General features: G+C 67.5%; 46 protein-coding genes, 1 tRNA gene and 1 pseudogene (1 of these 48 running past the window's edge). 18 read left to right on the plus strand and 30 right to left on the minus strand.

What is annotated here, in order from left to right; genetic code table 11:
• Both KA383_00005 and KA383_00010 read right to left on the minus strand, forming a co-directional pair.
• The coding region (locus tag KA383_00005; GenBank protein MBP7744482.1) for a trypsin-like peptidase domain-containing protein at positions 1 to 1840 on the minus strand (1840 nt) is incomplete at its 3' end.
• 183 nt (positions 1841 to 2023) lie between these two features.
• Positions 2024 to 3766 carry a hypothetical protein gene (locus tag KA383_00010; GenBank protein ID MBP7744483.1) on the minus strand — a complete coding sequence of 581 codons (1743 nt, stop codon included), beginning with the start codon at positions 3764 to 3766 and terminating at the stop codon, positions 2024 to 2026.
• A 280-nt stretch (positions 3767 to 4046) separates the two neighbouring features.
• Between KA383_00010 and KA383_00015 the strand changes: the two genes are divergently transcribed.
• A complete protein-coding gene (locus KA383_00015) occupies positions 4047 to 7133 on the plus strand; it encodes a hypothetical protein (GenBank protein ID MBP7744484.1) in 3087 nt (1028 codons plus the stop codon).
• 140 nt (positions 7134 to 7273) lie between these two features.
• Here the strand turns inward: KA383_00015 and KA383_00020 are convergent, their stop codons facing one another.
• Positions 7274 to 8083: an ABC transporter ATP-binding protein gene (locus tag KA383_00020; GenBank protein MBP7744485.1), complete on the minus strand. Its 810-nt coding sequence runs from the start codon at positions 8081 to 8083 to the stop codon at positions 7274 to 7276.
• Positions 8076 to 8942, minus strand: coding sequence for an ABC transporter permease (locus KA383_00025; protein ID MBP7744486.1), 867 nt, complete (start codon positions 8940 to 8942; stop codon positions 8076 to 8078). The genes KA383_00020 and KA383_00025 overlap by 8 nt, the downstream gene beginning before the upstream one ends.
• A gap of 217 nt (positions 8943 to 9159) precedes the next feature.
• Between KA383_00025 and wecB the strand changes: the two genes are divergently transcribed.
• The gene (gene wecB / locus KA383_00030; protein MBP7744487.1) at positions 9160 to 10284 is read left to right on the plus strand and encodes a UDP-N-acetylglucosamine 2-epimerase (non-hydrolyzing); all 1125 of its coding nucleotides are present in this window, start codon (positions 9160 to 9162) and stop codon (positions 10282 to 10284) included.
• 205 nt (positions 10285 to 10489) lie between these two features.
• Complete coding sequence (locus KA383_00035; GenBank protein MBP7744488.1) at positions 10490 to 12397, plus strand: CocE/NonD family hydrolase; 1908 nt, start codon at positions 10490 to 10492, stop codon at positions 12395 to 12397.
• A gap of 8 nt (positions 12398 to 12405) precedes the next feature.
• Here KA383_00035 and KA383_00040 read toward each other — a convergent pair whose 3' ends face one another.
• Together KA383_00040 and KA383_00045 are read right to left on the minus strand one after the other, a co-directional pair.
• The gene (locus tag KA383_00040) at positions 12406 to 14406 is read right to left on the minus strand and encodes a glycosyltransferase (protein ID MBP7744489.1); all 2001 of its coding nucleotides are present in this window, start codon (positions 14404 to 14406) and stop codon (positions 12406 to 12408) included.
• 102 nt (positions 14407 to 14508) lie between these two features.
• Positions 14509 to 15156, minus strand: a complete 648-nt coding sequence (locus KA383_00045; GenBank protein MBP7744490.1) for a phosphopantothenoylcysteine decarboxylase — start codon at positions 15154 to 15156, stop codon at positions 14509 to 14511.
• Positions 15157 to 15296: 140 nt separating this feature from the next.
• Here KA383_00045 and KA383_00050 point away from each other — a divergent pair, with 140 nt between their 5' ends.
• Positions 15297 to 16763 (plus strand): hypothetical protein, encoded by a 1467-nt coding sequence (locus tag KA383_00050; GenBank protein ID MBP7744491.1) that lies wholly within the window; start codon positions 15297 to 15299, stop codon positions 16761 to 16763.
• Positions 16764 to 16789: 26 nt separating this feature from the next.
• Here the strand turns inward: KA383_00050 and KA383_00055 are convergent, their stop codons facing one another.
• From KA383_00055 to nfi, 3 genes are all read right to left on the minus strand, one after another.
• Complete coding sequence (locus KA383_00055) at positions 16790 to 17338, minus strand: nucleotidyltransferase family protein (protein MBP7744492.1); 549 nt, start codon at positions 17336 to 17338, stop codon at positions 16790 to 16792.
• Between the two features lie 75 nt (positions 17339 to 17413).
• Positions 17414 to 19630 (minus strand): DEAD/DEAH box helicase, encoded by a 2217-nt coding sequence (locus KA383_00060; protein MBP7744493.1) that lies wholly within the window; start codon positions 19628 to 19630, stop codon positions 17414 to 17416.
• Between the two features lie 49 nt (positions 19631 to 19679).
• Positions 19680 to 20351 carry a deoxyribonuclease V gene (gene nfi, locus KA383_00065; GenBank protein MBP7744494.1) on the minus strand — a complete coding sequence of 224 codons (672 nt, stop codon included), beginning with the start codon at positions 20349 to 20351 and terminating at the stop codon, positions 19680 to 19682.
• 58 nt (positions 20352 to 20409) lie between these two features.
• On the opposite strand from nfi, the gene KA383_00070 reads away from it, so the two are divergent.
• Complete coding sequence (locus tag KA383_00070) at positions 20410 to 20676, plus strand: zinc ribbon domain-containing protein (GenBank protein MBP7744495.1); 267 nt, start codon at positions 20410 to 20412, stop codon at positions 20674 to 20676.
• Here the strand turns inward: KA383_00070 and ltaE are convergent.
• From ltaE to KA383_00105, 7 genes are all read right to left on the minus strand, one after another.
• Positions 20659 to 21714 (minus strand): low-specificity L-threonine aldolase, encoded by a 1056-nt coding sequence (ltaE, locus tag KA383_00075; GenBank protein ID MBP7744496.1) that lies wholly within the window; start codon positions 21712 to 21714, stop codon positions 20659 to 20661. The two genes, KA383_00070 and ltaE, sit on opposite strands and share 18 nt — an antisense overlap.
• On the minus strand, positions 21701 to 22633 hold the full coding sequence (locus KA383_00080; protein MBP7744497.1) for a hypothetical protein: 933 nt from the start codon (positions 22631 to 22633) through the stop codon (positions 21701 to 21703). Before KA383_00080 ends, ltaE begins: the two co-directional genes overlap by 14 nt.
• 87 nt (positions 22634 to 22720) lie before the next feature.
• Positions 22721 to 24808, minus strand: a complete 2088-nt coding sequence (locus KA383_00085; GenBank protein MBP7744498.1) for a hypothetical protein — start codon at positions 24806 to 24808, stop codon at positions 22721 to 22723.
• A gap of 112 nt (positions 24809 to 24920) precedes the next feature.
• A tRNA-Leu gene (locus tag KA383_00090) sits at positions 24921 to 25004 on the minus strand.
• 137 nt (positions 25005 to 25141) lie between these two features.
• A complete protein-coding gene (locus KA383_00095) occupies positions 25142 to 26368 on the minus strand; it encodes a PQQ-dependent sugar dehydrogenase (GenBank protein MBP7744499.1) in 1227 nt (408 codons plus the stop codon).
• 246 nt (positions 26369 to 26614) lie between these two features.
• Positions 26615 to 28030, minus strand: a complete 1416-nt coding sequence (locus tag KA383_00100; GenBank protein MBP7744500.1) for a DUF4932 domain-containing protein — start codon at positions 28028 to 28030, stop codon at positions 26615 to 26617.
• A gap of 31 nt (positions 28031 to 28061) precedes the next feature.
• The gene (locus tag KA383_00105) at positions 28062 to 29684 is read right to left on the minus strand and encodes a 2,3-bisphosphoglycerate-independent phosphoglycerate mutase (protein MBP7744501.1); all 1623 of its coding nucleotides are present in this window, start codon (positions 29682 to 29684) and stop codon (positions 28062 to 28064) included.
• Between the two features lie 189 nt (positions 29685 to 29873).
• Here KA383_00105 and KA383_00110 point away from each other — a divergent pair, with 189 nt between their 5' ends.
• Positions 29874 to 30689 carry a hypothetical protein gene (locus KA383_00110; protein MBP7744502.1) on the plus strand — a complete coding sequence of 272 codons (816 nt, stop codon included), beginning with the start codon at positions 29874 to 29876 and terminating at the stop codon, positions 30687 to 30689.
• A complete protein-coding gene (locus KA383_00115) occupies positions 30634 to 31686 on the plus strand; it encodes a GDP-L-fucose synthase (GenBank protein ID MBP7744503.1) in 1053 nt (350 codons plus the stop codon). The genes KA383_00110 and KA383_00115 overlap by 56 nt, the downstream gene beginning before the upstream one ends.
• A gap of 154 nt (positions 31687 to 31840) precedes the next feature.
• Here the strand turns inward: KA383_00115 and kbl are convergent, their stop codons facing one another.
• Together kbl and KA383_00125 are read right to left on the minus strand one after the other, a co-directional pair.
• Positions 31841 to 33082 carry a glycine C-acetyltransferase gene (gene kbl, locus KA383_00120; GenBank protein ID MBP7744504.1) on the minus strand — a complete coding sequence of 414 codons (1242 nt, stop codon included), beginning with the start codon at positions 33080 to 33082 and terminating at the stop codon, positions 31841 to 31843.
• Between the two features lie 50 nt (positions 33083 to 33132).
• Positions 33133 to 34242, minus strand: coding sequence for an alcohol dehydrogenase catalytic domain-containing protein (locus KA383_00125; GenBank protein ID MBP7744505.1), 1110 nt, complete (start codon positions 34240 to 34242; stop codon positions 33133 to 33135).
• A 157-nt stretch (positions 34243 to 34399) separates the two neighbouring features.
• Here KA383_00125 and KA383_00130 point away from each other — a divergent pair, with 157 nt between their 5' ends.
• The 10 genes from KA383_00130 (at position 34400) to KA383_00175 (ending at position 48170) form a co-directional block, all read left to right on the plus strand.
• On the plus strand, positions 34400 to 35167 hold the full coding sequence (locus KA383_00130; GenBank protein ID MBP7744506.1) for an alpha/beta fold hydrolase: 768 nt from the start codon (positions 34400 to 34402) through the stop codon (positions 35165 to 35167).
• An 82-nt stretch (positions 35168 to 35249) separates the two neighbouring features.
• Entirely contained in the window at positions 35250 to 35786 is a 537-nt protein-coding gene (locus tag KA383_00135) for a hypothetical protein (GenBank protein ID MBP7744507.1), read from the plus strand.
• 203 nt (positions 35787 to 35989) lie between these two features.
• The gene (locus tag KA383_00140) at positions 35990 to 38356 is read left to right on the plus strand and encodes a thioredoxin family protein (GenBank protein ID MBP7744508.1); all 2367 of its coding nucleotides are present in this window, start codon (positions 35990 to 35992) and stop codon (positions 38354 to 38356) included.
• A 314-nt stretch (positions 38357 to 38670) separates the two neighbouring features.
• Positions 38671 to 39633, plus strand: coding sequence for a PD40 domain-containing protein (locus KA383_00145; protein ID MBP7744509.1), 963 nt, complete (start codon positions 38671 to 38673; stop codon positions 39631 to 39633).
• A 166-nt stretch (positions 39634 to 39799) separates the two neighbouring features.
• Positions 39800 to 40531 (plus strand): hypothetical protein, encoded by a 732-nt coding sequence (locus tag KA383_00150; protein ID MBP7744510.1) that lies wholly within the window; start codon positions 39800 to 39802, stop codon positions 40529 to 40531.
• Positions 40528 to 40743 carry a hypothetical protein gene (locus tag KA383_00155; protein MBP7744511.1) on the plus strand — a complete coding sequence of 72 codons (216 nt, stop codon included), beginning with the start codon at positions 40528 to 40530 and terminating at the stop codon, positions 40741 to 40743. Before KA383_00150 ends, KA383_00155 begins: the two co-directional genes overlap by 4 nt.
• A 76-nt stretch (positions 40744 to 40819) precedes the next feature.
• Entirely contained in the window at positions 40820 to 41821 is a 1002-nt protein-coding gene (gene xerC, locus KA383_00160; protein MBP7744512.1) for a tyrosine recombinase XerC, read from the plus strand.
• A gap of 224 nt (positions 41822 to 42045) precedes the next feature.
• The gene (locus KA383_00165) at positions 42046 to 43971 is read left to right on the plus strand and encodes a hypothetical protein (GenBank protein ID MBP7744513.1); all 1926 of its coding nucleotides are present in this window, start codon (positions 42046 to 42048) and stop codon (positions 43969 to 43971) included.
• On the plus strand, positions 43968 to 46760 hold the full coding sequence (locus tag KA383_00170; protein MBP7744514.1) for a leucine--tRNA ligase: 2793 nt from the start codon (positions 43968 to 43970) through the stop codon (positions 46758 to 46760). The genes KA383_00165 and KA383_00170 overlap by 4 nt, the downstream gene beginning before the upstream one ends.
• 561 nt (positions 46761 to 47321) lie before the next feature.
• Complete coding sequence (locus KA383_00175; protein MBP7744515.1) at positions 47322 to 48170, plus strand: DUF1559 domain-containing protein; 849 nt, start codon at positions 47322 to 47324, stop codon at positions 48168 to 48170.
• Positions 48171 to 48497: 327 nt separating this feature from the next.
• On the opposite strand, the gene KA383_00180 is transcribed toward KA383_00175, so the two are convergent.
• Together KA383_00180 and KA383_00185 are read right to left on the minus strand one after the other, a co-directional pair.
• Complete coding sequence (locus tag KA383_00180; GenBank protein ID MBP7744516.1) at positions 48498 to 48785, minus strand: hypothetical protein; 288 nt, start codon at positions 48783 to 48785, stop codon at positions 48498 to 48500.
• A 39-nt stretch (positions 48786 to 48824) separates the two neighbouring features.
• Positions 48825 to 50357 carry a hypothetical protein gene (locus KA383_00185; GenBank protein MBP7744517.1) on the minus strand — a complete coding sequence of 511 codons (1533 nt, stop codon included), beginning with the start codon at positions 50355 to 50357 and terminating at the stop codon, positions 48825 to 48827.
• Positions 50358 to 51177: 820 nt separating this feature from the next.
• Here KA383_00185 and amrA point away from each other — a divergent pair.
• Positions 51178 to 51726: an AmmeMemoRadiSam system protein A gene (gene amrA / locus KA383_00190; protein ID MBP7744518.1), complete on the plus strand. Its 549-nt coding sequence runs from the start codon at positions 51178 to 51180 to the stop codon at positions 51724 to 51726.
• Between the two features lie 29 nt (positions 51727 to 51755).
• Here amrA and KA383_00195 read toward each other — a convergent pair whose 3' ends face one another.
• The 10 genes and pseudogenes from KA383_00195 to KA383_00240 form a co-directional block, all read right to left on the minus strand.
• Positions 51756 to 51998 (minus strand): hypothetical protein, encoded by a 243-nt coding sequence (locus tag KA383_00195; protein ID MBP7744519.1) that lies wholly within the window; start codon positions 51996 to 51998, stop codon positions 51756 to 51758.
• Positions 51985 to 52437, minus strand: a complete 453-nt coding sequence (locus KA383_00200) for a hypothetical protein (GenBank protein MBP7744520.1) — start codon at positions 52435 to 52437, stop codon at positions 51985 to 51987. Before KA383_00200 ends, KA383_00195 begins: the two co-directional genes overlap by 14 nt.
• Positions 52434 to 52739 (minus strand): hypothetical protein, encoded by a 306-nt coding sequence (locus KA383_00205; protein MBP7744521.1) that lies wholly within the window; start codon positions 52737 to 52739, stop codon positions 52434 to 52436. The genes KA383_00200 and KA383_00205 overlap by 4 nt, the downstream gene beginning before the upstream one ends.
• A 39-nt stretch (positions 52740 to 52778) precedes the next feature.
• Positions 52779 to 53099, minus strand: a complete 321-nt coding sequence (locus KA383_00210; protein ID MBP7744522.1) for a hypothetical protein — start codon at positions 53097 to 53099, stop codon at positions 52779 to 52781.
• Positions 53100 to 53150: 51 nt separating this feature from the next.
• Complete coding sequence (locus KA383_00215) at positions 53151 to 53603, minus strand: DUF1320 family protein (GenBank protein ID MBP7744523.1); 453 nt, start codon at positions 53601 to 53603, stop codon at positions 53151 to 53153.
• 67 nt (positions 53604 to 53670) lie between these two features.
• On the minus strand, positions 53671 to 54600 hold the full coding sequence (locus KA383_00220) for a Mu-like prophage major head subunit gpT family protein (protein ID MBP7744524.1): 930 nt from the start codon (positions 54598 to 54600) through the stop codon (positions 53671 to 53673).
• A 69-nt stretch (positions 54601 to 54669) separates the two neighbouring features.
• Entirely contained in the window at positions 54670 to 55407 is a 738-nt protein-coding gene (locus KA383_00225; GenBank protein ID MBP7744525.1) for a hypothetical protein, read from the minus strand.
• Positions 55408 to 55918: 511 nt separating this feature from the next.
• Positions 55919 to 56239, minus strand: a pseudogene (locus KA383_00230) (hypothetical protein).
• 340 nt (positions 56240 to 56579) lie between these two features.
• Complete coding sequence (locus KA383_00235; protein ID MBP7744526.1) at positions 56580 to 57068, minus strand: GNAT family N-acetyltransferase; 489 nt, start codon at positions 57066 to 57068, stop codon at positions 56580 to 56582.
• Positions 57065 to 57671, minus strand: partial view of a DUF935 family protein gene (locus KA383_00240; GenBank protein ID MBP7744527.1) — the 3' end only. 677 nt of this gene lie beyond the right edge of the window; 607 of the gene's 1284 nt are visible here — the last part of the coding sequence; its start codon lies beyond the right edge, outside the window — the gene reads right to left on this strand; the stop codon is at positions 57065 to 57067. The genes KA383_00235 and KA383_00240 overlap by 4 nt, the downstream gene beginning before the upstream one ends.

Consider the following 57671-nt stretch of genomic DNA (forward strand, 5'->3'; position numbering starts at 1 on the left):
TGGGGGTGAAGACCAGGCTCTGGTAGTCGAGGTCGTTGTCGCCGCTGAAGAGCTGGGTGAAGAAGTCGGGCACCTCCGGCGTGGTGAAGCTGTAGCAGGTCGGATCGATCGTGAGATTGCCGGCCTCGTCGGCCGCTTCGACCTTGTAGTAGTAGGTCGTGTCGTCGGTCAGGCCGGTGACATTCACGACGGCGGCAGTCGCAAAGCCCGACCCGGTCGCCGTCCAGCCCAACTCGTTGCACGACAGGCCATAGCGCACCATACCACGTACCGCCTCGTTGGCCGTAATGGTGACCGTGGCGGACCGCGGCTCGACGCTGGTCGTCTGCACGTTCAGGATCTGCGGGCCAACGCAGTCGACCGCGGCCGAGTCCGTCACCGGCACGTTGTAGTTGCCCGCTCCGTCATCGGCATCGATGTACGTGGCGGTCATGGTCTGGCTGTCCGCCACCTGCAGCGTGCCATCGCCGGAGTTGACTGGGCCGGCGCTGGTCGCGATCGTCCCGACGAAGACTCCCGTGTTGGCGCCAGTTTCGGTGAGCGTAATGGTCTCGGCATCACCGCCGGTCGCGGCCACGGTCACCGCGTGTGTGCCCGTGCCGAGCAGGTCGCCGTCGCGCAGCTCGACTGCAACCAGGTCCGCGCAGCCGTAACGCCCCTTGTCCAGCTCGAGCGTGCCGGCCGGGCCCGGGGTGAGGTACGCACCAATCTCACCGTATACCAGCGTGATCGGCACGCCGCGGTTCGGGCAGTTCGCGCAGTGGTGCAGCGCGATGACCTTGTGGCTCGACCGCGCAATCACGGGCGAACCGGACGAGCCGCCCTCCGTGTCCGCGTAGTAGCCGACGTCGCTGTACCCGCTGCCCTGACAGGCCGGCTGCGTGATCGAGTAGACCCGGGCGATCCCGCCGGCGTCCTGCGGCGCCGTGCTGAAGATCGCGAACTCCTTGGCACGTCCGCCGGGATGCTGGGGGATGTAGATCTCCTCGCCCGGAACGGCGACGCGGTTGTCCAGCTCGAGGTAGCCGAAGGACGCGGCGGGATTCCCGCTCGCGATCTGCACGAGGCAGTAGTCGTAGTTATAGCTGTCCTGGATGAACGTCGCGCCCGAATATACGACCCCCGGGAAGCAGTTGGCGCAGTTGGGGGTGCCGCACGTCGGGGCCTCGGCCATGAAATCGAAGTCGGTATTCAACGCCTCGGATGCCGACGTGATGCAATGCTCGTTGGTGATAACGTGGTTCTCGGCCGACGCGAGCCAGCCGGTGCAGAACGCGCTGCCGTTCGAGAGCAGGCGGCAGACCGCGCGCCCGCGGTTGTACTCGGTGGGATGCGAAAGCTGGTAGCACTTGGCGTTCTGCTTGTCGTCGGTGCCACAGATGGCCCGGCTGGTCGGCGGCGGGCCGAGGTCGATGAACCCGGCCACGTACTCGTCGATCTCGAAGCCGTGACCGCCCTCGTAGCCGACGACGACCAGGTCCAGCAGGACCGTGTCGCCCTTGATGTGCTGCGCCCAGAACGTGCCGGCATTCATCTTGCCCCGCCCCTGCAGCGTGTAGGCCTGGCGGCCCGCCCCATCCGAGACCAGCAGGTAGTCGCCCGGCCCGAGGTCGAAATCGCGGAAGTGGATGGCGATATACGTCGCGTCGGAGTCGTGGAGCTCGTAGCTCCAGCGCGTCTCCGGCGTTTCGCCCGCGCCCTTGTAATCGCGGGGCGTTTCCAGCCGGATCGGGATGTGCGTGCCACCTTCAACCTGGGCTGCGGCGGGCCTCACCAAAACGGCGAGGCTGATCAACGTGGTCGCAACCGCCAGCGTGGCACTGTGTCGCACTGCGAGCATAACATGGCCTCCTGCGCCGTGCGCCTGAACCCGGGAGAAGTGGTTGCGCGGTTTGCGCCGGTCGCCGGGCCGGCGCGGCCACCCAGCGGTCCTCCAGGTTCATAGTAGCCGGACAGGGGATCGGCTTTCAACGCGGGGTTATCGGCGCGGCGCGCACTCAGCCGCGCGTCCCATAATCCGCGCCTACGGCTGCCGCTCGAACACGGCCAGAAAGTAGTACAGCGCCGGATGCAGGTGCAGAAAGACACGCTGCGCGCCGAGCTGGGCGGCGATGCGGTCCAGGGGCGCGCTGTCCGCGGCGGGCCCGCGTTGTCGCACGTAGTGGGCACGGAATTCCGGGTCCGCGCGCAGGGCGCCATCCGCCGCGGTCCAGTCGGAGAGCGCGAAGTCAGCGGGGGGCGGTTGCGTCGGATCGCCGGGCGCGGTGAGCACAAGCACGATGAAGGCCGGGCGTTTGTCCAGTACGTAGCGCGGATCGTACAGCTTCGACAGGAACGCACCCGGCAGGGCCGCGATATGTCGATCGGTCAGGCCGGTGAGATCCAGGATGCTCTGGTCGATGCACGTGTATCCCACGATGCCGATGTCCATGAGCGCGATCGTGTCGCCGGGACGGGCGGCAGTGTCGCGCAGCCAGCGGGCGAGCGCGGCGTGACCGTGCGCGTAGCCCACGGACCGCATCACAACGTGGTTCCGCAGTCCCGCCTGCAGGCCACTCAAGTGCAGCCCCCAGAGCAGGGGGACCGCCAGCGCGGCGAGGAGCCCCCAGCGCGTCCAGCGGCGTGTTGCCCAAGCGAGCATGCGCACCCAGCCCAGCGCCACAAACACGGCCAGCAGCGGCATGAACGGCACGATCAGCCGGCCGCCGAGCATCCAGTCCGTCCCGGTGACAAACGGCAGCGTGGCGCCGACGACGGCGACGAGGATGGCCGGGGCGCTGCGGCGGCGCACGGCGCTCGTGCCGACAATCAGCCAGCCGACAAACGCGAGGAATACGCCGGGCGAATCGCCGAACGGACGCAGCGCCGCGGCGCGAATGTAGCGCCAGGCCTCCAAGGCGCCAAAGCCGCCGGACTTGGCCCAGTACGTGTTCGGCACCCAGTGCCCGTCGTACGCCAGGAGTCGAAACACGAGGTGTGCGGCCACGGCGACAACCACGATGAGCGCGTCGGGCAGCAGATGGCGGCGCACCGCCGGCAGCGCCCACCAGGTGGCGAGCCGCCGGCCAAGTGTACCGTGCCCCGGTCCGCGCCAGGTCGCGCTGCACAGTAGCTGTCCACACCAGAATACAGCGAAAAGCAGCGCCCCCTCGGGGCGCGTGAGCGCGGCGAGGGCAAACAGGACGCCGGAGCCGCGCCAGCGACCGCCCTCCAGGCTGGTGAGGCCGGTGCACACGCCGGCCGTCAGCAGCGCGCCGAACAGCGTTGTTTCCAGGCCGCTGGTGCTGTTGAGCGCGTACCCGGGCGCCAGCGCCACCAGGGTCGCGGCGACCAGCCCGCACACGGTGGCGCGGAGACCGCTGTCCGGCGTGGCGTCATCGTCGAGCCGCCGCGCGAGCCAGAAGCTGAGCACGACGCCGATCGCACCGCTCACCACGCCCAGGCCCTTGGCGCACACGGGCGCGGCATCCGCGCCGCCCAGCGCGATCACCGGCACCAGCAGGAGCATGAGCAGAAAATTCGTGTAGCCCTCGACATGCTCACCGTCGTTGAAATAGGGCCCGCGGCCGAGCGTGATGAAGCGGCTGTACCGGAACGTGATGTACGCGTCGTCGTTGACGTAGGGCCAGAAATACGCCGCGAGCGCCAGGAAGCCCGCCACGGCCACAAGCAAACCGATGGCCCCCAGCCGGTTGACCGGCCGCCGTACGGCGGCGCGCTCTGCCGCGGGCTGAGCCGGCACGTGCGGACGAGGGTGGTGCGACATAGCGGCTTCCGAGTCGACCGGAGCCTCACGCGTGGCGCCCGCGCCAGGCTCCGACCCGCGTGCGGCCATGATACCGGGTCTGGCATATTGTGGTGAAACGCGGCGCGCCGGCGGGGCTTCAATGCGTGCGGGTGTTGCGGTACAGTCCTGCGCGAATGCCCACGGGGCTGCCGCTTACACACCCATATGAGGAGCTGCCATCGTGTCTGCCAACCCAAGCCACCCGCCAAGTGCTTCACGCCCAGCATGCGCGTCCGTTGCATCCGCCCGGTCGGTGCCCGTGGCGGTGCTGCTGGCCCTGCTCGCGGCCGGCCTGCCGGCGACCAGCGCCGCGGATGAGCCGGCCGCGCAGCCCGCGTCCCATCTCGTTCCGGCTGACAAGGGATGCTCCGCGGAGCAATTGACTGCGCTGCGCGCCCGCGGCACGCAGCGCGTCTACGCCGGCGCCGCGCGCAAGGCCATCGGCATGCCCTGCGGCGGACTGTGCGCCGGGCAGCTTTTCGTCCGCGGCGACGGCACGCTCGCGAGCTGGGAGATCGACGGGCGGACGTACTTCGGCGGCGTCGGGCACACGAGCTACGACACGTATCGGCCACGGCAGCCGATCGCGCAGGGGTTCGCGCTGGCGGTGCGCGACGCGGACGGCCAAGTGTCGCGTGCCACGCTCGACGACGCGGGCTACGACGCGATCGAGTTCGTCGGCGAGTATCCACGGGCCCGCGTGTGTTACCGCGCAGCCGGCGCGGCCAGGGCCGTCCCGCCCGTCAGCGTGGACCTGGAGGTATTCAGCCCGTTCATCCCGCTCGACGCGCGGGCGTCGGCGTTTCCGGCCACGGTGCTGCATTTCACTGTCACCAACCCCACCGCACAGCCCTTCACGGTCGCGCTCGGCGGCTGGCTGGAGAACATGGCCTGCGGCGAGCGGACCAACGACCTGACGATCAAACGCCGCAACCAGGCCATCGTCGGCGACGGGCTGACAACGGTGCTGATGGACGTGGTCGAGGGAAGTCCGCCCATGCCGGCCGGCCCGGCCAAGACGAAGGTCATCGCCGACTTCGAAGTGGGCACGTACGACGGGTGGACCGTCACCGGCGAGGCGTTTGGGCAGGAACCCGCCCGGGGCACGCTGCCGAACCAACAGGAAGTGAGCGGCTTCGGCGGCGCGCGACTGGTCAACACGTTCCATGGCGGCGACCCGACGACGGGCCGGCTCGTCAGCACGCCGCTCAAGATCGACCTGCCGTACCTGACCTTCCGCATCGGCGGCGGCCGGCACCCGGACGCGGCGTGTCTGAACCTCGTGGTGGGTGACCGCGTGGTGCGCAGCGCGACCGGGCGCGACAACGAGAAACTGGAGCCGCGTGTATGGGACGTGAGCATGTTCGCGGGGCAGATGGCGCGGATCGAGATCGTGGATACGGCCACGGGCGCTTGGGGCCACATCAACGTCGATGACATCGTACTGACCAACGCGCTCGGGCCGGAGTACCGGGAGTACGATGAGGCCGCCCTGGGCTTCGGCAACCTGGCGCTGACGCTGCTCGGCGACGGCCAGACGACGCTGCACTGGACCGACCAGAATGCGTTTCTCGCATCGCTGCTCGGCAGAGAGGTTCGTTCGGTCAGCGGCAGCCAACTGGAGCCGGGCGGCGGGCAGCCGCTGGTCGGCGCGGTGACAAGCCAGCTCACGCTGGCCGCGGGTGCCACGCAAAATGTGACCTTCATCGTGTCGTGGTATTTCCCAAACCTGCACACCGGGCACGGCCGGATGTACACGAACTGGTTCGGCGACGCGCGCGATGTCGCGCGGCAGCTCGCGGCTGACCTGCCGCGCCTGCAGGCCGAAACGCGGCGCTTCTGCGATAGCTACTATCGCGGCACGACGTTGCCCTGGTGGCTGGCGTCGCGGCTGATGATGCCGGTGGCCAACCTCGCGACGGGCACGGCGCAGTGGTGGCAGAACGGGCGCTTCTGGGCGTGGGAGGGCGCCTACTGCTGCAGCGGCACGTGCACGCACGTCTGGAACTACGCGCAGGGCGAGGCCTGGCTGTTCCCCGAGCTGGCCCGCTCGGCACGGACGATGCAGGACCTCGGCGCGGGGTTCGAGGAGACCAGCGGGCTCGTGGGTTTCCGCAGCGACCGCAACTTCGCCGCCGACGGCCAGGCCGGCACCATCCTGAAGTGCTACCGCGAGCATCTCACGTCCGCGGACGACGTGTTCTTGCGCAAGCACTGGACGCGCATCAAGGCGGCGCTCGAATACCTGATCAGCGAGGACGGCGACGATAACGGCCTGCTCGAGAGCGACCGACAACACAATACGTACGACATCAATTTCGTCGGCCCGAACACGTTCGTGGGCTCCCTCTATCTCGCGGCCCTCCGCGCCGGCGAAGAGATGGCCCGCCACGTCGGCGACACGCCGGCGGCGGAGCGCTATCGTGCGCTCTTCGAACGCGGCCGCGACTGGACGGCCAAGCACCTCTTCAACGGTGAGTACTACGAGCAGCGCGTGCCGCCCGGCGACACGCGCGACTGGCAGTACGGAACCGGCTGCCTCAGCGACCAGGTCTTCGGCCAGAACTGGGCCCACGTGCTCGACCTCGGCTACATCTACCCGCCGGAGCAGGTGCGCAGCGCCCTGACCGCCGCGTACAAGTACAACTGGGCCCCGGACGTCGGCCCGCTCAACGCCGTGTATCCGCCGGAGCGGGTCTTCGCGCGTCCCGGCGAGCCGGGCCTGTTCATCTGCACGTGGCCGCGCGGCGGGCGTCCCAAGGAGCCGGTGCGCTATCGCGACGAGGTGTGGACCGGCATCGAGTACCAGCTCGCGGCGGGCCTGGTCTGGGAGGGCTTCGTCGACGAGGGGCTGCTGATCGTACACGGGGTCGAGCAGCGCTATGACGGCGCGAAGCACAACCCGTGGAACGAGGTCGAATGCGGCGATCACTACGCGCGCGCGCTGGCGTCGTGGGGCGTGCTGCACGCGCTGGCGGGCTTCACGTTCGACGGGCCGGCGGGGCGGCTGGGCATCGCGCCGCGATTCCACCCCGACGACTTCGCGTGCTTTTTCGCCGCGGGGACCGGCTGGGGCAATCTGGCACAACGCCGGACGGACGCGGGGCAGTCGAACCAGATCGAACTGCGCTGGGGCACGCTGCGGTTGAAGCGGTTTGACCTGGAAGTGCCGGCGGACGCGGCGGCAAAGGAGGTGGTCGTCACGCTCCGCGCTGACGAGGCCGGTACGCCGCAGACGGTGCCGGCGAAGCTCGCGCGCGAAGAGGCCCGCTGCGTGGTGGAACTCGATCAGCCGGTCGAGCTGCAGGCCGGCCAGCAATTGCGAATCGAGCTGCGCCGCCAGTAGGACTTCCACGTCCGGGTTGCGGGTCGGCGTTGCAGTGTGCCACTGCGCTTGAGCAGTGTCTCGCACGGAGGGCACTGCTCGAGAGCAGCGGCACATTCGCACGACAAGAGCGGAGCTCTGTCGCTCCCCGGCGGCGTGACTCAGTCGCTGTGCGTGTGGGCGGTCTTCGCGCCGGCGGGCTGCGTGGCGTTGTACGCCGCCACGACGTCCGCGGGTGTGCCGGCGGCCTTGATCTGCCCGTCATGAATCCACAGGGCCTTCGTGCACACTTCCTGCACCAGCGACATGTTGTGCGTCGCCAGCACGACCGTCTTGTGCGCGCTGCGGAAGCGATCGAGGATCGTGCCGGCCTTCGCGCGGAACGCGCTGTCGCCGACGCTCAGCACCTCGTCCAGCAGCAGTACATCCGGGTCGATGTGAATCGCGATCGAGAAGCCCAGCCGGCCGCGCATGCCGGCCGAATACGTGCGGACCGGGGCGTCGATGAACTGGCCCAGCTCGCTGAACTCGACGATGTCCTTGAAGCGCGCGTCGATTTCGCGCCGCGGCAGTCCGAGGATCGACCCGTTCAGGTACACGTTCTCCCGCCCGCTCAGGTTCGCGTTGAACCCGACGCCGAAGCTGAGCAGGCAGCCGACCTTGCCGCGCACCTCGACGTGGCCGCGATCGGCCTCGCAGATGCCCGCCAGCGTCTTCAGCAGCGTGGACTTGCCCGAGCCGTTGCGGCCGATGATGCCCACCACGTCGCCGGGCCAGGCGGTGAAGTCGATGCCGCGGAGGGCCCAGAACTCCTGCTGCCAGCGTCCGTTCGCCTTCGCCGCCGAGACCATCCGCACGAGCCGCACGAACGTCTCGCGCAGGGTGACCTCGGCGCGGTGATAGCGAATGAGAAACTTCACCCACACGTCGGTGGCGCGGATGGCGGGCGGGCTGTCCGGGCGTTCAGACATACTTGGCGAACTTACCTTCGCCGCGGCTGAACACGGCGTAGCCGATCAGCAGCGTGGCCAGCGCAAAGCCCAGCACGTACAGCGTCTGCCAGGGGTCGGGCGCGTGCCGCGCGATGAGCGCGCTGCGATAGCCCTCCAGCAGGCAGGCCATCGGGTTCAGCATGTACAGCCGCAGGTACTGCTCCGGGATGCGGGTGTGCTCGCCGTGGACGTAGTACAGAATCGGGCTGGCATAGAAGCCCAGCCGCAGTGCCACCGTGCTGATGTTCGCGGTGTCCGCGAAGAACGCGCCGAGGTACGCCACCAGGTAGGCCAGGCCGGTCGTGAGCAGCAACTGGATCAGAACCAGCGGCAGAAACCAGAGCGCGTCGAGCGAGAGCGTATGGCCGCTGACCAGCAACACCACGACGAGCACGAACAGCCCCCACGCGAAGTCGTACAGGCGCGAGAGACTGATCGAGAGCGGGAACACCGCCTTGGGGAAACTGATCTCGCTGATCAGGCCGCGATTGCTGCGGATGCAGTTGACCGCCTGCGAGATCGTGCCGTCCAGGAACCGCCAGGCCAGCACGCCGACGAAAAGATAGATCAGGTAATTGACCGCCCCGCCCTGGGCCTGCCGGAAGAGCACGCCGAACACGAGGTAATACACACCCAGCGATAATAGCGGGTCGAGCAGGTTCCAGAGGTTGCCCAGCACCTTGTTGCGGTGGCCGGCCTTCAGGCTGCTGGACACCAGGTACACGACGGTTTCGCGCCGCGCGATCAGCTCGCGCAACCGGTGTAGCAGGCTGGGCGAATGGTTCGACGCCGCGGCCACCGGGATCATCGCACACACCCCGATCAGCACTGTTCGCATACAAAAAGGCCCGCGCGCGGAACGGTTCGCCGCCCGCCACGGTGCCGCGCTGGTCTGCGGCGCATAGCAAACCAACCCCAAGGAAATGTCAAGACCGGCCGGCCCGACTATACTCGGCCCCGGCTGTGCGTCGGTCCCTTGCGGTCCGGCGCGGGACGGAGAATGATGGACACACCCCGTCCGCCGCGCGGCGCGCGGGCGCAACGAGGAACTATCGGTGAAGGTGATCAACATCTGCGGGGCCCGGCCCAATTTCATGAAGATCGCGCCGCTGATGCGCGCCTTCGCCGCCCGGCCGGAAATCACCGCCCGGCTCGTCCACACCGGCCAGCACTACGACGACACGATGAGCCAGACGTTCTTCGACGACCTGCACCTGCCGCGCCCGGACGTCAACCTCGAGGTCGGCAGCGCATCGCACGCCGTCCAGACCGCCCTCATCATGCAGCGCTTCGAGCCGATCGTGATCGCCGAGCGACCCGACGCCGTGCTGGTCGTCGGCGACGTGAATTCCACCATCGCCTGCGGCCTCGTCGCCGCCAAGCTGCAGGTCCCGCTCGTCCACGTCGAGGCCGGCCTGCGCAGCTTCGACCGCACCATGCCCGAGGAAATCAACCGCGTCCTGACCGACACCCTCAGCGACCTGCTCTTCGTCACCGAGCCGTCCGGCGTCGAGAACCTCCGCCGCGAGGGCATCGCCGAAGAGAAGATTCACCTGGTCGGCAATGTCATGATCGACACTTTGCTGGCCCACCGGCCACTGGCCGACCGGTCCCGCGTGCTCGACCAGCTCGGCCTGACGCCGGGCCGCTACGGCGTCGTGACGCTGCATCGTCCGGCGAACGTGGACGATCCGGCGGTGTTTGGCGGCATCTGCGACGCGCTCGACGAAATCCAGCATACGCTGATGCTGGTCTTTCCGGTGCACCCGCGGACGCGCGGCAACCTGGAGCGCAACGGCCTGCTCGCGCGCCTGCAGGCCATGCCAGGTGTCCGGCTCACCGAGCCGCTCGGATACCTCGATTTCCTGAAGCTCATGACGACGGCGGCCACGGTGCTGACCGACTCGGGCGGCATCCAGGAGGAGACGACGGTGCTCGGCGTGCCGTGCCTGACGCTGCGCGAGAACACCGAGCGCCCGATCACCATCACCCAGGGCACGAACCAACTAGTCGGCCTGGATCCGGGCCGCATTCTCGCCGGCTACCAGCGGATCCGGGAGGGCCGCATCACGCATCGCATTCCGGAGCTATGGGACGGTCGGGCCGCGGAGCGCATCGCCGACCGACTGCTGCGCTGGCACACGCAGCGGCGCGCCTCGTCCGCTGCACCGGCGTGCTAAGCACCCCTCGACGTCGCCACGATAATGATAGTGAGGACGACCGGCGCGCCGGGGGAGCGTTTAACCGCTGGTCGTCGGGCTCGAACACGACGGAAGAACGACGATGCGCGCCGTTGGGCTGGGTTTTCCGAGGTTATCGGGCCGGTGCCGTGGCGGCTGCGCGACAGCCGCCCTGTGCGCGGTGCTGTCGCTGCCCGGCTGTGGCGTGCCCACGCCCGAATCGTCCTACATCCCGATGGATGACGGGACGGAGATCGCCATCGACGTCTGGCGCCCGGGAGGGGCGACCGACAACACGCCCGTCCCGGCGGTTGTGCGTCTGAACCGCTACTGGCGCGATTATGAGCTGCCGGGGTCATTGCCGGAGTTCATCGGCAAGTACCTCGGCAGCGTCGATTGGCTGAACAACGCGGGCTACGCCGTCGTGGCCGTGGACGTGCGCGGCACGGGGGCCTCGTTCGGCGTGGCGACGACGCCGTGGTCGCCGCGCGAAGTGGCCGACTATGGTCTGATCGTGGATTGGGTAATCGCGCAGCCCTGGTCCGACGGTCGCGTGGGCTCGGTCGGCGTCTCGTACGAGGGTGTGGCCGCCGACTGGCTCGGAGCGCTGCGGCATCCGGCCGTGCGGGCCGTCCTGCCGACGTACAGCTACAGTGACGTGTTTCTCGACGTGAGCCACCCGGGCGGGATTTTCAACCAGCGCTTCGTGAAGGCCTGGAGCGATGTGACGGCCCTGATGGACCGCGACGAGGTCAGCTTCCTCGACATCGTCGCCGCCGCCAACCCGTACGGCCTGCTGGCGACTTTCATCGACGTCGCGTCGGCGGCGCTGCTGGGCGTGCGTCCCGTCACCGGGGCGGGCAGCGCGCTGGCGGATGCCATCGCCCAACACCAGGACAACCCGAGTGTGTTCGACGCCGCCGCACCGCTCGAGTTTCGCGATGACCTGTTCGGCGATGTCAGCGTGGCCGACGTCAGCCCGCTGCTGGGGGCGGCCAGCCCGCAGCGCACCGCCGCCATCCAGCGCGTCGTCGGCTGGCTCGACGCCGGCACCGCGCGCGGCGCGCTGCGCAGCTTCAACACGCTGGACGCCGACTACCACGCGCTGATCATCGCGCCGGAGACACACACGGGTAACTACCGCGCCGATGCGTACGAATTCGGCGACCCGCGCCCGCTCCGGCGGACGGAGGTGATCAACGACGTCTGGCGGGCCGTGCCGTTCTTCGACGCCCATTTGAGGAACGGCGGCGCCGCCACGCCACGCCGGGAGGTGCGGTATTACACGTATGTCGAGCGACAATGGAAGACCACCGCGGAGTGGCCGCCGGCGGGGTTTGAGACGCAGCGCTGGTACTTCGCGTCTGGCGGCGCATTGAGCCGGACAGCCCCGACCGCCGAGATCGGCGCGGACACGTACACCGTTGATTTCGAGGCCACCACCGGGCTCGACAACCGCTGGTTCTCGGGGCTGGCGGGCGTGCCGATCCGCTACGTCGACCGCGCGGCGCAGGATCAGCGGCTGCTGGTCTACGAAACGCCGGAGATGACCGAGGACGTGGAGCTGACCGGGCACCCAGTGGTCAGTCTGCAGGTAAGCTCCACCCACGAGGATGGCGCGTTCTACGTGTACCTCGAGGACGTCTTTCCCGATGGCAAGGTCGTGTACATCACGGAGGGCGAGCTGCGCGCGATCCAGCGCGCGGTTTCCAGCGACACGTCGCCGGTCGCGATCTTCGGGCCGTACCACACGTTCGCGCGCGCCGACGCCGCCCCGCTCGTGCCGGGCGAAGTAGCCGAGATCACGTTCGACCTGCTGCCGATCTCGACGATCATCCGGGACGGGCACCGGATTCGCGTGGCGATCGCCGGTCACGACGCGGACACGTTCGTACGCTATCCGGCGGAAGGCACGCCGACGCTGGCGATCCAGCGCAACGCGCGGCACGCGAGTTGGATCGATCTGCCGCTCAAGTCCCGCGGCGACCTGGGCCCGCTGCCCGAAACCCTGCCAACCACACAGCTCTATACAACCGCCCTGTGCCCCACGGCGAGCGTGCTGTGCGTGGCGCTGCCGCTGGCGTGCTGGCGCTGTCGCCGCCGCCGGTCATAGCGTCACATTCAGACCGTCGCGACCTGGACGGCGGCCGCGGGCACCTCACCCGTCGGCGCGGCGTTGCGCACGTAGTTGAAGCGATCCGCGGCGTAGGCCGACGGCAACTCCCGCGCGACGGCTGCCCACCAGTCCGCGGGCGTGCCGGCCTCCGTCAGCGCAGCGGCGGCGGCCAGCAAGCGATCGCGATCCAGACACAAAGTCCAGGGATGCACTGCCGCGCCCACGCGATACTCACCGCCTGCCCCCACGCTGCGCGGCGCCCCACGCCCGTCGGACTCGTAGAACGCGGCCTTGCCCAGCGCGGCTTCCGTGACGTACAGCGTGGCGTGCGCATAGTCCGTGAGATACTCCGGTCCGTAGTAGTCGCGCGGATTGAGCGCGGCGACAAAGCCCGGCGTGCAGGCCCGGAGCGCTTCACCGAGCGACCGGCCCCACGGTGGACCGTCGGTCGCAACCACGTGCACCGCGTCGGCGCGCCGCGTGATCTGATCGACGCTCGCCGCTGCCGCCGGCTGCGTCGCACACAACACCAGCCGCTTGTGCTGATGCGTCTGCCGGCGGAAATTCTCCCACGCCGCGCCGACCTGGGCCGCGCTGTCGGCCGCCGCGAGCATCGTCACGCAGGGCCGCGCGAGCGGTGGGCGCGCCAGGCCGAGCGCATCGAGAATCGTCTGCAAGCGGTGCGTGTACGTGTGCGCGGCGAACACGCGGCGCTGGCCGCGCAGCGCGAGCCGGTCGCGGTACTCGTCGTCGCCCAGCAGGCGCGCCAGGTGCCGGCGCGTGGTCGCCGCGTCGGTGCTCATGAGCACCAGGTCTTCCCCGAACAGTTCCCGGATGCCATCCGAATACGAGCTGATCACCGGCGTGCCGCAGGCCAGCAGCTCGAACACGCGTCGCGCGAACATCGTCGGCGAGTTCGTCACGCTGTTGACGTTGAGAAAAACCTTGTAGCGCTTGTACGCGCTGAGCATCTGTGCGTAGGGCAAGTTCCCGCGGAGCGCGGACCGGAACGCGCGCGGCCACTGGTAATTGGGGTCCGCCGCGTTCGCCATCCGGTCAAAAATGTGCAAGTCGAAATCCAACGCCGGGCGCAGAATCACCGCGGCGGCGTCCTGCCGGTGCGAATGCCGGTGCTGATACCACGTCCCCGCGAAGCACACCGACCCGTCGCGCGGCTGCGTCAGGACCGGGTTGTTCAGCCGGGGCTGCGCCGCGAACGGCAGCGCGAAGACGCGCTCATGTTTGACCTGCTCGCGATAGGCGGGGAGGCAGTTCGCGTCCGACGTGAAGACGTGGTCGAAGAGCTTCGCCGTATCGATGAAGAATTCGAAGTTCGGCGGGTCTTCCTTGTTGTAGAACACCGTCGGGATGCCGCGCTCCTGGCACCAGGCGACGATGTCCAGGATGGCGTAGCGCGTAACCATGTTCGGCTGGCGGCCGAGGTCGCGCAGCTGGTAGTGCCAGCTATCCGCCAAGCCGCGCCAAGTCGATTCGATCAGCAGCAAGTCCGGGCGGCGCTCCGCCAGCGCCGCCTGCCACGTGTTCGGCATGAACGTGTAGACGTCCGCCTCGAACTGCCACGCCCACCACGAAAACTCGTCCGTCACCGCCGCGATGCACAGGTCGCGCCGGCGGCGCAGCTCCGGCGGCACCGTCGCGTACGGCTCACGCACCAGCGGTACGGCGTCGAAGTGCGGGGCCGGCGGATGCGCGCCGGGCGCGGCGGGTTTGCGCCGACCTGCCGTGGTTGCCCGGCGTTCACGCTGTCGCCGGATGCCTTCGAGTACCAGGCTCGCCAGGCGCACCGGCAGCTTGAGCGTGTCCAGCGACGGCCGCGCCGCCCGCACCAGCGCGTCACCCAGCCGGTAACGCACCTCCGACTGCCGCTGCTTCAGCTCAGCCTTGTAGTACTCGAGTTGGGCTTTAAGCAGCTCGACCTGCGCCTCGGCCTGGCGTCGCCGTTGCCGCTCCCGCTCCAGCTCGTGATGGTCACCTGTATTGGCCATATTCGTTGCGACACACGCGCGCCGTGGTCGCACGTACCCCGGCGCATGGGATACCGCGGCCATGGTATCGCCCCCCGGTAAAAGCGTACATCGGCGCCGACGCTACGCAGGCGGCCCGAGCCATTCGATGAGCCAGCGTGCGAAGGCAGTCTTGCTGAGCCGCCCCGTGTCGCCCGCCGGGGGCGCAACCGCCGCGCCTGTGGCCGTGAAAAGCGTGGCCCGAATCTCGTCCGCCCCCATCGTCTCCAGCGGGTTTGCCACGATCGCATCGAGCCCCTTGCGCAACAGCTTCTCGCGGGCGCGCTGGGCCAGCACCGCCGGCTCCTCCAGCGCAAACCCGATGATCCGCTGACTCGGGCGCTTCCGCGCGGCGCACGCGGCCACGAGGTCCGGCGTCGGCTCCAGCTCCAACACGAGCTTCTCATCCCGTCGCGGAAGCTTCCGCGTCGCCGCCAGTCGCGGACGATAGTCGGCCACCGCCGCTGCCATGATGAGCACATCGCAGCCAGGGAACTGCTGGTCGAGCAGAGCCGCCAGCTCGCCGGTGGATTCGAACCGCAGCGTTCGCACCGCCGACGGCACGACGGCCACCGGTCCCAGCAGCAGCGTGACGTCCCACCCCGCCGTCGCGCCTGCCTCGGCCAGCGCCACACCCAGCCGGCCACTCGACCGGTTGGCGATGTAACGCACCGCGTCGATCGGCTCGTGCGTCGGTCCGGCGGTGATCAACAGCTTGCGGCTATCCGGCATTGCGGCGCTCCCGGCGTCACGTTCGCGCTGAAATTAGCCCGTCAGCCGGCCGATCGAAAGCCCCAGCCCGCAATTCGTGCGCCGCAACCTCCCGATGAGAAGGGCAGACGATCCGCGACCTCCATCCACGGGAGCCGCCCATGGCGCATAAACGCCGACATCATCGCCCCGCCGACAGGGCCGAAACCGGGAGCGCGCCCGCAGACACCAGCGGCCAACGTGCGCCGGCCCACGTGCTGCTCGCCCTCCCGACCACCGGCGAGATTCACGTCCAGACGTTGGGGTCGCTACAGGCCATGATGGGCACCACGCGCCGCGCCGCCGACGTCACACTCGCGTGGGAGAACATCCGCCCCGTCGCCGAATGCCGCAATCAGCTCGTCCGCGACTTCCTCGCCGACGAGAGCCGCACACACATGCTGTTCGTCGATACCGACATGGTCGTGCCGCCGCACGGGCTGGATACGCTGCTGGCGACGGAGGCGCCGCTGGTCTGCGGGCCGGCCCCGATCTGCCGACGCATCGCTCCGCCGGGCGCAGCCCAGGCCACATTTCTGCTTACGACCAACATCGTCGACGCCCAGGAGCCGGGTCAGCGCGGGCAGCCAATCGCTCCCGATGACCCGCACGTGCAATACGTCCGGCGCGAGTACGGCAGCCATCCCGCGGAGCCGTTCTATTGCGACGCGTCGGGGCTGTCGTTCTGCTTGATCGCGCGCGAGGTGCTCGAACGGATCGAGCCGCCGTGGTTCGCGGCGATCAGCGTGAACAACCGGGCGAGCGTCGGCGAGGACGTGTACTTCTTCCGCAAGGCGCGGCAGGCGGGGTATCGGCTGCTGGTGCACCCGGAAGCAATGTGCGATCACTTGAAGGCGGCCGACCTGACGCGCTTCGAGCAATTGCTCGTACCGAACCCGCCCGCGCCACGGTGGGCCGGCCAGCCTGCCGGCACGATCCCGCCGACGATGGTCGTGGCGGCGACGCGCGACCATTGGCTGGATTTGAGCACGGCGGAATGCCTCTTGTGCTGGCAGGCTGATCCCGCGATCCGCGCCGGCGTGCGGATCGTGGAGACGGATAGCCCGGCGTGGGCGCTGGCGCGCTTCCTCAACCAGTCCGGGGCCCAGGACCCGTATTGGCAACGGCTGCTGCTCATCGGGCGCGGTGTGGTGCCGACACACGACGTGCTGGCGCGACTTGCCGCGCTCGACGCGCCCGTCGTCACGGCGATGAGCCGCACGGTGGTCAACGGGCAAACCGCGTTCAACTTCGCGCTGCGCGATCCGGCCACTGGCGAGCTGCAATATCCGCCGCACCTGCCGATGGCGGATCTGACCAGGCCGTTCGAGGCGGAGACGGTCGATCTGGCGTGCACGCTTCTGCGGCGTGACACGTGGCAGCACGTTTCGCCGGCGTTGCACCATGCGATCGATCAACCCGACCCGGAGCGTGCGTTCTGTGGGAAGCTCGTGGAACTGGTGCGAGCTGCGACGGGCCGCAAGCCGGTGGTCGCGCCGCTGCTCGTGGAACGCCGGGGAGACGTGGGGCTGCTGGGGCTCTTGCAGCTCAAACAGCGGCTGAACGCACCCGCAGCAGTGTCCTGTTAGCGCGCGAGCAGCGGGGCTGGGGAAACCTATTCGTCTACTTGCTGCTCGATGCTCGCGAGTCGCTCCCGCAACTCGGCGGGGAGTGCTCGCCGTACGGACTCATCGATCAGTCCGACGCTCAGCAAGTCAGCCACATGGACGCGATCGATGTCGCGGTAGGACGTGAGCTTCATGCGAACGAGGGCCGGCAGCGACAAGACTCGGAACCCCTCCGGGTCGAGCTCCGCCTCGTCAACGGACGGCGCCGGCACGGTGTACGACGGCCGGACGTGCTCGTCGGCCCAGACCAGGCGCACCCCTGCACGCCGGCTCGGCTCTTCCGGATCAACGAACAGCACCAGGCTGCGTAAGTCCTGACGCTCGAATCCCAGTCCGCTGATCACTGCCGTCACGCGGTCCAGATCCGCCCGGCGTACGAGCAAATCCACGTCCTTCGTCGACCGCGTGGCGCTCGGGTCCGCGCGCGCGACCCACGCCGCCACCGCGTTGCCGCCCACCACCGCGTAGGAAATCCCCGCCGCATTCAGCGCTGCGGTCACACGCCGCAGGCGCCGCTCCACCCGTTCGACTGCCATCGCATAAGCCCTGAAGGAGATCATGTTTCTACGCCGATTATACCGCGACCGGCGGTGCGAGCAGCTTGTCCGTTCTTATGACCGGCCGGACGCCCGTACTATCCCCTCGGTCTTCATCACCGCCTGCATGCTCTGTGCTTCGGACAGGAACCGCTGCGTGTACTTCTCGTCCACGCGGGCACAGGTCTTGGTCGCCAGTTCGCCGATGCGCTGATATTCCGGGTCCTCGGTCCGCACGAAGAACTCGCCAGCGAGAATCACCAGGCGTAGCAGGTGTCGCAGGATCAGCCCCTCCTGCTTGATGAGGTCCAGCGCCTTCACGCACTTGAAAAACTCGCCGTCACGGAGGAACGCGTCGCCGGCGATCCACTTCGGCTGGACGAACGCGGGCTCGGGCGCGGCCAGCTTCGCCTCGAACGCGATCTTCAGCATCTCCGGGAACGTCGGCGGATGTTCCTCCTCGTCCTCCTCCCACGCGTCCACCCAGCGGCGCGGGCCGTCCTCCGGCGGCGCTTCTGGTCGCGTGACCGTCACACCCATCGCGATGAGCTGCGGCTCCAGTACCTGTGCCTGCAACGGCCCCTTGGGGACCGTGTCCGGAATCCGCACGTGCCGCAGGATCACCGGCGGTACTTCCAGCACGGCCTCCAGCGCGAGCAGCTTCTCGTCGGCGTTGGCGTAGTTGAGCTGCTCCGCGATGAAGTCGCCGAAGAGCGGATCGACGCTGCGGTAATTCAGCAGCCGGTAGATGCTCTCGTTCAGTGTTACGTGCTCACCGTCCGCGTCGCGCGTGAGATAGCTTAGTGCCTGCAGATTGTCGAGCATGAAGTCGAGCTGCTTACCAAACCGCTCGATGAACTCCGCCCCGGCGAAACGCTTGGCGATGAAGTCGCGCACCTCGCGCAGCGTGCCCGTCCGCGTCAACAGGAAGATGAGCACCGAGTACGGGATCATCCCGCGGCTAAACAGTTTCGCCGGCCCGGCGGCGATCAGCGTTTTGAACTGCCCCTCGCTCCAGTACTGCTCCGTCTTGCGGCGCGTCGGGCGCTTGCGCTCCAGGTCCTTCTTGATCCGCAGCAGGCCGGGGTCCTTGGTCTGGGCCGGAATCTGGTCGTACTTCTTCCGCCACTTGAAGATCTTCACGTCATCGTCGTGGGCCGTGACGAAAACGTGCCCCTGCGTGTCGAACTGCGGCCGGCCGGCGCGGCCGAACATCTGGTGCGCGCTGCTGGCGGGAATGAGCTTCTTCTCGCCGTGCTTGCCCTTCAGCAGCGTCGTCAGCACAACCGAGCGCGCCGGCAGGTTGATCCCCGCCGCCAGCGTCTCCGTACAGCAGACCAGCGGCACGAGCTTGCGCTCGAACAATTCCTCGACGATCAGCTTGTGTCGCGGCAACACGCCCGCGTGGTGCACGCCGACGCCGCGGAGGAGCATCTGCTTGAGCTTCGGCCCGACGCCCTCCGACAGGTCGCCCTGACACGTCTCCAGGTGGGCCTCGATCTCCTGCCGCTGGCGGTTCGAGATCAGCGCCAGCCCCTTGAGCTTTTCCGCCAATTCCCAGCATTCGTCCCGATTGAACGCGAAAACCAGCGCCGGCGTGCGGCAGGCGTCGCCATCGCCCTGCGACATCTGCACAAGCTGCTCGGTCAGCAGCCGGTCCTCGACCCAGTGATATTCGAGGGGCACGCGGCGTTCGACGGAGGTGATGACCTGCACGCGGCGGTTGTGCTTGTTCTTGAGCCAATCGGCGAAGTCGTGCGGGTTGCCGACGGTCGCGGACAGCAGCATGACGCGCACGTGGGGCGGCAGCAGGACGAGCGACAGCTCCCATACGACGCCACGTTCCATGTCGTTGAAGCTGTGGAACTCGTCCATGACGACGGCGCCGACGTGCTCCAGGTCGGCGACGGTCGGGTCCGTGGCGAGCAGGTGATTCAGCAGGATTTCGGCCACGACGACGCGGATCAGCGCGTCCGGGTTCTCCCGGCGATTGCCGGTGATGAAGCCGACCTCGCTGCGCGGGAAGCCCCAGCGCTCGACGAGGTCGCCGAACTCGCGGAACTTCTGCTCGGTGAGCGCGATGAGCGGCGTCGTGTAGTACAGCCGCTGGCGCGTGTGCAGCGCTTCGTAGATCGCGGCTTCGGCGATAAGCGTCTTGCCCATGCCGGTCGGCGCGCAGACCAGGATGCCGCCCTCGCACTCGAACCACGCCAGCAGCGACTCTTCCTGCACCGGGTAGAGCTGGTACGGGACGGACTCCAGGAACTTCGAGCAAATCTCGTCGCGCGTCATAGTGACAGCATAACGCCCAACCGCATGGCTGGCGCCCGCCAGGGCAGATTCAGCGCGCGCGCTCCGCCGTCACGAGTTGGTGCGCCAGTCGGGTTGGCTCCGGCAGCCGGTACTTGGTCGTCGCGGCGAGAGTCAATCGCACGGCGCTTTCGTGATCGCAGAGATGTCCCGGGCTGATGAAGAGCGGTTTCACGCCAGTGCGCGTCCGGAGGACCACGCCGACCTGCTCGCCGTTGTGCCACAGCTTGCTGGCTCCGCCGCGCTGGGCCGGCGGGTCTTCATATGTGCCAAGCAACCGCGACTTCGCGCAGCCGACGGTCGGGATGCCAAGCCACAAGCCGATGTGGCACGTCAGGCCGATGCGGCGCGGATGGGCCAGACCCTGCCCATCGCACAATACCACCTCCGGCACCGTGTGCAGCTTGCGAAACGCGGCCACCACGCCCGGCACTTCGCGAAAGCTCAGCAGCCCCGGCACATACGGAAAGCGGCACGGGACGCGCGCCGTCCGCTGCTCCAGGATTTCGCGCGTCTGCAAGTCCCACACGACGACCCCGGCGATCACGTGCTGGCCGTCGGGTGAAAATGCCACGTCGGCACCGGCCAGTATGTGCACATTCGCCCGCACGGGTTCGAGGCGCACCTGCGGGGCCAGCCGTTGCTGCAGGGCGATCGCGGCCCGCGGGCTGCGCGGCCAAGCATGTAGGGTCGCAATTCTCATCGCTGCGCCAGCCGCTAGAATACACGCTCAGACATCACGTTCGCCATGCGAGCCGCCTGTGGACGAGAACGACACGTACGAGCTGGATGAATACCGTCAGGAAGAGGGCAGCGACCTTGTCCGCTGCGCCAAGTGCGGTGCGCTGATCAACGCGTATGCCCGCCGGTGCCCCGAATGCGGCATCCACTTCGACGGCGAAGCCTACGACTTCGCGCCGCGAACCGGTCTGAAATTGCCGCGGGCGCTGCGCTGGATTGCCGGAGCCGGCCTGCTGCTCGTGGTCATCGCGATCGCCGCGGCGCTCGTGCTAACGTACAGACGCTGACTTCGCGCCGCAGCACAACTCGCGGAACACGCCAATCGCATACTCGATCTGGTCACGCGACACGTCGAGATGCGTCACCGCCCGTACCTTCTGCGGCGCTGTCGGCAGCATCCATACGTCGCGCTCGCGCAGCCGCGCGACCAGGTCCGCTGCCGTCGCGAACCCTGGCTCGACGTCGAAGATCACGATGTTCGTCTCGACCGTCCGCGGATCGAGCTTGATTCCGGGCAACTCGGCGAGCGCCTCCGCCAGTCGCCGGGCATTGGCGTGATCCTCCGCGAGCCGCTCGATGTTGTGATCCAGCGCGTAGAGCGCCGCCGCCGCCAGGATCCCCACCTGCCGCATGCCCCCGCCGAACATCTTGCGGAAGCGGTGGCAGCGCGTCACGAATGGCCGCGGGCCGGCAACGATCGAGCCGATCGGCGCCCCCAGACCCTTCGAGAAGCACATCGACACGGAGTCCACGTGCTGCGTGTAGGCCGTCGGCTGGCGGCCGGTCGCGACGCACGCGTTCATCAGCCGCGCGCCGTCCATGTGCACGTGCAGGCTGTGCCGCCGGGCAACCGCGTGAATCTCCGCCACCTGTTCCACCGGCCAGATGCTGCCGCCGCCGCGGTTGTTCGTGTTTTCGATGATGACCATGCGCGAGCGCGGGTAATGCACGTTGTTCGGCCGGACGAGCGCCTCGACCTCGGCCGCGGTGAACACGCCGCGGAAGCCGGGAATCGGGCGGATGCTGACGCCGGATAGCGCCGCCGGCCCGCCGGCCTCGAAGTTGTAGCTGTGCGTGGCCTCGGCGCAGATGATCTCGTCGCCGGGCTCGGTCACCGATCGGATCGCGACCTGGTTCGCCATCGACCCGGACGGCACGTACAGCGCCGCTTCCTGGCCGAGCATTCCGGCCATCCGCTCCTGGAGCCGAATTACCGTCGGATCGTCACCCAGCACGTCGTCGCCGACCTCGGCGGCGGCGATGGCCGCGCGCATGCCCGGCGACGGTCGCGTGACGGTGTCGCTCCGCAGGTCAACGGGCGTCATCCTGCGTCCCCTTCCAGCGCTGTGCGGCTTCCTGGACCAATTTCGTGACGCGCTCGATCTCCTGCTGGCGCAGTTGCGGCTTGGCGGTCTCGAAATACCGCTCCGGCTTGGTGTTCTTGATGCCGCAGATCCTGGCCGCGGCCCGGTAGGCGACGTAATCGAAGGGCTGCCCTTCCGTCTGCAGCCCCGCAACCATGATCGCGGCCCCGGCCGGGTTGCACTGCTCCAGCGCCTTTTCCGCCGGCTTGTTACCCGCGCGCGCCAGGTCCAGCAGCGCGTTGACCGCCTTCTCGGAGGAGAATTGCGCCAGCGCATCGCAGGCCAGCCCCAGCGTCGCGGCGTCCAGCTTCGGCCGTGCCACCAGCTCCAGCACACCGGGTTCCGCGGCGGACATCTCGAACGCCGCCACCATCTGCAGCGCGCGCTTGAGTTCCGCCGGCTTCGCGTCCGGATTCTGCAGCACCGGCTTCACATCGGTCTCGTAGAGCTTCTTGCCGTACAACTGGAGAACGAGCCGCAGCTTGCTCGCCAGCGACCCCGCCTGGGCCACCCCGCTGGCCCCCAGGTCGCCCAGCTTCTCGCCGTCGGGCGTCACAAATGACATCATCATGTTCGCGCTTTCCGGCAGACCGAAGTCCTTCAGAATGTCGCGATGCTGGCTGCGCGAGAGCTTCAGCGGCACGAACCGCTGGCACAGGGCCAAGACGCGCGGATCGGACAGCGCGCGGCGCTGCTCGTTCTCGAGCTTGTCGTCGCGGTCCTTGGACGACGCCAGCACGTAGACCATCAACGGACGGTAGCTCCGTCGTGCTTCGGCGATCGCCGGCTGTGGCTCGGTCATCCACTGGATGACACTTTCCTGAGCCGCCGCCACCCCCATTCCCAGCCACAGCGTGAGCAGCAATACAAACTTCGGCACAGCACACCTCCTGACGTTGGACGACTTCGTCCTGCAGTATTGTACGGGGCCACACCGCCCGGCGGCGAGCCTATCCCGCGGGGCCGGCTATTGCCCCGGCGCCCCCGCCAAGATGCGCTCGCACTCGCGCAGCGCTGCCTGGAGCTCACTTTGGGTCGCGTCAGACAGGCCCGGAATCGCCTGCGCATGGCGCTCGCGCCACTCGCGCACCAGTTCGGCCGCTTCTCCGGCGGCCCCGATACGGACCAGCGTGCCGGTGATCCACGGATACGCGCGCACGCCGATCGCCGGCTCGCGCTGCAGCGTTGCCCGCCACAACTCGAGGGCCCGCGGCAGGTCTTGCGGCTCAGTGGTGAGCATCAGGAGGCCGCGCTGGAGCTGCGCGCCGGCGTCGTCCGGCCACCACAGCGTGCCGGCCCGCTCCCGACGTCCCAGCTCCGCCAGCAGCGGCGACCCGGCCCGGACCCAGAGCGTCGCGTACTCCGCATCCAGGACCGGAATCCACTCGGGTTGCCCATCGATGACCGCTGACAGCCGCTTGGTCACGCCCCACTTGGGCAGCAGCACGACCTCGGTGGCATGCTTGTCCAGCAGCCGCGCGACCGCACGTCCCCCGGCGGCGTCCAGCGGCCCGAGCAGCCACAGGTAGGCCAGGTAATGGTCCTCCGAGTATACCTGCTGGGCCCGCCCGTCAATGAAGACGCGCGCCCCGGGCACCTCGAACATCACGGCCCCGGCGACCTTCCATTCCGTCATGACGTTCGGCGTCAGTTGGTTCCGCTTCAGAAACTCCAGCGCCTGGCGCGGCGTCTGCACGTTGCGCGTCACGCGATCGAGCAGGTTGTACGCCGCGTCGGTCGGCACGTCGGTGACCAGCTCGCTGTACGCGGATTTCACCGTGCGCCAGCCGAGCGCCGCCGCGCCCGCCCACGCCCCCAGAAACACGGCATCGCGCGCCCAGTTCCGCGTAGGCAGCGACAGTGACCGCCCGAGGCGCAGCGTCCAGGTCGTCAGCGCGGGCGTCGCCAGAATGTAGAAGATCGGGGCAAACCGTCGGGCGAACAGCGCCATGCCCAACCCGATGCCGACCGCTGCAAGGTCGAATAGCACGAGTTGCCACTGGATCGGCGGTTGCGCCATCGGCCCCCCGCGACCGGAGGTCGTCGCATAACCGACGGTCATCCCGTCTGACAGCGGCGGCGCGACCGCGTACGTCATGACCGGCTGCAGACCGCGCAGCCGATCCCAGCCCCGCAGCAGCAACATGATGAGCGGCGCCGCGGCGGCGATGGCAACCGCCATCCAGAAGCGCCGCGTCCCCGGAAACGCCGGGCGCGCGACGAAGGGCGAAAGCCACTCGCCGACCGTGCGGAACTTCTCGCTTTCGACCACCTTGAACGGGTGCGTGAAGTTCTCCACGCCGTACGGACTGACGAGCGCCCCCAAAAGCACGGCGACGAGGCCGACTCCGATCACCGCCGCGAGCTGCGCGAAGCTGAGCGTGGGCCGCCGTCGGAAAAAGTATGGCACGACCGCGCACGCCACGAACAAGCCGAGCAGGCCGAATCCAAACAGAAAGCTGCCGTGCGCGTGCGGCCAGACGCCGTATACGAACAGCAGGAGCACGATGGGCCACCACCTGCGGCGCGCCCCCGCGGCGGCCAGGGCGGAAAACGCCAGCCACGCGGCCGCCAGCAGGAAGAACTGCACAGTCGCCGGCCGGATGCTCAGCCAGTCGCGGCAGGCGGTCGCCACGAGCGCGCCGGCCAGTATCGCCGCCGCCCACGAGCCGCAGCGCAAGCGGGTCGCCAGCAGCACGAACGTGAATGTCGCCACCCCCAGCAGCCACGAGCCCAGCACCACGGCGGTCGGCCCCAGCTGGTCGTACAGCAGCCAGAAGTACACGTGGCTGAGCCAGTTCTGGTTGAACCAGGTCTGCCCGTAGAACGTGTAGCTGAACGTGTCCTTCGTCGGAAACTGGGGCTCGGTAAGGATCTGGCGCCCCGCGGACAGGGCAATCCAGGTGTCATTCGAGTAGTGCACCTCCAGCACACCAAAGGCGCACGCGACCACGAACAGCACGCCCACGCCCGCGGCCACCCAGCCGGGCATGGCTGACAGGGCCACCTCATCCGGAGCGGTGCCGTCGGTGGCGGCCGGGGGGCGCGACGGCATGTCGCGCTTCCGCGATTTGCTGGCCTTGCTCACGCGTGTGCTACCCTGCCCGCCGGCTGCGCCCGCCGGCGGAGTGGCCTGGCCCGGACCCCGGAGGAGGCGACCTCGGGACTGCCGAAGGAGGGACTCGAACCCTCACGACCTTGCGGCCACGGGATTTTGAATCCCGCGCGTCTGCCAGTTCCGCCACTTCGGCGAGGACCACCCCCACACTTTCGCAGACCGGGCGGTCGCGGTCAACCGTTTCCGCCGGCGGCGGACGGATCCCGGGCTGCGCGCGGTGCGCCGTACGCCGCCCCGGGAACGCGTAACCGCACACCCGCCGCCCCGGCGTCACTCAAATCCGGTGATCTGGTCAACCGCGCCGGTCGTGCCGATCGGCCCGCTCACGGCGCTTGTCAGCACGTACAACTCATTGGCAGCGTCACGCCCGAAACCCAGTACGTAGCGCCCGATCCGCCCGTCGGTCGTGCCGGCAATCTTCACCTCGGCCATCGTCCACGCCGTCGTCCCCTCCGTCGCCGTGAAGATCTTGCCGCGTGTGCCGCCACCCGCCGAGTAGTCGCCAAATACGTAGAGCCCGCGCAGCGCGGCGAGCGTCGACCCGCGATACACGTAGCCGCCGACCACCGCCGTCCCGAAGGCTTTGCCGGCGTCATCCGTATGGCGGTACTCCAGGATCGGGGCCTGCAACGTCGAGCCGTCGGGCCCGAGGCTGCTGCACGTCGATAGCGGCGTGCTGAAGCTCAGGGGATTGAAGCACAGCGCGCCTTCCCGGATGTTCCAGCCGTAGTTCCCGCCCAGTTCGATGATATCGATCTCCTCGACCAAAGCCTGGCCGACGTCGCCGGCGATCAGGCGTGTTGCGCCGCCGGGCGTCGTGTCGAACGAAAACCGCCACGGGTTGCGCAGGCCGTACGCGTAGATTTCCGGCCGGGACGTCAAGCTGGCGGCAAAGGGGTTCGTGGCCGGGATGCCGTAGGGACTGCCGCTGTTCACGTCGATCCGCAGGATGGCGCCAAACAGATTGGTCGTGTCCTGGGCGTTGCCGATCAGCAGCGTGTGGCCCGTGCCGGTGTCGCCGGCGCCGCCGCCGTCACCCAGCCCAATGTACAGGAACCCGTCCGGCCCGAACGCGAGCTGGCCGCCATTGTGATTGGTCGCCGGCTTGGCGACGCGCAGCAGCACGCGCTCGGTGCTGACGTTGGCCTGGTTCGGATTGACAGCGGACACGCTGAACTCGGACACGCGCACCTCGGTGGCCGCCCCGGCCGGCGCGTCTTCGCTCGGCGGCGTGTTGTAGAACACGTAGAACCGGCCGTTGCTTGTGAAGCTCGGGTGTAGCGCCATGCTCAGCAACCCGCGCTCGTCGTACGCGGAATTGAGCGTGTCCAGCCGGTCGCGCAGGTCAAGCAGCGGCGTCAGCGATACGGTTCCAGTCGCGCTCGTGACATGGATCACGCCAACCTGATCGACGACGAACAGCCGGCCGGTGTTGTCATTGGGCGCGACCAGTCCCACGGGCGCCGTGAAGCCGCTGGCGATGCGTGTGAGCGTCATCCTCCGGGCGTCGTCCGGGACCGGTTCTGACGGCTCGGGACAACCGCCCAGCGACAGCAGCCCAAACATGCAGACGCCGGCGACCGCCCACCGTCGCCCATGCCCGCGCAGTGACCAACCCCGCCGCGTAGTGCTACCGTTACGATTCGTGGCCATACGATGATTTCCTTTCGGCCCTGTTTTGCCGCCTCACGCGCGTCGATTTTAGGCCCCCCAAAGTGCGACGGCCACGGCTGCGGGCGCCCGCTACTCCGCTCGCGTTTCAAACGTCACGGCGACCGGCTTGAGTGGCTGACCGTCCTCGCTCACAAAGCCACGGTATTCATTCCGGTTGAGCCAGAACTCGTACGACCATCCCGGTTTCAGCCTGACCGGAACCGTCAGCACGCGGCGAGCAGCATCGTACGCCGGCTTGCCGGCGAGCTCGGGGAAGTGCGGACCACCGCCGACGATCGACCACGACTGGTCGCGCATCGGCCGGTCGAACTCGATGCGGATTTCCTTCAGGTTGGGATCCACATCCTGGGCGCCGTTCACCGGCGTCATCGACTTGACCTGCGGCGCATCCTTCTGGAGAGCCTCGTAGCGCGGCGCGTATTCATTGAAGAACGCGACGATCCGCGGCATGAACGCGTCGAGCGTCGGGTATTTCGCGCGGTTCGCCTCGTACTCCGCCAGCCGCTCCGCGAGTTCGCCGATCCATTCGAAGCCGCGCGCGTGCTCGGCCTCGATCTGGCGCTTGGCGGCGCTGGCGCCGTCCGTCGCGTGCGTGTACCGGACCACGCAGGCCCGCACCAGCGATTCATACAGCACGGTCTGCGCCGATCCGTACGCCTGGTCGCGCATGGTGTCCTCGCAATGGGCAAAGATGCGCTCGGCCGCCGGCTGCAGCGCGGCGAAGTGCGTATCCACCAGCGGGTTGGTGTACGAATGGCAGAATTCGTGGACGACGGTCGGCACGAGGCCGTCGCCAAACTCGGGAACGCCTTCGTCGTCGAACTCCGACACGCCGATGACCGGCGTGATTTCCTCGCGCCCGTCGGGATAGCGGATCCCCACGCCGTAGTTGCCCCCGCCGTTGAGCAGGCCAACGAAAACGTGGAACTCCGCGCCGGGCCGCGCGCCGAAGAACTTGTCGAACCACTTCAAGTAGCCGCGCTCGTTAAGCTTCTTCGTCAGCCGCTTGCCCGCGGCACTGTATAGCTTGCGCTGCGCCGTGCAGAAGTCGTTGAACTTGGACTCGGCGACAAACTCCCGGGCGCGTTCCAGGAACTCGCGTGCCTCCGCCGCGTGCCAGCGCTGGTCCAGCCGCGCCGGCGGCAGGTCGAACGGCACCCGCTCCTTGAGCTCGCGCGTGTCCGTCAGATGCACCGCCATGCTCATCACGGCGTCGTAGCTCACACCCCGGCGGGCCCGCAGCTCGCGCGCCAGCTTGACGACGGCGTGATCGCGAAAGCCGCCGAACTGCTCCTCGACGGCCGTGGAGTACGCCGACTGCGAATTCGGCATGTTGTATTCCGGATGCCCGGCCAGCCGGAAGATGATGCTCATTAGCTCAACGCGCGGATCGACCCGCGCCACCAGCGCCGCCGGCTGCGAAGTGGCCGCCTGCGGCAGCGCCGGCAGCAGGACCGCTGACACACACAGTGCCACGATGTACATGACCCTGCTCCTCCGTTAAACGGGGCTGCCGTCAGCACACCAGCAACGAGCGCCCCGTCATCTCCGGCGGGACGGGCAGCCCCATCATCGTCAGCGCGGTCGGCATGACGTCCGCCAGCCGCCCGCCTTCGCGCAGCCGCGCGCCGCGGAACGACTCGCCGAAGACGTACAGCGGCACCGGAAACGTCGTATGCGCCGTGTGCGGCCCGCCTGTCTCCGGATCGATCATCAGCTCGAAATTGCCGTGGTCCGCCGTGATGATCCCGCAGCCGCCGGCCTGCATGATCGCGTCATAGACCCTGCCGACGCACTCATCGACGGCCTTACACGCCTTCACCGCGGCGGGAATCGAGCCCGTGTGCCCGACCATGTCCGGGTTCGCATAGTTCAGCACGATGAAATCGTCGACGCCGGTCGCGATCCGCTTCAACATCAGCTCGGTCACACCGTATGCCGACATCTCCGGCTGCAGGTCGTACGTTGCGACGCTCGGCGACGCGACGAGTTGCCGCTCCTCGCCGGGGAACGGCTCCTCGCGGTAGTCGTTGAAGAAGAACGTCACGTGCGCGTACTTTTCGGTCTCGGCGCAGCGGAATTGGCGCAAACCGAGCTTCGACAGGTACTCACCGGCGATGTTGGCCATCTTCGGCAGCTTCGGGTACGCGACCTTCACAGGCAGCCCTTGCTCGTACGCCGTCATCGTCACGTAGTGGACGTCGAGCTTCTTGCCGCGGTCGAAGCCCATCTGCACCGTGGCCCCGGTCTTGTCCTGCGCCCGATAGGGAAACTCGTCGAGCGTGAAGGCCTTGGTCAGCTCGCGCGGCCGGTCGCCGCGGAAGTTGAAGTACGCGATCGCGTCGCCGTCGCGCACCGTCGCCAGCGGCCGCCGGCCATCCGGGCTGATCACCGTGGGCGTTACGAACTCGTCGCCCTGCATGTTCGCTTCGGTCGGGTGGTCGTAGTAGCGCTGCATGGCCTCGGTCGCGCTGGGCGCCGCGTCCGCGTCGCCGTGCACGAGCATCCGGTAGGCCCGGGCCACGCGGTCCCAGCGGTTGTCGCGGTCCATCGCCCAGTAGCGCCCGCACACGCTGGCAATCTGACCCACGCCGATCCGGCGGAGCTGCGCCTCGATCTGCTGCACGTAGCCGATGCCGCTGTTCGGCGGCGAGTCGCGGCCGTCCGTGAAGCAGTGCACGTAGACCTCTTTCAGGCCCCGGCGCGCCGCCAGCTCCACGACGCCGTACAGGTGCTCCAGCAGCGAGTGCACGCCGATATCGCTGGCCAGGCCAAAAACATGCAGCCGACCGCGGCGCGCCAGGCACGTCTCGACGGCCGCCACCAGCTCGGCATTCTGAAAGAACGAGCCGTCGCGGATGGCCTTGGTGATCCGCACGGAGTCCTGGTCCACGATCCGCCCGGCGCCGATGTTCTGGTGCCCGACCTCGCTGTTGCCCATCGTCCCCTCGGGCAGCCCGACATCGAAACCGCTGGTCTGAATCAGCGTGCGCGGCCACTCGGCCCGCAGCCGCGCGTCCACCGGCGGCTGCGCCAGCTTGATCGTATTGGCATGGTCCCATTTCGGGTCCGGGTTCTCGCCCCATCCGTCGCGCACAAGCAAGATACATGGCCGGCACTTCACCACCGTCGACGCCATCGAATGCACTCCCAGGGCTCGCCGGCCCGGACGGCGGCGGCGCCAAAATCCCGCCGCCGGCCCGCAGACAGCCACGCAGCCCCACGGCATAATAGCGGCATAGCACCGCCGGGGCGAATCGACGGACCGGCGGGTCCCGTCCCGGGTCGCGGACTTGGGTGGCGAATCTCGGTGCGAGGGCTGGCAGGCATGAGACTCGAGAGTGGACCGGCCAAGGCGGACCGCAACTGGCAGCTCGTCCGCAGCGTCATCTTCCTGGGCTTCGCTCTGTATTTCGTCTACGACGGCGCGCTCGGCTGGCCCAAGAAGAACCGCGTGGAAGCGGAGCGGAAGCTGGCCGCGCCGGAGCCGTTCGGCGGCCAGGTGAAGTACGACAGCCTGGGCGAAACGCCGACCAAAAGCGACTTCGACAAGCTGCTCCGAAGCCGGCCCACCAGGCTCGACCAGGTCCGCGCCGCGCTCGGCGAGCCGACGTTCACGGATGAAGCGGACCACTATTTCATGAGCCGCTACGGCTATGCCCGCATCAGTGCCAGGGGCGGGACGATCACATTGAACCCATCCGACTGGGTCACCTGGTACAAGACGCGTGATGAGGTCCGGCAGCAATTCCTCTGGGCCCTGCTCCCCACACCATTCGGCCTGTACTTCCTGTGGCGGCTGATCAAGGCCATGACCCTGCGTGTCACGATCGACGACGAGGGTATGGTCTACGCCGGCAAGCGGATCGCGTTCGCCGACATGGTCTCACTCCGCGACTACAACGCCAAAGGCTGGATTGACCTGTACTACAACGCGGGCTCCGCACAGCGCAAGCTCCGGCTCGACAACGAGAAAGTAAAGCTCTTCGACGAGATCATCGCGGCCATCTGCCAGGCCAAGGGCTTCCGCAACGAGCAGCAGGAATACGCCGCCCGCAAGGCCCGCGAGGAGGCCGAGGCCGCCCCGGATGCAGAGTCCGCCGAAACCGAATCGACCGAGCCCCCGGCCGACGACAAGCGGTAGGGTGGGCATCGCCCACCTGGAGCACTCCGTGACCGCGCAATCCTGGCCCGACCGTCGCATCTGCGTCACCGGCGGCGCCGGATTTCTCGGCTCGTTCATCATTGAGCGACTGGTCGCCAAAGGCGCCCGCCGCGAGAACATCTTCGTTCCGCTGATCCAGGACTTTGATCTGACGCGCGAGGCCGACGTCGCGCGCATGTACGACGCCGCCCGGCCGGACCTCGTCATCCACCTCGCAGCCGAGGTCGGCGGTATCGGCGCCAACCGGCAGCGCCCCGGCCGCTTCTTCTACGCGAACATGGCGATGGGCCTGCACCTGATCGAGCACGCCCGCCAGCGCGGCGTCGCCAAGTTCGTCCAGGTCGGCACCATCTGCGCGTACCCGAAATTCACGCCGGTGCCGTTCCGCGAGGATGATTTGTGGAACGGCTACCCGGAAGAGACGAACGCCCCGTACGGCATCGCAAAGAAGGCGCTGCTCGTCATGTGCCAGTCGTACCGCGCGCAGTACGGCCTGAACGCGATCTACCTGCTGCCGGTGAACCTGTACGGCCCGCGCGACAACTTCGACCTGCACACGTCGCACGTCATCCCGGCGATGATCCGCAAGTTCTGGGAAGCCAAGCAGAACGGTGCCGGCGAGGTCGTGCTCTGGGGTGACGGCTCGCCGACGCGCGAGTTCCTGTACGTCGAGGACGCCGCCCTGGGGATCGTCACCGCCGCCGCCCGGTACGACGGCGCCGCGCCGGTGAATCTCGGCAACGGCCGCGAGATCCGGATCAAGGACCTGGCGGACATCATCGCGCGCGAGATCGGCTACATGGGCCGGATCGTCTGGGACACGACGCAACCCAACGGCCAGCCGCGCCGTTGTCTCGACGTGACCCGCGCGCGGGAGCTGTTCGGCTTCGAGGCCCGGACGCCGTTCGAGGACGGCCTGCGGTGGACGATCGCGTGGTATCGCGACCACGCGCGCGAAATCGTCAGCCACGGCTGATAGCGGCTTCGCCGAACAAACAAGGCTGCGCAAACCATCAGAGCCCCGAGCGCCAGCGAGTAGGTTCCCGGCGGACCTCGGTCCATCCGGCAACCCGTCGCTCGCGCTCGGGGCCCTGATGCCGACTGCGGGCGTGACGCCCGCACCACACCTGCTACTCGCCGTACTTCGCGATGATCTGTTCCTTCGTCTTACCGAGAATGTCGTACTTCTTCCCGACCTTTGTGAACGCCGCGATCGCCTTGTCGATGTGGCTGAACTCGTGCGCCGCCGACATCTGGCAGCGGATGCGGGCCAGGCCCTTGCCGACGACCGGGTAGAAGAAGCCGATCACGTAGATGCCCTCGGCGTACATGTCACGCGCGACATCCTGGGCCAGCTTCGCGTTGTAGAGCATGATCGGGACAATCGGGTGCTCGCCGGGCTTGATGTCGAAGCCGGCCTTCGTCATGCCTTCGCGGAAGCGCTTCGTGTTCGCCATCACCTTGTCGCGCAGCGCGGTCGACTCGGTAATCATGTCGAACACGGTGATCGACGCCTTCACGACGATCGGCGACACCGTGTTGCTGAACAGGTACGGGCGGCTGCGCTGCCGCAGCATCTCGATGATCTCTTTGCGGCCGGTCGTGAAGCCGCCGGACGCCCCGCCCAGCGCCTTGCCCAGCGTGCCGGTGATGATGTCCACCTTGCCCATCACGCCGCAGTACTCGGTCGAGCCGCGGCCGGTCTTGCCCATGAAGCCGGTGCAGTGGCAGTCGTCGACCATGACCAGGGCGTCGTACTTTTCGGCCAGTGCGCAGATCTTGTCGAGCTGCGCGACGGTGCCGTCCATGGAGAACGCGCCGTCGGTCGCGATCATGCGGTACCGCGCGCCCTTCGCCTCCTGGAGCTTCGCCTCCAGGTCGGCCATGTCGTTGTTCTTGTAGATCAACCGGGTCGCTTTGCAGAGCCGGATGCCGTCGATGATCGACGCGTGGTTCAGCGCGTCGGTGATGATCATGTCATCCTTGCCCAGCAGCGGCTCGAACACGCCGCCGTTGGCATCGAAGCACGCGCAGTAGAGGATCGTGTCTTCGGTCTTGAAGAACTGCGCGATCTTGGACTCGAGCTCGCGGTGGATGTCCTGCGTGCCGCAGATGAAGCGCACGCTGCTCATGCCGTAACCGTGCGTCTTCAGGGCCTCGTGCGCCGCCTCGATCACGCGCGGGTGCGAGGAGAGGCCCAGGTAGTTGTTCGCGCAGAAGTTGATTACGTTCTTCTTGGGCGCGCCGAGCGGATACTCCACCTGGATGTCCGCCGCCTGCGGGCCCAGGATGTAACGCTCTTCCTTGTACAGGCCGGCCTCGCGCACCGCGGCCAGCTCCTTCTGCAGGTCCTGCTTCATTTTGCCGAACATGGGTTCGCTCCGAAAAAGATGTCGGTCGGGTCCGCTGACCCGGCACAAGGCTACTTACGCCGCTTCAACGCCGCCTGATACTCTTCTTTGTCCGGGAACAGCACAACCTTCGCGCTGGTCCGCGGCCGCTCCAGCATCTTGCCGAAGCCCGCCGCGAACTCCGTCAGCGGGAACAGGTCCGTGATCACCGGCGTGGGGTCCAACCGCCCAGAGGCCAGCAGGTTCCGGTTGCGGTACCAGGTGTCGAAGATCTTGCGGCCGTTGATGCCGTGGATCTGGCAGCCCTTGAAGACAATCCCGTTGTTATACGCGATCGGCAGCGTGTTCTCGCTGGCCACGCCGAACGCCGTCACGCGGCCGGCCTTGCGCACCGCGGCGAAGCAGTCATCGACCGAGTCCTGCGAGCCGACCATCTCGAGCGCGATGTCCACGCCGTTGCCGCCGGTGTGGTCGTTCACGAACTCGAGCCGTTCCTTGCCGGTCGTCTTGTTAGTGTACATCTGCAGATCGGCACCCATCCGCTGGCCGATCTTCATGTTCACGTCGTACTTGCCGAAGTGGATGATCTTCGCGACGCCGACCGCGCGGGCCACGCCGATCGCGAACAGGCTGATCGGCCCGTCACCGGTGATCAGCATCGTCTTGCCGGCCACGTCCGCGTCCTCGCCCAGCACGGCGTACGTCGCGTTGCCCAGCGGCTCCTGGATCGTCGCGATCTCCGGCGGGATCGACTTGTCGTTCGGCCAGCAGATCGACTCCGGCAGCGCGAAGTACTGCGCGAAGCAGCCGTCGTAGTCCACGCCCAGGATCTTCATGTGCAAACCGACGTGCGGCGAGCCCAGCATCGTGGTCAGGTCGCCCGGGTCGAAAATGTGCGTCTCGGCGGAGATGTAGTCCCCGACCTTGATGCGCTTGCAGTGCTCACCGACCTCGACGACCTCGCCGGCGACCTCGTGGCCGAGGATCTGCGGCAGGGCCTTGGCGCCGATGCGCCCGTTCGCCCACGGGTCCCACTTGTAGATGTGCACGTCCGTGCCGCAGATGCTGGTGGCGCGCACCTTCACGATCACCCAGTCCGACTTGGGCTGGGGGATCGGCTTGTCCTGCAGCTCGGCGCCGAGTTCGGGTTTGGTCTTGACCACGGCTTTCATGGTCGCCATAAACGGTTCTCCTGTGAGTGAGAGTCTATCGCCGGCACAGTCGACCGGTTGCACCGGGGATTGAGACGGCGCCCCAGATCGAGCAGTGTAGAGCCGGCGAATCACTGCGACAAGTGGCCGCCGCGCGCGCCGCCGCCGCGTAAACAGGAGTCCGCCCGTGCTGAATTGGCCGATCCTGGCATGCCTCGCCGCCCTGACGCCGGGCGCCGGCGACCCGCCGCCCGCATCCGCCCCGACCTCCGCCGCCAGCGGATTCATCTATAAGACCATTGCCTTCAATGACGTAACTTGCGCCTACTGCGTCTACGTCCCGCCGGACTACACGCCCGACCGGGCCTGGCCGGTGATCCTGTTCCTGCACGGCTCCGGGGAGCGCGGCGATGACGGATTCCTGCAGACCGACGTGGGGCTCGGCTGGGCGCTCCGCCGGAACTACCGCGCCATCCCCGCGATCGTCGTCATGCCGCAGTGCCGCCCGGGCGAGACCTGGGCTGGCGAGATGGGCACGTTGGCGCTGCGCTGCGTGGAGGCGATTTCACACGAGTACCACCTCGACGCGCAACGGCTGTATCTCACCGGGCTGTCGCTCGGCGGACACGGGGCGTGGCACCTGGCCGCCCGCGTGCCGGATCGCTTCGCCGCGCTCATCGTGATCTGCGGCTTCGCGGACCTCAGCGACTCGGATACCGAGGCCCGGCAACTGGCGCCGCAACTCAAAGACATCCCGATCCTGTGCTTTCATGGCGCGCAGGACGCGAACGTCCCGGTGCAGAAGACGCGCGAGATGGTCGCCGCCATCCGCGCCGCGGGGGGACATATCGAGTACACGGAATACAAGGACGGCACACACTTCATCTGGGATCGCGTGTACGAGAACCGCGAAGTGTGGAAGTGGCTGTTCGAGCAGCGGCGCACCGACCGCTGACGCCCGGGTCGCATGACTTTTGCCGCACCGGCGATATACTCCCGCCATGCAAGTTCGACCGGCCCATCGCGGGAGCGCCTCCATGCACTACGCACGCCGTTGCCTGCTTCTGGTTCTCGCGTCCGTCACGCTCGGCCTGGGCGCCTGCAATGCGCCGACCACCGAGGTGCAGCCATCCGACCCCGAGGTCGCCCAGTACGTCCAGCTCGTCCTGCCTGCCCGCATCGAGATTCAGCGCTTCCTGACCAAGCCGGTCAGCTTTGCCAGCGACGGCAGCGCCGACGGCCTGGAGGTCATACTGGCCGCCTACGACTCGGCCGGCGATCTCACCAAGGTCGTCGGCACGTTCCACTTCGAGCTGCAGGTGCGCAAGGTCGGCGAGACCATCGGCACGCGGGCCGCATTCTGGCCGGTCGACATCAAGACCGAGAAGGCCATGCGCATGTATCGCGATCAGCTCTCGCGCTTCTACGACTTTCCGCTGCAGCTTGAGCAGAAGCCGTTGCCCCCCGGCCAGTACACGCTGAATGTCTGGCTGCACCTGCCGACCGGCGGCCGCCTCTTCGACGAGTACGAATTCACGTACGACGGCTCCGGCGCCCCGCCACTCCGCTCCTAGGACCGCACGCCCAACCGAACCCCGCGCGGCAGCGACCGGCCACGGTAACGACGGCCCAGGGCAGTAACCGATCCGGGTTGGGAATCCCCCGCCCCCGCACCGGGTATACTCTAGGAGCGTAGCTTCGCCCGGCCGGCCACCGGTCCGGGCACAACGGAGGTAGCTTCGCACGCAACGTGGACCGCAGCAGAGGTGCCCGCCGTATGAACCTGGCCGTCGTTCTGCTCCCCGTCATCGCGTTCTTCCAGCCCGCCGGACCAAAGTTCTCCGCCAAGCTCTACGCGGCGGACGGGTCGATCCAGCCGGGCGGCCAGACGTACCTGGCCATCGAGCTCAACGTCGAGAAAGGCTGGCACATCTACCACCCACTCGTCCTCGACACCGGCGCGCCGACGGACATCAGCTTCACGGTCCCCAAGGGCGTCACGCTCGGCGAGCTGCGCTTTCCCGCCCCGATGCTCGGCGTCACGGAGAAGATCGAGTACTTCGAGCTCGACCAGCGCACGATCGTGCTCACGACGCTGACGCTGGCCGAGGATGTCTCGCCCGGCCCGCTGACAATCGCCGCACACGTCCGCGCGCTTGCGTGCAAGGAACTGTGCGTCCCGGTCAAGGCCGACACGACCCTGACGCTCACGGTCGCCGCGGCGCCGCCGACGCCGGCGAATACCGCGCTGTTCAAGGAAGCTCGCGAAGCCCTGCCAACGCCGCTCGAGCAGGCGAAGTATATCGAAGGCAGTCGCCTCACGATCGCGCCGGAAAAGCTGACGCCCGACGGCGAAGCGATGATCGAGTTGACCATCCGCGTGAAGAAGGGTCATCACGTCCAGGACCGCGACCCGGGCAACGAGCTGCTCATTCCGTCGCGGCTGTTCATCGAGTCGCTCGACGGCCTGAAGTTCGGTCCGCAGAAATGGCCCGAAGCGCACCTGCGCGATATGCCCGGCTTCGGCCAGGTCCGCGAGCAGAGCGGCGAGTTCAAGGTCCAGGTCCCCGTGCGGATTGACGACGCCCAGTTCGCCAGCGGCCCCATCGCGCTGCGCGCCCTGTTCACATACCAGACCTGTACGGATGCCGGCACATGCTATCCGCCCGAAACGGCTGAGGCCGCGGTGCGCTTCACGGCGGAAACCCCGAACCCGGCGCTGGCCGGCACGGGGCCGCGTGGCTCGCTCATGCCGGCGATCACGATCGCGGACCACGTCTCCGCGCAGGCACCCGAAGCCGCAAGCACGGCCCCGCCGGCGGCGGACGGCCCTCAGAACCTGCTCTACATGCTCCTGCTCAGCTTTGTGGGCGGCCTGATTTTGAACGTCATGCCGTGCGTATTCCCCGTGATCTCGATCAAGATCCTCAGCTTCGTGAAACAGGCCGGCGATGATCGCGGTCGCGTGCTGCGGCTGGGCCTCGCGTTCGCCGCGGGCATCATGGTCTGGTTCTGGATCTTCGCCGGACTGACCAGCATCGGCGAAGTACCCTGGCAGCATCCGGCGGTCGTGATTCTGCTCACCGCGATCCTGTTCGTGTTCGCCTTGAACCTGTTCGGCGTTTTTGAGATCACGCTGCCCGGCGCCGCCGCGACGAAGCTCGACGAAGCCGCCACGCGCGAGGGCTACACCGGCGCGTTTCTGAAGGGGCTGCTGGCAACGTTGCTGGGCACGGCGTGCACGGCGCCGTTCTTCGCCACGGCCGCCGCGTACGCCGCCACGCAGGGCCGCGCCGTAGCGTTTATCATCTTCACGGGTGCGGGCCTGGGGATGTCGGCGCCGTACGTGCTGCTCTCCGCGTATCCGGGGTGGCTCAAGTCACTGCCGCGCCCGGGCCAATGGATGGTCACGTTCAAGCAGGCCATGGGCTTCATCCTCCTGGGTACCGCGGTCTGGCTTCTGCTCGTGGTGGCGGACCTGCTGGACGCCCGCGCGGTCGTGTGGACGCTGGCCTTCCTGTGCTTCCTGGGCTTCGCCGCTTGGCTGATCGGCAAGATCGGCCTGAACTGGAGCCGCGGCACCCGGGCCCTGACGTGGCTCAGCGCACTCGTCATCGTCGTGCTCGGATGGTGGTTCAGCTTCCCGCTCATGTATGGCTGGTCCCTTTGGGGGCCGCCGCCGGCCCGCATGATCCAGCCAGGCACCGGCCTCGCGGTCGACCCCGCGGCCATTGTGGCCGCAGTGCAGGCCTCGAACTGGAACGACCATGTCCCGTGGCAGCCGTACCACCCCGGACTTCCCGAAGAACTCGCGCGGCGGGGCTACACGGTGTACGTTGACTTCACCGCCACGTGGTGCGTGACCTGCCAGACGAACAAAGCCACCGCGATCGAGATCGATTCCACCCGCAGCAAGATGCGGTCCTTGGGCGTTATCCCGCTGAAGGCTGACTACACCAGGCGCGACCCGGCGATCCGCGAGAAGCTCCTCGCGCATGGACGCAACAGCGTGCCGCTGAATCTGCTCTACCCCGCACGACGGCCCGAGGCAGTCATCGAACTCCCCGTTATCCTGACCCCTGGCATCGTCGCCAACGCATTGGACGAGGCCGGCCCATCCACCGCCGTTGCCGCAGTGCCGTAGTTGCCGCGCTTCGTCCCCACCTCAATCAAGTCACTGCCCGGCAAGTGCCGATAACGACGACGAGTCCGGCGCGCGCCGCTCCGACGCGGTGCGGCCTCGCAGAGCTGTAACTGGCTGAGCCTTATCCACTTAAGCACAGACTGCCCCCGGTGGTCCCGAACAGGTGTCCGATGGGCTCACTCGCACGCCGCACCATCGTCCCAGCAACGGTCGCTTTGGCGACGGCACTGCCTGCGTGCCACACAGCGCCCACAGCGCTGCAACCGCTCACGAACACCGCGCGTGCGCGCGACACGTTTTGCACCGCAGACGGGGTGACGCTGACCGGAACCTGCGCCCCCGAGGCCGACGCGGCCGCCGGCGCCCCGCTCACACAGCACACCTTCGCCACCGATGGCCTCGACTTCGACCCCGATGTCGCCTCCGGCGCTGGTCTGCTCGCGTTTGGTTCCACGCGCCATTCCGAGCACTCGGCGATCTTCGTGCAGCCGCTGGGCAGCCGCGACAGCGTGCAGCTTACGCCGGACACCGCAGACCACATCCAGCCCCGTTTCAGCCCGGACGGCGAGCACATTGCGTTTGCGTCGAATCGTGGCGGCGACTGGGACATCTGGGTGATGCGCCGCGACGGCACCGGCTTGATACCGCTCGCGAATGATCCGGCGGCCGAGTTCTCACCCTGCTGGTCGCCGGATGGCACGCAGATCGCATTCAGCGTCTGGAGTCGGCGCGCGCGTACGTGGGAAATCTGGGGCTGCCCGGTGGCGCGACCCGCAGCCCGCCGCCTCATCACAACGGGCATGTGCCCGGCGTGGTCGCCGGACGGCACGTGTCTCGCAGTGCAGCGCGCACCTCAGGGCGGCGACCGGGCGTTCGAAATCTGGACGGTGGACGTTGCCAGTGGCAATGCCCGTCGGATTGCTGAAAAACACGGCGCCGCGTGTCTCGCACCACGCTGGTCGCCGGACGGCAAAGCGCTGTTGTACTGCGCCGTGCCGACGACGGTGAGTGCGGCGGGCGCAGGGCGCGACTCGCCAGAGATTGCCGAGCTGTGGACCGTGGATGTGCGGACTGGCGCCGAAGTGCGTCTCCCAGCGGCGCAGGGGGCGTCCTTCAGTCCCGCGTGGGCGGCGGACGGCCGGATCTTCTTCGTCTCGGGGATGAGCGGAACGGAGCGCATCTGGTCGCTTGCGCCGGAGACGGCGCTGCTCGCGTCCGGCCAGAGCGCAAGCGGCCGGGAGCATATCATCACAACTCGTTTTACGGCAATAGATTAGGTATTCTGTGCATCGCAGGCAGTGATTGACGATGGTGGCTTTTCTGAGAACGCGAACCGCGCGACTTGCCGGTCGGCCGGCCGCACGCCGTAAACCGCGCACGCTTGTTGACATACGACCTATAATTCGCCGGCGGGCCAGATGTGCCTTGCACTTTGGTGCTGGGATGGTTACGGCGTTGCGGGCTGCGCGGCTGCGCGGTGCGCCGCTGATTCTGATCGCGTATCTCTCCGCGTTCCCGGGCTGTGCCGAAAAGGAGCGCCCACCGGCGCCCGTCATGTCGCCGCCGCGGGTATTCGTGGTCGCGCCGGTCCTGAATCTGAGCGGGTCCCAAGACTTCGACGCGCTCAAGGTCACCGATCTGGTCGCCTCGGAGTTCCTCGAATTCCCGAACGTGACCGTTGTGCCGGTGAACTTGACGCTGGCGGAGCTGGCACGGCGGGGCAAGCAGGCCGTCGAGACTCCTGCGGATGCGGTTGAGCTGGCGCGGGTGCTGGGTGCCGACGCCACCATCGTTACCGCCGTCACCGAGTACAGCCCCTACGCTCCACCGGTGATCGGGTTGATCATGCAGTGGTATGCGTCGTCGCCGGCGGCGATCGGGGCGACCGGCGAACCGGCGGTGTCCGAGGCAGCGACGGTGTTATCGGACGAAACCAGGCTCGCGCCCCGCTGGCAGGTGCAGCGGGTCTATAACGCCGCAGACGAGCAGGTGCTGGAGCAAATTCGCTCCTTTGCCGACGCGCGCGAAGGGCACGAAAGCCCGTACGGCTGGCGGCGTTATGTTCGCTCACAAGAACTGTACGTCCGTTACGCAACCTGGGCCATGATCCGGACGATGTTAAAGCTGGACAAAAACGAAGACACGGCACACGAGCCGAGCGAGACGAAGTCATGAATCCAGCACAACGATGCCTGAGCATGGTGAAGGGCGAGCACCGCTACGTCTTCCGCTATGTGGAAGGTGCTGAGTCCGAGCTGCTGAGTGCCTTCGTCGCGCTCGCCAACGATCCGGACAGCGAGTTCGATTGGTTCGATGCGGCCGTTCTTTCATACCAGATGGGTCAGCAGCTCTCGAGAGAGCTCGATTCGGTCGCCCAGTTGGAGTAGGGCCAAAGCGATGTGGAACACACCAGTGGCGAGCGGAAATTCGCCCCAAACGAGCCTCGCCGAAAGTGATGGACGTATGAGTGAGCAAGCCAGCCTGGTTCAGCAGTTCATCAATTACCTGCGGGCCGAACGGCACTTCTCGCCGCACACCGCGAAGTGCTATGCCGCCGACCTGCAACAGTTCTGCGGCTACCTCTGCACGCTGGAACGCTACGGGCCCCCGCCCGGCGACAGCGGCAACGGGCACACCGCCACCGCCGCCGACATGGCCAAGCTCGCCCCGCCGCCGGGCGTGGCCGGCGAGGAGCTGAACCGGCGCCTGCTGCTCGTCGAGACCGACGACGTGCGGGCCCTGATGTCGCAACTGCGCGACCACAACTACTGCAAGAGCACTGTGGCCCGCAAGCTCGCGACGCTCCGGAGCTTCTACAAGTTCCTGGTCCGCCGCAGCTACCTGAGCAACAACCCGGTGGCGCCGATTCGGACACCCAAGCAGGACAAGCGCCTGCCGAAGTGCCTGGAGGTGGACCAGATCGAGAAGCTGCTGGCGAATCCGGACACGACCACGTTGCTCGGTGCCCGCGACCGCGCGATGCTGGAAACCCTGTACTCGACCGGCATGCGCGTCAGCGAGCTGATCGCCCTCGACATCGCCGACGTCGACCTGACCAGCAACGTCGTCCGCGTCGCCGGCAAGGGCAAGAAGCGCCGGGTCATCCCGCTCGGCCCCGGGGCCGTGCAGACGATCCTGCATTTCCTGGACCTGCGTCGCAACGATCCGCGCAGCGCGAGCTTCGACAGCGAAGCCCTGTTCATCAACAAGCATGGCCAGCGGCTGAGCACCCGCAGCGTGCGCCGCAAGCTCGACAAGTACCTGCTCGACGCCGGCCTGGACCTGTCGGTCAGCCCGCACACGCTCCGGCACAGCTTCGCGACGCACATGTTGCGGCGCGGGGCGGACCTGCGGAGCGTCCAGGAGATGCTCGGCCACCAGAGCCTGAGCACCACCCAGATCTACACGCACCTGAGCGGCGAGACCGTCAAGGAGAACTACGACAAGTCGCACCCGCGGGCCTAGCCCCGGGTCGACCCGGCCCACGCTCGCAGTCACTCCCGCCCGCGTCCCCGGACGCGGGCGTTTTTCTTGCCACCCACCCGCGACCGGCCCGAAAACGGCGTCGCGGGCGCCGCCGCCCCGCCCCGGCGCCTTGTACGGCCGGCCGCAATCCGTATGATGTAAGGTTCTGCGGACTTTAGAGATCTGACACTGGGTACGTCGAAGCTTACTCCGGGACAACCGCCATGAAGTTGAGCAAGTTCCTTCGCGCCAACAGCCGCACCCTGCTGATGGTGTTCATGTCGCTGCTGCTGATCGCCTTCCTGATCCCCGACACGATCCAGAGTCTCAGCGGGCGCGGCCGCTGGATGAGCCGCACCTTCGGCGAGGCCTATGGCCGGAAAATCACCGACCAGGAGACGTTGACGGCCATCAATGACATGCGGCTGCTCGCAACCGCGGGCCTGAACGTGGCCCTACCCGAGAACGCGGCGCTGGAATACCACCTCCTGCTGCAGGAAGCCGAGCGGGCGGGCGTGCGCGTCGGTCAGGATGAAGTCAAATCGAGACTCGGCAGCAGCGGGCAGATCACCGACGAACACCTGCGCCGAATCCAGCGCGACACGCGCCGCAGCTTCAAAGACATTTACGGCACGATGGGGCGCTATTTCGCCACCCAGCGGCTGCTGGGGCTCCAGGCCAGCGCGGTCGTCGACACCCTCCCGCGGCAGGAGGCGAGCTATCGCGACCAGCACCAGGAGGCCGTCGCCCAGATCTCCGTGATCGAGGACAAGGCCTTCGTGCGGCTCGTCCCGGAGCCGACGGACGCCGAACTCCAGGCGTTCTTCGAAGAGTGCAAGAACCGCAATCCGGCGCACACCGAGCAGAAGCTCGAGTACGGCTACCTGTTGCCCGATCGCGTCCGGGTCGAGTACCTCACCGTCGATCCGCAACAGATTCGCAGCGCGGTGACGGTCCAGGCCCTGCAGGTGAAGCGCTACTTCGAGGAAAACGCGTCGCGCTACATGAAGCCGGACCCGACTGCCTCGCAACCCGTCGGCGGCCGCGTGCCGCAGATACCGATGACGTTTGAAGAGGCGCGGGACCGCGTCCGGGAGGACTGCCGAACCGCCCGGGCCATCGAGGCCGCGCAGAGCCTGGTCAACGACATGTACGCTGACGCCCACCTCCCGTGGAGCACCGCCCAGCGCGGGCCGGACGGCTTCCTCACCGCCCCCGCGGCGCCAACTTCGTTCGAGGATCTCAAGACGAAGTTCTCGGGTACCTATGAAGTGCAGCACGGCGTGACCGAGCTGATGAGTGCCGAGCGGTTGCAGGGCGTGCCCGGCCTGGGCTCCGCCAGCCTGACCGTCGGCCGCCAGGTTTCCTTGCGCGTCCCAGAACTCGCGCTCCGCGTGAAAGGCCTCCTGACCGCGGACCCCAACGACAATCTGCCGGTCCTGAACCTGATGGAGCCGGCTCCGGTCGTCACCCGACCGAACCCGGCGAACCCGCGCGGCGGGCCCTACCAGGCGTATCTGTTCCGCGTCACCGAGATCGCCCCGAGCGCCCCGCCCGCGGCACTGGACGAGATTCGCGAAGACCTGGTCCGTGATTGGAAGCTCATGAAGGCACACGAGCTGGCCAAACAACACGCCGAAACGCTGGCCGCCCGCGCCCGCGAAATCGGGCTCGCCGCGGCCGTCGAGCAGGCCACCGAGCTGCGCGACCTGCTGGCCGCGTCGGACCAGGCGGCGTCGCAGCCGGCGACGCCGGCGGCGCTGCCCACGCAGTACGCGGAGAGCCTGGTGCCGGTCACGCCCGAACGGCTGACGCGCAGCGCCCGACTGATCCGTCCACGCATCGGAACCGTGCAGGACCTGCCCAAGGAGCTCTTCAAGCTCGCGGAAGCCCCGGTGGCGGAAGGCGCCCAGCACCGCGCGGCGGCGTTCCCGCTGGCCACTCAGCAGCGCTGGGTCGTGGCCCAGGTGGACGAACTCAAGCCGATCTATCAGGGCGAATTCGAGGAGCAGCTTGCCGGCGCGCTCCGCATGAACTGGGAGGCCAGACGCTTCTACAGCGATTGGTGGAATCCGGACTTCATCAAGGCCCGCACCGGCTTCAAGCCTGAGGCCGAGCCCGCCCCGGAGTCGGGCGGAACCCCGCAATGAACCACACCTACGCCTTCACCGAACTCGAGCCTCGCTGGCAGCGGTACTGGGACGAACATGAATCCTTTCGCGCGGCCAACCCCGGCGAGCCGGGCAGTGGCGCGCCGAAGTTCTACGTCCTGGACTTCTTCCCCTATCCGTCCGGGGCCGGCCTGCACGTCGGACACCCGCTGGGTTACATCGCGTCCGACATCATGGCCCGCTTCATGCGGATGCGCGGCTACAACGTCCTGCATCCAATGGGCTGGGACGCCTTCGGGCTGCCGGCCGAGCAGTACGCGGTCGAGACCGGCGTGCACCCGCGCATCACCACCCAGAAGAACATCGCCACGTATCTGCGCCAGTTGAAGATGATCGGGCTGGCGTATGACTGGGGTCGCGAGCTGGCGACCTGCGATGAAAGGTACTACCGCTGGACGCAGTGGATCTTCCTGCAGATCTACAACTCGTGGTATGACCCGGAGTGGCGCTGGACCGATGCCGCCGGCCGCACCGTGGTCGGCGCTGCCCGCCCGATCTCCGAACTGCCGATTCCGCCGGATGTGAAAGCCCAAGGCCCAGCCGCCATCGCGGCTTTCCAGGCCGAGCATCGCCTGGCCTACCTGGCCGAAGTGCCGGTGAACTGGTGCCCGGCGCTGGGGACGGTGCTGTCCAACGAGGAGGTCACCAACGAGGGTCGCAGCGATCGCGGCAACCACCCCGTCTACCGCCGGCCGATGCGGCAGTGGATGCTGCGCATCACGGAGTATGCCGAGCGGCTGCTGAGCGATCTCGACGCGCTGGACTGGCCGGAATCGATCAAGCTCATGCAGCGCAACTGGATCGGCCGCAGCGAAGGCGCGTACGTCGACTTCGCCGTCGAGGGCGACAGCCCCGCCGCCGGCGAGATCATCCGCGTCTTCACGACCCGGCCCGACACGCTCTTCGGCGCGACGTACATGGTCCTGGCGCCGGAGCACCGCCTGGTCCCGATCATCACGACGCCGGACCGGCGTGAAGAAGTCCGCGCCTACGTGAACCAGGCGCGTCAGAAGACCGATCTCGACCGGACCGCCGACACGAAGGTCAAGACCGGCGTGTTCACGGGGGCGTACGCCGTCAATCCAGTGAACCGGCAGCGCGTGCCGATCTGGGTCGCCGACTACGTGCTGATCAGTTACGGCACGGGATCGATCATGGCTGTTCCGGCCCACGACACGCGCGACCTGGAGTTCGCGGAGAAGTTCGGCCTCACCGTGATCCAGGTGGTGCAGCCGCCCGCCGGGCAGGACTGGCGCGGCTTCGTGGACGACGGTGTGGCGGTCAACTCGCCACCGGAGGGCGAGGCGCGTTTCGAGGGCCAGTGCGTTCTGAACGGCCTGCCAACGCCCGCGGCCCAGCGGGTGATGACGCAATGGCTCGAGGCGCAAGGCGTGGGTGAGGGCACCGTGCAGTACAAGCTCCGCGACTGGCTCTTCAGCCGGCAGCGCTACTGGGGCGAGCCCTTCCCGATCCTGTACGGCGCGGATGGCCGCATCGTGCCGCTCGACGAATCCGAGTTGCCGGTAACCCTGCCCGACATGGAGGACTTCCGGCCGCACGCCAGCGACGACCCCAACGCGGAACCGCAGACGCCGCTCAGCCGCGCGACCGAGTGGCTCACCGTCCACCGCAACGGCGAGGAGTTCCGCCGCGAGGCGAACACGATGCCGCAGTGGGCCGGTTCGTGCTGGTACTACCTGCGCTTCTGCGACCCGCGGAACGAGAACGCCCTGATCGGTCGCGACGTGGAGCGTTACTGGATGGGGAGCCGGCGGCCGGACGGCCAGGCCAACGTCGGCGGAGTGGACCTGTACATGGGCGGCGCTGAGCACGCCGTCCTGCACCTGCTGTATGCGCGGTTCTGGCACAAGGTGTTGTATGACCTGGGGAGCGTCTCGACGCCTGAGCCGTTCCAGAAGCTGTTCAACCAGGGCATGATCCAGGCCTACGCGTATCGCGACGGACGCGGCATGTACGTCGCCCACGACCAGGTGGAATTCCGGGGTGACGAGCCGTTTCACCGGGAGACGGGCGAGAGGCTGAGCGCGGCCGTCGAGAAGATGTCCAAGTCGCTCAAGAACGTCGTGAACCCGGACACGATCATCAGGGAATACGGCGCCGACACGCTGCGGCTGTACGAGATGTACATGGGGCCGCTCGAGGCCAGCAAGCCCTGGAACACGCGCGACATCATTGGCGTACACCGCTTCCTGCAGCGCGTCTGGCGGCTGCTGGTACCGCAGCCCGCGGAGGGGCAGGCCACGCCGCCACCGCCGCTGAATCCGGCCATCGTGGCGGAGGACGATGCGGGGCTGGAACGTCTGCTGCACAAGACGATCAAGAAGGTGACGGACGACATTCCGCGCTTCGCCTACAACACCGCGATCGCTCAGCTCATCGTCTGGGTGAATGAGGCCGGCCGGGCCAAGTCCATCGGGCGCAGCCAGGTTGAGCGCTTCTTGCTGCTGCTCGCGCCCTTCGCACCGCATATCTGCGAAGAGCTCTGGCAGCGTCTCGGGCACCCGACGTCGCTGGTCGCAGAGCCGTGGCCGACCTATGACGAGGCCCTGACGCGCGATGAAACGGTCGAACTGGCCGTCCAGGTGCGAGGCAAGATTCGGGGCCGGATCACGGTCGCCGCCGACGCCGCCGAAGCGGACATCATCGCCCAGGCAAAGGCGCTGCCGGCGGTGGCCCGCGAGATTGCCGATCAAACAGTGAAACGGGCGATCGTGGTGAAGGGGCGGCTGGTCAACCTAATCGTATAGCGGTGGGTTCCGATTCTAGAACACGATTCGTGCGCGCGCACGAGAAACCGGCACGCATTCGGTCTTCCGGCCGGTGCGAAATTACTCAAGTCTGGCAGGGACCGACCGATAAAGACAAATGGCCCCCGTCCAGTGGCCCAGGGCGCGCCTCCAAGCCGCAATCCGCTCGGTCTCGGATGGCTGCTCCCGCGGTGGAATGACGGGCGAGCCGGATCATATGTGCGAGCTGCCAGCGCAATTCGGCGTCGATAAAACGACCCCCCTCAGGGTCGATCGACTACAAAAAATCGCTTGCAACCTACAGGAACCGCGCTTATTCTTACAGATGGAGAGGTTGTATCCGGAACTGGGCGGCAGCGGGAGCCGGCCCGGTCCGCGGTGCGGCGTATGTGTTTGAAGCCGCCGCATAGGGACACTTGACGCGGGCCAGCAGGCCCCGCATGGGACACGTGACGCCGGTCTTGTGGCGCCACATCTGAAGTGTTGCTCATGCGTATGGCGCGATCACGAATCCGCGGCAGGCGCTGGGGGGGGCGGGGATTCTCTTTACCCGAATTGCTGGTGGTCATCGGGATCTTCTCGCTCCTGATCGCGATACTGCTGCCACCAATCCAGTCGGCCCACCGCGAGGCGCGTGCAGCGCGGTGCGCGGCGCAGCTCAAGCAGATCGGTTACGCACTGGAGAATGCACGCAACGAATTCCGTTACTACCCGGTCTGGGATGATCTGGGCAGTCCAACGCGGTTCACGTGGATCGACGTGCTGCTGCAGCGGCGGATGCTGGCTGACCGACGTGTGGCCTACTGCCCCGATGACGCGCGTCCCGCTGAGATCAACGCGGCGCGCGGTGCGTACTACCAGGTCCTGTACCCGGGCAATAGCGGCAAGTACGGCATCGACTACAGCTACGGCATCGCGGTGCCGCTGGCCGGTGCCGGCTGGCACTGGCGCCCGGATTTCGGGCCGCCGGATGACCCGCGCCCGCGGCGGTTTGAGGACTTCGACCGGTACCCTGGTCAGCGCGTGCTCGCAGCGGACAGCAACTGGAGCACGATCTACAATCTAAGCGGTGACGCGCTTTCCGGCCACGACTGGAGTTATCCCACTCTTTACGACAACTGCATCGAGTGGCGCCACTTCCGGCACACCGCGAATCTGCTCTACCAGGACGGGCATGTGACGCGGACGGCTTATGATCTCACGGCGGCCACCCCGATCAACACCGCCAGCACGTATCTCTGGTACGCCGGCGAACCCGTCAATCTCAACACCGAGAGCAAGTGGCGCAAGAACTACTACCCGTACATCCCGCCGGTTGATCTGCGCACCGGCGAAGGCGGCGGAGCGTTCCCCGCCGAGGCCACACCGGGCTACTACACGCACAACCGACTCTGGACGGTCGTGAAGTAGCCGCCCGCGTCCACCAACCACTGCACACCCCATCGCGACACCCACCCCGGGAGTGAAGCGGCGCGCCCAGATGACCGGTAAGCGAGAATCCGCGCGGGCACCTCCGCGAGCGCCGCCCCCCTGCCTCTCGGAAGGCGTTGTCGTCTACCAGCCGCGTTATCAAGCGCTGAGAAAACCATCACCGACCGCACCCCGAACGTGGCGCCTGCCCCTGCCGGGTGCACCTCCCGCTGCGCACAGCAGGGCCGGCGAGTTGCGCAAACAGAAAGGCCGGGGAGCGCGGCAGAATACAGCGCTACCCGGCCTTTGACTGGTCGGCCGCGTGGACTACCTTAACTCGGCATCATTCGGCACGTGTACCGCGACCCAGTTGTTCCAGAGAGCCTGGGCGAACGCGGTTGTAGGGATACGGACCACCGTGTTGTAGTCCGTCCCAAAGTTGAAGTAGTTGTCGGATACGGTCTGGATGATGGCGTCGCCTGAAGCTTGGAACAGGTTCTCGTAATCCCGGTTCAGCGCGTACCAGCAACCATCCACGCCGAACGTGGCCAGCGTAGCACCGCCGAGGGCGAGTACGAGCAGCGACCGTCTGACTTTCGACCACGAACTTGTCATGCGAATTCCTCCGTGATGATCTCGGGTAGTGGACCGCTCTTAGAACGAAACCTGCAATTGCACTCGGAAGATCAAAGCGTCGTCGTTGACATTCGCCAGGCTGTAGCCGGAACTGGAAATCGGGACCTCGGAGACCTTGGTCACGTCGGTCTGTAGTTTAACCTTGTGACCCTCGATGTAGTAGTTGAGGCCGCCGCCGTAATCCCATGTGCCTTCCTGGCCACCCGAGAGGGCGGAGACGCCACCGACCCGGCCGACGATCTCAAACTTGCGTTCCCACCCGGGGATCGGCAGGAAATAGCCGGCCTGCAGATAGGCACCCTGCTGGGCATTGGTCGAGTCGTCGCCGGTCATCAGGAAGAGCGGCGTGAAGGGCGCTTCCGCCGCGTGGCGCACGTCGAGCAGCCGCACGACGTATTCGCCCAGCAGCGAGAAGCCCTGGTACTTGAAGCCCGCATCGAGGCCGAACTGGTGGAATTGCAGGCCTTGCGAACTGACCAGGCCGAATCCGCCATCGCGGAAGAACGTGCGCCGTGGGAACGGGATCCGCAGGTTGCCTTCGTGCCAATCTTCCTCATAGGCGTAGTGGAAGCCGATGTTCAGAGACGGCTCGGTGTGGATCTCGATATCGCACGGCTCGGTCCAGTGGCCAGCGTCGTCGGGGTGCAGGCAAGTGCCGCCCAGCAGGGACCAGACCGTCCGGAACACAATGCCCGGGTTGTTGTCGTGCCCCTGGGCGAACCAGGCCTCATCCGTGGTGATGGTCTGCTTGGTCGGGCGGCTGATCGCATTCACGATGTCCAAGTAGTACTCGCCCTTACCCTGCAGCAGCTTGCCCCAGAAACGGACGCCGAGACCGGTTCCCAGTCCGAAGACTGAGTTCATCATCGGATATTCGGGGAACACCATCGACGCGGTCGAGCCGAAATCCGCCCGGGTGCTGGCGACGCGGAACGCGCCCATCTGGATCTGGAATTCGTCGATGACCCGGTAGTTCACCCAGCCATAGAGCAGCGTTGCATCCAGCCCGCCGGCCGAGCTCATGTCCAGTTCCAGCAAGTACGTGAGGTCTTTGCTGTAGGCGTGACCGCTGATCCGGAACCGCGCGCGGTTCCAGTCGAAACCGGACCGGTCGCGTCCGCCTACGCGGAAGCCGGGCGAGAGATACCGGTTCTCGCTGCGGGTGTTGTAGTAGGTCCAGCGGAATTGGAGCAGGGCGTTGAACTTGATCTTGAACTTCTCATCGCTGCTCTTGATGAAGAAGCCCTTGTCATATCCGGCCTGGACGGTGGAAGGCATGAGGCTCTCGCGGAACTCCTGTTCGCTGAGCACCTCGCGGATCTGCTGCTTCATCTGCTCCACTCGCGCGGCATCCATGTCCGCCTGCTGGGCGGCCGCGACCTGCTGCTCCAGCGCTTCGATCTTCTGCTGTTGGGCCTCCAGCAATGCCTCCAGTCGGGCCACGCCCTCGTTGGTGCGGGCTGACGTGCCTTCATCCGCCAGCGCCGGACCAGCGAGGATCCCGACTGCCGCTGCGCCCAACAGGCACACACGATACAGTCGTCCTGACATACGAAGCTCCTATTAAAACGTTGTCTTCCACGCGGCTCGCATCGACCAGACGTTCACTTCGGCCGATCCGCGCCAGTACCCACAGCTAGAACATGCCATTTCAGATGCGCATAGTTACACCGTCAGACATCCCGGCAAACAACATTCCAGTGAGCGACTACCGGGCCGATCTGATCGCAAGTCATTTCACATAAATCATTTGCGAACGAAGCGCGGTCCGGTGACCCGACTAGTGCATCCCGGCACATGACGTAATTCCGTCTGCCGTCGCGGCGATATTAGCACAAATATATATTAACAAAGAAGTTAGGTTTGCGCTCGCGGCCGGCACCGTCGCCATTGCCTGTCGGATCAACGTCACCGGTCGGCGCTGGCCGCGAACGCCGGCGCCCTGCCTGTGCGATGTGCGGCCACGCGCGCAGCCGTTCCGCGCCGACGCGACTGCGCCGCCGTGGCTGATGGTGCTGCCTGCCTGACCGGTTGACATCGTCGCCGCGCTTCGATTTACTACGTTCGCGCGCGGTTCGCGGTGGACCTCGACTATGGAACCCGGATCCCCATCAACCTGCGAGGATCATGAGCGATGACTCTTGCTGAATTCCTTGGTCTGCCCACTTGGAACTGGATCCTCATCGGCGTTCTGCTCGTCATCGTCATCGTGCTGATCATCATCAAGAAGAAGCAGCAGGAGTAACCTGCGCAGCGCACGACGAACGGCCCGCCCTTAGACAGTGCCAATCGGCCTCCGGCCCCGAGCCCCAGCGCATCGGGGTCGGAGCGTTTGTGTTTTGCCCGCAGCCGCGGCGAAAGCATTTCGGATATGGCCCAATCAGGGACGAGTCCGCCGTCCTGGCCGAGCTTCGCCCGGCAGGTGATTGCATGCGCCGTGCGCGGAAGCGACCCCGCGTCGGTCCCGCCGGCCGCGGTGGCGTCACGACCGCACGCCGGGGTCTTCGTCACGCTCCACCAGCGCCGCATGCTGCGCGGCTGCATGGGCATCCTTGATCCCGGGCTGTCACTGGCCGACGCCGTCCGGCAGGCGGCCGTGTGCGCGGCACTGCAAGACCCGCGCTTCACGTCGGTCCGTGCGCAGGAGTTGGACGAGTTGGAGATCGAGGTGTCGATCCTCTCGCCGCCAGTCCCCATGCGTTCACTCGATGATCTGCAGATCGGCCGGCACGGCATTCTCGTCCAGCGACAGGGACGCCGCGGCCTGTTCCTGCCACAGGTTGCCGTCGAGCACCGCTTGGACAAGGAAACATTTCTCTCGCGCTGCTGCGCCGAGAAGGCCGGCCTGCCGGCGGATGCGTGGCGGCATCCGGACACCGAGGTGCTGCTCTTCACTGCCGAGGTGCTGCGCGAGACCTGACCGATGCGCGTCCCATGACCGGGACGAGTTCACGCCGCGGACCCACGCCCCGCGTCCTCATGGGCGATTCCGAGAATCAGTGCCACCCCCATTCCCAGCACCGCCAGGACCGTGTCCTCACTGACCGCCAGTCCCACCTGGGCCGCGTAGGCCACGATCAGGGTGGCGACCGCCACCTGCACTTTGCGGCTCCGCAACGGCCACAGCCACCGCCGCCAGCCCGTCGACGGCAACGCGGGTATCTGCTCGCGTAACGGCTCATTCGTTCTCATCGACGACCTCCCGCGCAACCTGCGTCGCCAGGCCTTGCTGCACACGATCCGCCCGCGCCGCGATCGTCTTCCAGAGCAAGTCGATCACCGACTGGTCCGCGTAGAGCTTCGCGTCCACCCCGACCACACGCAGCGCCCGGGCCCGCTCGAACTGGAGCGACCAGAACTCGATCAGGTCCCGGTCGTTCCACGCGGCGTTGAGCGCTGCGCGCTGCTCCGCCGTCAACGGCGCGTCCGCCGCGGCCAGGCGCTGCACGAGGTCGCGGTACAGCAGCGTGCAGAGCGCTTCGTGCTGCCGGTCGAAAACCGCCTGCTGCACATCGTCCGCCCGGCGCTGCGTCTCCAGAGCCACGCGCGTCGACTCCGCCGTGCAGCCGCCACTCACCCCGAGCGCCAGCGCCGCAACACACCACATTGCCGGTCTGAATCGTCGATTCATAGCGACCCTCCCAGTGCGCCCAACGCCTTGAGCGCTGCCAGAAAACCGTCCATCCATTTCTCCGCGGTCAGCGCTTCGGACATGCGCTGCGCCGTCGCCCGCAGCGCATCCGGCGACAGCCACCCGTCGGGCGGCGCGGTGCGCGATAGGGTCGCCGATTCGTAATCCCGCGCTGCAGGCGTCTGTGTCGCCCGGCTGCGCTCGGCCTCGATCAGCAGCGCGTCGATCAAGTGCCGCGCCGCGGAGACGAACGCCCGCGCCGTCCCCGCATCGATGTTCTGAATCACCGTTCGCCAATCCATGCTTCACTCCTTCCCAACCCGTGGCGCCGCGCTGTGCGCTCACGCCACGACCTCGTACCACACGGCGACGCCGAAGCTCGCCGCCGCCCCCTGAAACGTCGCCGTGAATCCCAGGCCCTGGCCCGGCCCCGTGCTCACGGCACACTGCCGCCCGAGCCCGAGCAGCAGGCCGCCCGGGCCGACATGTATGTGCGGCAGCAGCGGCGCGGCCTCCCCGCTCGGGTCCGCGATCAGTTGCAGGCGCAGCGCCGTCCAACCGCTAACGAGCAACTTGACGACGCGGATGATCCGCCCGGGTTGCGCCGGCACCAATTCGGTGTTGACTTGCGTGCCCGTGTAACTGCCGAACACGATCGCCATCGCTCGGTCCTCCGTCGTTCAACGCGTCCAACTCGTCCGACGCGTGCCGGCCTAGAGACCATCCAGTTCGACCGCGGTGAAGACCCGCGGCTGCGCGGCGTAGCGTGGCCCCGCGTCATCCGCCGTGGATGACGCCGGCGGCGCCGCGGCCGGCAACGTCACCGCGCCTCGTGCCACCGCCTCGAACCAGGCGAGGGCGGTGGCATACAGCATGCGGATGCGTTGCGGCGGATCACTGACAAACGGTGAACTCTTCCACGCCGCGTGCTCCGCCAGGTCGAGCACCCGCGCCTGCAACACGCCCGCCAGCCCGGGATGCGCGCCGAGATCCACCGGCGTCGCATACCGTTTCGCCAGGTAGCTGTCCGCTTCCGCCTCGGCCTCGGACACGATCTGCTGCGCGACATCGTTGTCCGCTGTCGTGCCGTGCACGCGATCCGTCAGGCGCGCGTACAGCGTCACGCCCAGCCGCGCGCTCAAATCAGTCGTCGTGATGTACGCCATTGAGGTCGCTCCCCAAGGGAACGGCGCACCGGCTCATGCCCAGCGCCGGCGCCGCCCCGTGCCCGCCCTAGCTGAATGTCACGCGGCAGGCATCCTGCCAGAAGCCGTAGCCCGCCTCGTGAATCGCCTTCACGCCATACTGGTGCTGGTTCTCGTTGACCTCGAGCTCGCTGCCCTCGGCCAGCACCTGGATCTGCACGGGCAGCTCTTCCTGGAAGATGAAGGGTCGCGTACTGCCGTCGGCGCGGAAGATCGCGAAGCGGTCGGTCCAGGTGAGGCGCGGGTTGGCCACCCACGTCACGCGAAACGGCTCGCCGGTCACCAGCGGGTTGCGCTGCGCATCGGCCGTGCGTGTCGCGAGCGCCGCCAGCGTCGCCGACAGGAAGCTCAGCGGCACCATGATCAGGAACTCGCGGGCCGACTCGTTCATCGGCTCGCCCTGGTCGTCCTTGATCTGCATGATCTGGGCGATGCCCTGCACGATGGCCTCGTACATCTCCACGTCGGTCGGCGCGGTCGGCGTCGCCGCGTCGTGCGTGATGTCGTTGCTCTGCGTGCCGGAGTCGCCCTCGGCGTGGTCCGTGTCGAAGAACGGGTGCCCGTCGTAGCAGGCTGCCGTGTGCCCGCTCAGCATCAGCGTCGTGAAGAGCTTGTTGGGGTGCGTCGCGACCCGCCGCGCCAGTTCGTTGACCCGCACCATGATCTGGCCGGTCTTGTCACGCCGCTGCTCGTCGGCGTCCACGCGCACCGTCGCTTCCCACGTCTTGTTCACCAGCGTGAGGCCCTGGCTGCGCAGCGGGCGCACGCGCCGGCCGCCGATCCACTCGCGCACCTGCGGCACCATGCCCAGCCAGCGGTACGTCTCCGACTCCTGGTTGCTGCTGAAGTGCATCGCCAGGCGCGTCCACCACGCGCTCTGGGCGTACTCCTCCAGCCGGCGATAGAACCGCCCGACGACGGCCCGGGAAGTCAACCCCGTATCCGTGATCACGCTCATGTGTTTCCTCCCTGGAAATAGTCCGTTTCGAGACGCCACCTCCCTACGCGGGAGAGGCCTTGCCAGGCGCTAAGCCACGTCCCGGCTCAGGATCACCCACTCACTGCCCGTGCACAACAGCAGCGCCACGTCGTACTGCGCATCGAGCGCCGTGTACGTCGTCGCCCCATCGATCATCTCCGACCCGTTGCCGTCGAGCGTCACCGCCTGCGCCGCGGCCGACGTCTTCACCACGCGCAACCAGCCGCCGGCCCGTACCGTGGCCACCGGCGGCAGCGTCAGCGTCCGCGCCGCGCTGTTCGCGATCAGCAGCGTGCGGTTGACGTGATCCAGCGTCAGCGTTGCGTTCGCGTCGGCCAGCATCACCACCGGGCCATTCTCCAGCAGCCCGCAGACTTGCGCCACCGGGGCGCACCGCACGCGGGCCACGCTCGCGGCCTCCACGGCGACGACGCGCCCCACGCGGCTGTTGCCGCTGGGCGTGAGCGTCAGCGTGTCGTCCGCGCTGGCGTACACGGCCTTGCCGATGTCCGCCGGCGACACGCCGCTCAGGGCGTGTACGATGTCCACCGCCTGGTGCAGCCGCACGAGCGCGCCGCCGGCAACATGCCCGGGCTGCGTGTTGTCCACGGCCCGGTACGCCCAGCCGAGGAAGTCGTCACCGGCGACGAGGGCCCGCGCGTAGCCCGTCGCCCGGTTGCGGCCCACAAGCGACCCCTTGTAGATTCGCGCGTTGTCGTCCACCGGCAGGTCAATCAGCTCCTGCGAGCTGTAGAACTCCACGTTGCGATTCGCCGTCAAAGCCATCTTCCGTTCTCCTGTAGAAACGCTGCTTGCTTGTCCGGATGCCCGCCGATGCGCGTTAGCGCCCCGCGGTCAACACACGCCCGGCCGCCGCCGCCCGCTCGTACGCCGCCCAGTCCTCGGCATCCACCGCCCACGGACCGGAGGGCCCGCTCGTCCTGGGGGGCAGTACCGCGCGCTGGCCGGGTACGATCACTCTTCCCGGCGGACGCAGCACCGGTGCGTGTGACAGCCGCTCCGCGGTCTCTTCCGGATCGCGCAGGTAGTCCGTGCGCCAGTCCGCGCTCGTGCACTCGACGATCTTGCCCAGCCGCAGCCCCCGCTCGACGAACGCCTGCGCTTCCTGCTCCAGCAGTTGCCGGCGCAAGACGTCGATTTCACGCCGGGCCGCTTCGAGCTCGACATCCGGCTCGTCCTCCTCGTCACGTCGCCGTTTCGCCGCCAGCGGGCACACGCCGCGCATCGCCGGATCGTTGGTGAGCGCCACCGGCCCGAGCGCCGCCAGGGCCGTCTGGTCCTCGTCGGTCCAGAAGATGACCGGCGAGAAATAGCGGTATTCACCGCTACGGAGCAGCTCGCTGGCCCGCGCCGTCCAGGTCACGTCGACCGCCCACAGCCCGTCGGCGCGCACCTCGAGCCCCCCGATCCAGCCCGCCGCCGGCCGCAACCCGTCGCAGCGCGGGTTGCACGTGTCGAAGCTTTGGTGCTCGTAGTCCACGGCCAGCTTGCGACCCATCCGGTCGAACCACTGCTTCGCCGCCTCGGCGTGGGACCGCGTGAACACGAAGCTGTCACCCGCGATCGGCCGCTCCACGACAACCTCGCCAAAGGGAATCAACAGGAATTCCGTCACCGGCTCGCCGCGCGCCGTCGCGAAGGCTGCGAAGGGCAGGCTCGATGACGGTTGCGCCGCCTGCGCGTTTGCCGTCGCCGTGGCCGTCAATTCCAGCCCCTCCACCCAGTCCGAGACCTCGGCGAGCAGCCGGCGGAACCGCGCCAGTTGCCCGCCGAGCCCGTTGTCCGCGATGCACAGCGCCTGCTGCAGCCGTGCGCGGATCTGCTCCCGCACGAACGGCCCCACCGTCACCGGCGTGCCCGACTCGTTCTGTCCGTTACACGTATCCAACGCTCTTCCCTCGCTTTCTCCCGCCAACGCCCCCGCGGCCCGTGACGGATCAGTCCGTCTTCGCACTCCGCGGGCGGCGTTTGCGCATGACCTCGATGTGTCCCTTCCCGTGCGAGCGCCCGAGGCTCTCAAACCCCAGCGCCGCGTAGAACGCCCGCGGGTCGCCGCTGCTCATGTCGCATTTCGCACGCACCTCCGTCGCCCCGCTGTACTGCACCAGCGCCCGCCCGATTCCCAGCCCGCGATACGCCGGATGCACCAGCACATTCACCAGCCGCGTGCCGCGCGTGGTGACCGCCGCCCCGACCAGCACGGCGTCGATCTCCGCGACGTAGACCTGGTGGTACGGGCTGCGCAGCATCTCCGCGAGCTGCCCCCGTCGCAGGAAATAGTCTTTCCGCAGCGCGGTGTCGAAGAAGAAGCTCAGCGGCACGTAGTCACCCGCCAGCGCCGGCCGCACCGTCAGGGTCGCCACCGGCACCGTGGCCGTGGCGCGCGTCCTTGTTACCTCCGCCGCGCGCGGACAAGCAGCACTCATACTTCGTTCCTCCCCTGCAAAACGGCCTCAGCGCCCCGCCGCATCGGGATGCCCAGCGCCTGGTGCGCCCACTCCGCCGGCACCGCCAGCCCCAACTCGTTGATCGCCACCGCCAGCGTGTCCGCCAGCACCTTCGTGTCCACCGACTGAAGCAGCGAGCGCCGGAAGTGCGGTACCGCCGCGCCAGCGCCGAAGCGCGCCTGCACGAGCGGCGTCAGCACATCGCGCCGGATCGTGCGGCCTTCTTCACCGATGTCGTTGACGAGCAGGTCTTCGCGCACGCGGTCGTGGATCTCCGCCGCCGCCCGCGAGCCCGACTGCCGCAGGTCCGTCGTGAGGTGCTGCCCGAGCCAGAGGATCGTCACTTCCGTGTTGCAGTAGTCCTGCAATGCTTCGAAGGGCCGTTCGCCCGCGCTGGACGACTCGATGAACTTCAGCTCGACATTCTTCCCCAGCACCGCGACCGCGTCCGTGCCCAGCGATTCGAGCATCCTCAGGAGGCGCTGCTGGTCCGCGACCGGCGTGCCCGGCTCGAACTGCGCGACGCGCACCGGCATCCCCGCGACCTGCGAGTAGATCAGCCAGTCCTTGAAGCTCAGGTTC

The organism is Phycisphaerae bacterium (genome assembly GCA_017999985.1).
Classification (GTDB): Bacteria; Planctomycetota; Phycisphaerae; order UBA1845; family Fen-1342; genus JAGNKU01.

What these genes read in the sequence shown, in the direction of transcription:
- KA383_00020 (MBP7744485.1), bottom strand. Translation starts at nt 8,083, where the DNA reads ATGTCTGAACGCCCGGACAGCCCGCCCGCCATCCGCGCCACCGACGTG.
- KA383_00115 (MBP7744503.1), top strand. Translation starts at nt 30,634, where the DNA reads ATGCAGAGTCCGCCGAAACCGAATCGACCGAGCCCCCGGCCGACGACA.
- KA383_00195 (MBP7744519.1), bottom strand. Translation starts at nt 51,998, where the DNA reads ATGAGAACGAATGAGCCGTTACGCGAGCAGATACCCGCGTTGCCGTCG.
- xerC (MBP7744512.1), top strand. Translation starts at nt 40,820, where the DNA reads ATGAGTGAGCAAGCCAGCCTGGTTCAGCAGTTCATCAATTACCTGCGG.
- KA383_00155 (MBP7744511.1), top strand. Translation starts at nt 40,528, where the DNA reads ATGAATCCAGCACAACGATGCCTGAGCATGGTGAAGGGCGAGCACCGC.
- KA383_00125 (MBP7744505.1), bottom strand. Translation starts at nt 34,242, where the DNA reads ATGGCGACCATGAAAGCCGTGGTCAAGACCAAACCCGAACTCGGCGCC.
- KA383_00085 (MBP7744498.1), bottom strand. Translation starts at nt 24,808, where the DNA reads ATGCCGTCGCGCCCCCCGGCCGCCACCGACGGCACCGCTCCGGATGAG.
- KA383_00210 (MBP7744522.1), bottom strand. Translation starts at nt 53,099, where the DNA reads ATGGCGATCGTGTTCGGCAGTTACACGGGCACGCAAGTCAACACCGAA.
- KA383_00235 (MBP7744526.1), bottom strand. Translation starts at nt 57,068, where the DNA reads ATGAGTGCTGCTTGTCCGCGCGCGGCGGAGGTAACAAGGACGCGCGCC.
- amrA (MBP7744518.1), top strand. Translation starts at nt 51,178, where the DNA reads ATGGCCCAATCAGGGACGAGTCCGCCGTCCTGGCCGAGCTTCGCCCGG.
- KA383_00050 (MBP7744491.1), top strand. Translation starts at nt 15,297, where the DNA reads ATGGCGCATAAACGCCGACATCATCGCCCCGCCGACAGGGCCGAAACC.
- KA383_00055 (MBP7744492.1), bottom strand. Translation starts at nt 17,338, where the DNA reads ATGGCAGTCGAACGGGTGGAGCGGCGCCTGCGGCGTGTGACCGCAGCG.
- KA383_00135 (MBP7744507.1), top strand. Translation starts at nt 35,250, where the DNA reads ATGCACTACGCACGCCGTTGCCTGCTTCTGGTTCTCGCGTCCGTCACG.
- KA383_00150 (MBP7744510.1), top strand. Translation starts at nt 39,800, where the DNA reads ATGGTTACGGCGTTGCGGGCTGCGCGGCTGCGCGGTGCGCCGCTGATT.
- KA383_00060 (MBP7744493.1), bottom strand. Translation starts at nt 19,630, where the DNA reads ATGACGCGCGACGAGATTTGCTCGAAGTTCCTGGAGTCCGTCCCGTAC.
- KA383_00140 (MBP7744508.1), top strand. Translation starts at nt 35,990, where the DNA reads ATGAACCTGGCCGTCGTTCTGCTCCCCGTCATCGCGTTCTTCCAGCCC.
- KA383_00110 (MBP7744502.1), top strand. Translation starts at nt 29,874, where the DNA reads ATGAGACTCGAGAGTGGACCGGCCAAGGCGGACCGCAACTGGCAGCTC.
- KA383_00105 (MBP7744501.1), bottom strand. Translation starts at nt 29,684, where the DNA reads ATGGCGTCGACGGTGGTGAAGTGCCGGCCATGTATCTTGCTTGTGCGC.
- KA383_00200 (MBP7744520.1), bottom strand. Translation starts at nt 52,437, where the DNA reads ATGAATCGACGATTCAGACCGGCAATGTGGTGTGTTGCGGCGCTGGCG.
- KA383_00095 (MBP7744499.1), bottom strand. Translation starts at nt 26,368, where the DNA reads ATGACGCTCACACGCATCGCCAGCGGCTTCACGGCGCCCGTGGGACTG.
- KA383_00025 (MBP7744486.1), bottom strand. Translation starts at nt 8,942, where the DNA reads ATGCGAACAGTGCTGATCGGGGTGTGTGCGATGATCCCGGTGGCCGCG.
- KA383_00170 (MBP7744514.1), top strand. Translation starts at nt 43,968, where the DNA reads ATGAACCACACCTACGCCTTCACCGAACTCGAGCCTCGCTGGCAGCGG.
- KA383_00045 (MBP7744490.1), bottom strand. Translation starts at nt 15,156, where the DNA reads ATGCCGGATAGCCGCAAGCTGTTGATCACCGCCGGACCGACGCACGAG.
- KA383_00040 (MBP7744489.1), bottom strand. Translation starts at nt 14,406, where the DNA reads ATGGCCAATACAGGTGACCATCACGAGCTGGAGCGGGAGCGGCAACGG.
- KA383_00180 (MBP7744516.1), bottom strand. Translation starts at nt 48,785, where the DNA reads ATGACAAGTTCGTGGTCGAAAGTCAGACGGTCGCTGCTCGTACTCGCC.
- KA383_00165 (MBP7744513.1), top strand. Translation starts at nt 42,046, where the DNA reads ATGAAGTTGAGCAAGTTCCTTCGCGCCAACAGCCGCACCCTGCTGATG.
- nfi (MBP7744494.1), bottom strand. Translation starts at nt 20,351, where the DNA reads ATGAGAATTGCGACCCTACATGCTTGGCCGCGCAGCCCGCGGGCCGCG.
- KA383_00185 (MBP7744517.1), bottom strand. Translation starts at nt 50,357, where the DNA reads ATGTCAGGACGACTGTATCGTGTGTGCCTGTTGGGCGCAGCGGCAGTC.
- KA383_00100 (MBP7744500.1), bottom strand. Translation starts at nt 28,030, where the DNA reads ATGTACATCGTGGCACTGTGTGTGTCAGCGGTCCTGCTGCCGGCGCTG.
- KA383_00220 (MBP7744524.1), bottom strand. Translation starts at nt 54,600, where the DNA reads ATGAGCGTGATCACGGATACGGGGTTGACTTCCCGGGCCGTCGTCGGG.
- KA383_00205 (MBP7744521.1), bottom strand. Translation starts at nt 52,739, where the DNA reads ATGGATTGGCGAACGGTGATTCAGAACATCGATGCGGGGACGGCGCGG.
- KA383_00225 (MBP7744525.1), bottom strand. Translation starts at nt 55,407, where the DNA reads ATGGCTTTGACGGCGAATCGCAACGTGGAGTTCTACAGCTCGCAGGAG.
- KA383_00215 (MBP7744523.1), bottom strand. Translation starts at nt 53,603, where the DNA reads ATGGCGTACATCACGACGACTGATTTGAGCGCGCGGCTGGGCGTGACG.
- kbl (MBP7744504.1), bottom strand. Translation starts at nt 33,082, where the DNA reads ATGTTCGGCAAAATGAAGCAGGACCTGCAGAAGGAGCTGGCCGCGGTG.
- KA383_00010 (MBP7744483.1), bottom strand. Translation starts at nt 3,766, where the DNA reads ATGTCGCACCACCCTCGTCCGCACGTGCCGGCTCAGCCCGCGGCAGAG.
- ltaE (MBP7744496.1), bottom strand. Translation starts at nt 21,714, where the DNA reads ATGACGCCCGTTGACCTGCGGAGCGACACCGTCACGCGACCGTCGCCG.